At 73.1% G+C, this 56,814-nt stretch carries 52 protein-coding genes (1 of these 52 only partly in view); 32 read left to right on the forward strand and 20 right to left on the reverse strand.

Going from position 1 to position 56,814, the window contains the following annotated elements; all coding sequences use genetic code 11:
* Nucleotides 1–589 (forward strand): alpha/beta fold hydrolase (locus FB388_RS17850; protein WP_142103313.1); only part of this gene is annotated, 589 nt, incomplete at its 5' end.
* Between the two features lie 71 nt (nt 590–660).
* A complete protein-coding gene (locus FB388_RS17855) occupies nt 661–1,491 on the forward strand; it encodes a CBS domain-containing protein (protein WP_142103316.1) in 831 nt (276 codons plus the stop codon).
* Here FB388_RS17855 and FB388_RS17860 read toward each other — a convergent pair.
* From FB388_RS17860 to FB388_RS17870, 3 genes are read right to left on the reverse strand one after another with little or no spacing between them, the layout of a single operon-like run.
* Nucleotides 1,488–2,519: an exo-alpha-sialidase gene (locus FB388_RS17860; protein ID WP_142103318.1), complete on the reverse strand. Its 1,032-nt coding sequence runs from the start codon at nt 2,517–2,519 to the stop codon at nt 1,488–1,490. The genes FB388_RS17855 and FB388_RS17860 overlap by 4 nt on opposite strands.
* Complete coding sequence (locus tag FB388_RS17865) at nt 2,516–3,391, reverse strand: dihydrodipicolinate synthase family protein (protein WP_142103320.1); 876 nt, start codon at nt 3,389–3,391, stop codon at nt 2,516–2,518. Before FB388_RS17865 ends, FB388_RS17860 begins: the two co-directional genes overlap by 4 nt.
* A gap of 30 nt (nt 3,392–3,421) precedes the next feature.
* A complete protein-coding gene (locus FB388_RS17870) occupies nt 3,422–4,093 on the reverse strand; it encodes a GntR family transcriptional regulator (RefSeq protein ID WP_142103322.1) in 672 nt (223 codons plus the stop codon).
* A gap of 126 nt (nt 4,094–4,219) precedes the next feature.
* Here FB388_RS17870 and FB388_RS17875 point away from each other — a divergent pair, with 126 nt between their 5' ends.
* Nucleotides 4,220–5,569: an MFS transporter gene (locus FB388_RS17875; protein WP_142103324.1), complete on the forward strand. Its 1,350-nt coding sequence runs from the start codon at nt 4,220–4,222 to the stop codon at nt 5,567–5,569.
* A 64-nt stretch (nt 5,570–5,633) separates the two neighbouring features.
* Here FB388_RS17875 and FB388_RS39460 read toward each other — a convergent pair whose 3' ends face one another.
* The 4 genes from FB388_RS39460 to FB388_RS17895 are packed head-to-tail and all read right to left on the reverse strand — an operon-like array spanning nt 5,634 to nt 13,059.
* A complete protein-coding gene (locus tag FB388_RS39460) occupies nt 5,634–10,067 on the reverse strand; it encodes a hypothetical protein (RefSeq protein ID WP_170225714.1) in 4,434 nt (1,477 codons plus the stop codon).
* Nucleotides 10,060–10,863 (reverse strand): hypothetical protein, encoded by an 804-nt coding sequence (locus FB388_RS17885; protein WP_142103326.1) that lies wholly within the window; start codon nt 10,861–10,863, stop codon nt 10,060–10,062. The genes FB388_RS39460 and FB388_RS17885 overlap by 8 nt, the downstream gene beginning before the upstream one ends.
* The gene (locus FB388_RS17890; protein WP_425468564.1) at nt 10,860–12,332 is read right to left on the reverse strand and encodes a hypothetical protein; all 1,473 of its coding nucleotides are present in this window, start codon (nt 12,330–12,332) and stop codon (nt 10,860–10,862) included. The genes FB388_RS17885 and FB388_RS17890 overlap by 4 nt, the downstream gene beginning before the upstream one ends.
* A 28-nt stretch (nt 12,333–12,360) precedes the next feature.
* Nucleotides 12,361–13,059, reverse strand: coding sequence for a hemerythrin domain-containing protein (locus FB388_RS17895; protein WP_246122149.1), 699 nt, complete (start codon nt 13,057–13,059; stop codon nt 12,361–12,363).
* Nucleotides 13,060–13,127: 68 nt separating this feature from the next.
* Between FB388_RS17895 and FB388_RS39970 the strand changes: the two genes are divergently transcribed.
* The 6 genes from FB388_RS39970 to FB388_RS17920 all read left to right on the forward strand — a co-directional run bounded on the left by FB388_RS39970 (nt 13,128) and on the right by FB388_RS17920 (nt 17,272).
* Complete coding sequence (locus FB388_RS39970; protein ID WP_211362089.1) at nt 13,128–13,304, forward strand: hypothetical protein; 177 nt, start codon at nt 13,128–13,130, stop codon at nt 13,302–13,304.
* 157 nt (nt 13,305–13,461) lie between these two features.
* Entirely contained in the window at nt 13,462–14,004 is a 543-nt protein-coding gene (locus FB388_RS17900) for a DUF1360 domain-containing protein (RefSeq protein WP_142103328.1), read from the forward strand.
* 28 nt (nt 14,005–14,032) lie between these two features.
* Nucleotides 14,033–14,662 (forward strand): protein-L-isoaspartate(D-aspartate) O-methyltransferase, encoded by a 630-nt coding sequence (locus FB388_RS17905; protein WP_211362090.1) that lies wholly within the window; start codon nt 14,033–14,035, stop codon nt 14,660–14,662.
* Nucleotides 14,659–15,246: a hypothetical protein gene (locus tag FB388_RS17910; protein WP_246122152.1), complete on the forward strand. Its 588-nt coding sequence runs from the start codon at nt 14,659–14,661 to the stop codon at nt 15,244–15,246. The genes FB388_RS17905 and FB388_RS17910 overlap by 4 nt, the downstream gene beginning before the upstream one ends.
* Before the next feature lie 2 nt (nt 15,247–15,248).
* Nucleotides 15,249–15,965 (forward strand): metallophosphoesterase family protein, encoded by a 717-nt coding sequence (locus tag FB388_RS17915; protein ID WP_281290502.1) that lies wholly within the window; start codon nt 15,249–15,251, stop codon nt 15,963–15,965.
* An 8-nt stretch (nt 15,966–15,973) separates the two neighbouring features.
* Nucleotides 15,974–17,272, forward strand: coding sequence for an erythromycin esterase family protein (locus tag FB388_RS17920; RefSeq protein WP_142103332.1), 1,299 nt, complete (start codon nt 15,974–15,976; stop codon nt 17,270–17,272).
* A gap of 9 nt (nt 17,273–17,281) precedes the next feature.
* On the opposite strand, the gene FB388_RS17925 is transcribed toward FB388_RS17920, so the two are convergent.
* A complete protein-coding gene (locus tag FB388_RS17925; protein ID WP_142103334.1) occupies nt 17,282–18,883 on the reverse strand; it encodes a phytoene desaturase family protein in 1,602 nt (533 codons plus the stop codon).
* Between the two features lie 64 nt (nt 18,884–18,947).
* Here FB388_RS17925 and FB388_RS17930 point away from each other — a divergent pair, with 64 nt between their 5' ends.
* From FB388_RS17930 to FB388_RS17945, 4 genes are read left to right on the forward strand one after another with little or no spacing between them, the layout of a single operon-like run.
* On the forward strand, nt 18,948–20,321 hold the full coding sequence (locus tag FB388_RS17930; protein ID WP_142103336.1) for a pyridoxal phosphate-dependent decarboxylase family protein: 1,374 nt from the start codon (nt 18,948–18,950) through the stop codon (nt 20,319–20,321).
* A gap of 58 nt (nt 20,322–20,379) precedes the next feature.
* Nucleotides 20,380–21,357 carry an ABC transporter substrate-binding protein gene (locus tag FB388_RS17935; protein WP_142103338.1) on the forward strand — a complete coding sequence of 326 codons (978 nt, stop codon included), beginning with the start codon at nt 20,380–20,382 and terminating at the stop codon, nt 21,355–21,357.
* A gap of 8 nt (nt 21,358–21,365) precedes the next feature.
* The gene (locus tag FB388_RS17940) at nt 21,366–22,895 is read left to right on the forward strand and encodes a sugar ABC transporter ATP-binding protein (protein WP_142103340.1); all 1,530 of its coding nucleotides are present in this window, start codon (nt 21,366–21,368) and stop codon (nt 22,893–22,895) included.
* A complete protein-coding gene (locus FB388_RS17945; RefSeq protein WP_142103342.1) occupies nt 22,892–23,887 on the forward strand; it encodes an ABC transporter permease subunit in 996 nt (331 codons plus the stop codon). The genes FB388_RS17940 and FB388_RS17945 overlap by 4 nt, the downstream gene beginning before the upstream one ends.
* Here the strand turns inward: FB388_RS17945 and FB388_RS17950 are convergent, their stop codons facing one another.
* Together FB388_RS17950 and FB388_RS17955 are read right to left on the reverse strand one after the other, a co-directional pair.
* The gene (locus FB388_RS17950) at nt 23,888–28,738 is read right to left on the reverse strand and encodes a HEAT repeat domain-containing protein (protein WP_142103344.1); all 4,851 of its coding nucleotides are present in this window, start codon (nt 28,736–28,738) and stop codon (nt 23,888–23,890) included.
* A gap of 251 nt (nt 28,739–28,989) precedes the next feature.
* A complete protein-coding gene (locus FB388_RS17955; protein ID WP_142103346.1) occupies nt 28,990–29,439 on the reverse strand; it encodes a hypothetical protein in 450 nt (149 codons plus the stop codon).
* A gap of 176 nt (nt 29,440–29,615) precedes the next feature.
* Here FB388_RS17955 and FB388_RS17960 point away from each other — a divergent pair, with 176 nt between their 5' ends.
* Both FB388_RS17960 and FB388_RS17965 read left to right on the forward strand, forming a co-directional pair.
* Entirely contained in the window at nt 29,616–31,016 is a 1,401-nt protein-coding gene (locus FB388_RS17960; protein ID WP_142103348.1) for a DHA2 family efflux MFS transporter permease subunit, read from the forward strand.
* Between the two features lie 9 nt (nt 31,017–31,025).
* On the forward strand, nt 31,026–31,970 hold the full coding sequence (locus tag FB388_RS17965) for a helix-turn-helix transcriptional regulator (RefSeq protein ID WP_246122154.1): 945 nt from the start codon (nt 31,026–31,028) through the stop codon (nt 31,968–31,970).
* Here FB388_RS17965 and FB388_RS17970 read toward each other — a convergent pair.
* Nucleotides 31,967–32,689: an SDR family NAD(P)-dependent oxidoreductase gene (locus FB388_RS17970; protein ID WP_342787919.1), complete on the reverse strand. Its 723-nt coding sequence runs from the start codon at nt 32,687–32,689 to the stop codon at nt 31,967–31,969. The genes FB388_RS17965 and FB388_RS17970 overlap by 4 nt on opposite strands.
* A gap of 179 nt (nt 32,690–32,868) precedes the next feature.
* Between FB388_RS17970 and FB388_RS17975 the strand changes: the two genes are divergently transcribed.
* Nucleotides 32,869–33,444, forward strand: a complete 576-nt coding sequence (locus FB388_RS17975; RefSeq protein ID WP_281290429.1) for a TetR/AcrR family transcriptional regulator — start codon at nt 32,869–32,871, stop codon at nt 33,442–33,444.
* A 15-nt stretch (nt 33,445–33,459) separates the two neighbouring features.
* Nucleotides 33,460–34,272 (forward strand): SDR family NAD(P)-dependent oxidoreductase, encoded by an 813-nt coding sequence (locus FB388_RS17980; protein ID WP_142106097.1) that lies wholly within the window; start codon nt 33,460–33,462, stop codon nt 34,270–34,272.
* Here FB388_RS17980 and FB388_RS17985 read toward each other — a convergent pair.
* A complete protein-coding gene (locus FB388_RS17985) occupies nt 34,253–35,044 on the reverse strand; it encodes a class I SAM-dependent methyltransferase (protein WP_142103350.1) in 792 nt (263 codons plus the stop codon). The two genes, FB388_RS17980 and FB388_RS17985, sit on opposite strands and share 20 nt — an antisense overlap.
* A gap of 48 nt (nt 35,045–35,092) precedes the next feature.
* Here FB388_RS17985 and FB388_RS17990 point away from each other — a divergent pair, with 48 nt between their 5' ends.
* The 7 genes from FB388_RS17990 (at nt 35,093) to FB388_RS18020 (ending at nt 40,939) form a co-directional block, all read left to right on the forward strand.
* On the forward strand, nt 35,093–35,668 hold the full coding sequence (locus FB388_RS17990; RefSeq protein WP_142103352.1) for a TetR/AcrR family transcriptional regulator: 576 nt from the start codon (nt 35,093–35,095) through the stop codon (nt 35,666–35,668).
* 15 nt (nt 35,669–35,683) lie between these two features.
* A complete protein-coding gene (locus FB388_RS17995; RefSeq protein ID WP_142103354.1) occupies nt 35,684–36,724 on the forward strand; it encodes an FAD-dependent oxidoreductase in 1,041 nt (346 codons plus the stop codon).
* A 113-nt stretch (nt 36,725–36,837) separates the two neighbouring features.
* Nucleotides 36,838–37,020, forward strand: coding sequence for a YegP family protein (locus FB388_RS18000; RefSeq protein ID WP_142103356.1), 183 nt, complete (start codon nt 36,838–36,840; stop codon nt 37,018–37,020).
* 222 nt (nt 37,021–37,242) lie between these two features.
* Entirely contained in the window at nt 37,243–37,929 is a 687-nt protein-coding gene (locus tag FB388_RS18005) for a hypothetical protein (RefSeq protein ID WP_142103357.1), read from the forward strand.
* 110 nt (nt 37,930–38,039) lie between these two features.
* Nucleotides 38,040–39,158 (forward strand): NDMA-dependent alcohol dehydrogenase, encoded by a 1,119-nt coding sequence (locus FB388_RS18010; RefSeq protein ID WP_142103358.1) that lies wholly within the window; start codon nt 38,040–38,042, stop codon nt 39,156–39,158.
* A gap of 3 nt (nt 39,159–39,161) precedes the next feature.
* Nucleotides 39,162–40,478 (forward strand): MFS transporter, encoded by a 1,317-nt coding sequence (locus FB388_RS18015; RefSeq protein WP_142103359.1) that lies wholly within the window; start codon nt 39,162–39,164, stop codon nt 40,476–40,478.
* 26 nt (nt 40,479–40,504) lie between these two features.
* Nucleotides 40,505–40,939 (forward strand): nuclear transport factor 2 family protein, encoded by a 435-nt coding sequence (locus FB388_RS18020; RefSeq protein ID WP_170225715.1) that lies wholly within the window; start codon nt 40,505–40,507, stop codon nt 40,937–40,939.
* On the opposite strand, the gene FB388_RS18025 is transcribed toward FB388_RS18020, so the two are convergent.
* Nucleotides 40,902–41,963 carry an LLM class flavin-dependent oxidoreductase gene (locus FB388_RS18025; RefSeq protein WP_170225716.1) on the reverse strand — a complete coding sequence of 354 codons (1,062 nt, stop codon included), beginning with the start codon at nt 41,961–41,963 and terminating at the stop codon, nt 40,902–40,904. The two genes, FB388_RS18020 and FB388_RS18025, sit on opposite strands and share 38 nt — an antisense overlap.
* A 51-nt stretch (nt 41,964–42,014) precedes the next feature.
* Between FB388_RS18025 and FB388_RS18030 the strand changes: the two genes are divergently transcribed.
* From FB388_RS18030 to FB388_RS18050, 5 genes are all read left to right on the forward strand, one after another.
* Complete coding sequence (locus FB388_RS18030; RefSeq protein WP_142103362.1) at nt 42,015–42,794, forward strand: SGNH/GDSL hydrolase family protein; 780 nt, start codon at nt 42,015–42,017, stop codon at nt 42,792–42,794.
* 123 nt (nt 42,795–42,917) lie between these two features.
* The gene (locus tag FB388_RS18035; RefSeq protein WP_142103363.1) at nt 42,918–43,292 is read left to right on the forward strand and encodes a cupin domain-containing protein; all 375 of its coding nucleotides are present in this window, start codon (nt 42,918–42,920) and stop codon (nt 43,290–43,292) included.
* A 4-nt stretch (nt 43,293–43,296) separates the two neighbouring features.
* Nucleotides 43,297–43,611 carry a hypothetical protein gene (locus tag FB388_RS18040; RefSeq protein ID WP_142103364.1) on the forward strand — a complete coding sequence of 105 codons (315 nt, stop codon included), beginning with the start codon at nt 43,297–43,299 and terminating at the stop codon, nt 43,609–43,611.
* Between the two features lie 58 nt (nt 43,612–43,669).
* Nucleotides 43,670–44,398 carry an SDR family NAD(P)-dependent oxidoreductase gene (locus FB388_RS18045; RefSeq protein WP_142103365.1) on the forward strand — a complete coding sequence of 243 codons (729 nt, stop codon included), beginning with the start codon at nt 43,670–43,672 and terminating at the stop codon, nt 44,396–44,398.
* A gap of 64 nt (nt 44,399–44,462) precedes the next feature.
* Nucleotides 44,463–44,966 (forward strand): MarR family winged helix-turn-helix transcriptional regulator, encoded by a 504-nt coding sequence (locus FB388_RS18050; RefSeq protein ID WP_142103366.1) that lies wholly within the window; start codon nt 44,463–44,465, stop codon nt 44,964–44,966.
* A gap of 6 nt (nt 44,967–44,972) precedes the next feature.
* Here the strand turns inward: FB388_RS18050 and FB388_RS18055 are convergent, their stop codons facing one another.
* The 6 genes from FB388_RS18055 to FB388_RS40885 form a co-directional block, all read right to left on the reverse strand.
* Complete coding sequence (locus FB388_RS18055; RefSeq protein ID WP_142103367.1) at nt 44,973–47,225, reverse strand: glycoside hydrolase family 3 C-terminal domain-containing protein; 2,253 nt, start codon at nt 47,223–47,225, stop codon at nt 44,973–44,975.
* Between the two features lie 12 nt (nt 47,226–47,237).
* Nucleotides 47,238–48,545 (reverse strand): glycosyltransferase, encoded by a 1,308-nt coding sequence (locus FB388_RS18060; RefSeq protein WP_142103368.1) that lies wholly within the window; start codon nt 48,543–48,545, stop codon nt 47,238–47,240.
* On the reverse strand, nt 48,542–50,791 hold the full coding sequence (locus FB388_RS18065) for a glycoside hydrolase domain-containing protein (RefSeq protein ID WP_342787945.1): 2,250 nt from the start codon (nt 50,789–50,791) through the stop codon (nt 48,542–48,544). Before FB388_RS18065 ends, FB388_RS18060 begins: the two co-directional genes overlap by 4 nt.
* A 399-nt stretch (nt 50,792–51,190) precedes the next feature.
* Complete coding sequence (locus FB388_RS18070) at nt 51,191–51,778, reverse strand: nitrile hydratase subunit alpha (RefSeq protein WP_142103370.1); 588 nt, start codon at nt 51,776–51,778, stop codon at nt 51,191–51,193.
* The gene (locus FB388_RS40880) at nt 51,775–52,056 is read right to left on the reverse strand and encodes an SH3-like domain-containing protein (RefSeq protein ID WP_142103371.1); all 282 of its coding nucleotides are present in this window, start codon (nt 52,054–52,056) and stop codon (nt 51,775–51,777) included. Before FB388_RS40880 ends, FB388_RS18070 begins: the two co-directional genes overlap by 4 nt.
* Nucleotides 52,049–52,303 (reverse strand): SH3-like domain-containing protein, encoded by a 255-nt coding sequence (locus FB388_RS40885; RefSeq protein ID WP_142103372.1) that lies wholly within the window; start codon nt 52,301–52,303, stop codon nt 52,049–52,051. Before FB388_RS40885 ends, FB388_RS40880 begins: the two co-directional genes overlap by 8 nt.
* Before the next feature lie 27 nt (nt 52,304–52,330).
* Between FB388_RS40885 and FB388_RS18085 the strand changes: the two genes are divergently transcribed.
* The 3 genes from FB388_RS18085 (at nt 52,331) to FB388_RS18095 (ending at nt 55,616) form a co-directional block, all read left to right on the forward strand.
* Nucleotides 52,331–53,494 (forward strand): glycosyltransferase family 4 protein, encoded by a 1,164-nt coding sequence (locus FB388_RS18085; RefSeq protein ID WP_142103373.1) that lies wholly within the window; start codon nt 52,331–52,333, stop codon nt 53,492–53,494.
* 151 nt (nt 53,495–53,645) lie between these two features.
* Entirely contained in the window at nt 53,646–54,818 is a 1,173-nt protein-coding gene (locus tag FB388_RS18090) for a carboxylate--amine ligase (protein ID WP_142103374.1), read from the forward strand.
* Nucleotides 54,819–54,821: 3 nt separating this feature from the next.
* On the forward strand, nt 54,822–55,616 hold the full coding sequence (locus tag FB388_RS18095) for a metallophosphoesterase family protein (RefSeq protein ID WP_142103375.1): 795 nt from the start codon (nt 54,822–54,824) through the stop codon (nt 55,614–55,616).
* Nucleotides 55,617–56,641: 1,025 nt separating this feature from the next.
* Here FB388_RS18095 and FB388_RS18100 read toward each other — a convergent pair.
* Nucleotides 56,642–56,814 carry the 3' end of an acyl-CoA dehydrogenase family protein gene (locus FB388_RS18100; RefSeq protein WP_142103376.1) on the reverse strand. It continues 979 nt past the right edge of the window, so the window shows 173 of its 1,152 coding nt (coding positions 980–1,152); its start codon lies off the right edge, out of view — the gene reads right to left on this strand; it ends in the stop codon at nt 56,642–56,644.

Genomic DNA, 56,814 nt, shown 5'->3' on the forward strand with positions numbered 1-56,814 from the left:
TAAGGTCCTCACCACGCTGGACCTGCAGGATGCCGTGCTCGTCGGCTTCTCGATGGGCACCGGCGAGGTGGCCCGCTACCTCGCGCGCCACGGCTCCGGCCGGGTGGCGAAGGCCGTCTTCCTGGCCTCGCTCGAGCCGTACCTGATCAAGACCTCGGACAACCCCACCGGCGTCGACCAGTCCGTCTTCGACGGGATCCTCGCCACCGCCCGCAGTGATCGCTACGCCTGGTTCACCCAGTTCTACCAGGACTTCTACAACCTCGACGAGACGCTCGGGTCGCGGATCAGCGAGGAGGCCCTGCGCAACAGCTGGAACGTCGCCGCGGGCGCGGGCGCACTGGCGTCGTGGGCCGTGGTGCCGACCTGGGGCACCGACTTCCGGGCCGACATCGACAAGATCGACGTGCCTGCGCTCATCGTGCACGGCACCCACGACCGGATCCTGCCGATCGACGCCACCGGCCGGGAGTTCACCAAGCGCCTCCCGAACGCCCGCTACGTCGAGATCGAGGGCGCGCCGCACGGCATGCTGTGGACGCACGGCGACGAGGTCAGCGACCTGCTCGTGGAGTTCCTCGCGAGCTGACACGGGCCGCGGGTGATCGTCGGCCCGCTCATCGGGCTGACGATCACCGCCGGCGCCGCTACGGTCACCGCATGGCTCTGCGCGCACGGGACATCATGACGACCCGCGTGGTCACCGTCGGCCCCGACGACACCCTCGACGTGGCCGTGCACAAGATGACCGAGCTCAGGTTCAGCGCCCTGCCGGTGATCGACCGGAGGTTCCGGCTCGTCGGGATGGTCAGCCTGCTCGACGTGCTGCGCCACCGGGAGGAGGGCGGCACCGACTCGACACGGGTCGGCGCCGTGATGAACCCCGACGTGCTGTCCGTCCCACCGCGGGCGAGCGTCAGCCTGCTGGCCCACCGCCTCCGCTCCTACGGGGAGCTGCGGGTGATGCCCGTGGTGGACGGCACCGTGCTCGTCGGGATCGTCACGCGCAGCGACCTGCTGCGCGCCCGGTCCCGGCCCGGCCCGCTCACGCGCCTGACCCAGCGATTCCGCGGCGACGACGACCTCGTCGGCGCGCTGCCCATCCGCCGGAAGGCGCCCGCCCACCCCGGCACCGGCCGCGTGCGCGACGCGATGACCACCGACGTCGTCACCGCCCGCGTCACCGACCAGGTCGAAGCGATCGCCGCCCGGCTGGTCGAGCTGCGGCACCGATCGCTTCCGGTCGTCGACGAGCGACAGCAGCTGGTCGGGCTCGTCAGCGAGGCCGACCTCCTCGGCAAGGAGCCGCTGTCGGGGCGCGCGAGCGGCCGCACCGTCGGGTCGGTCATGACGAAGGACGTCGTCACGCTCTCACCGGAGGACTCCATCTCCAGCGCCCGGCTCCTCATCGCCGAGCACGGGCTGCGCATGGTGCCCGTGGTGGAGGGCGGCCGGGTGGTGGGTGTGCTGAGTCGGAGCGATCTCGTCTAGAGGGAGCCGACCGGCACCTCGGCCAGCACGATCCCGCGCCGCTGCCAGGTGTAGCTGACCAGGAGCCGATCGCCGTCGAGCACCGCCGTCGGGTAGGAGTACTCCCCCGCACCGCTGGTCACCACGCCGCCGTCGCCCGGGGCGAAGCCTCCTGCCGGACCGGCGCCGTCGTCGAGGACCAGCGCCCGCCGCCAGCTCCACCCGTCGTCGTCGGACACGGAGACCACGAGCGGGCAGCGCGGCCCCCAGTCGGTCGTCGACGGGTTGTGCACGCAGGCCACCCGGCCCGACGGCAGCGCGACGGCGGAGAGCCCGGAGTTGCCGTTCGGCAGTCCGGTGGGCTCGGCGGCCGTCCAGGTGCGCCCGCCGTCGGGCGAGCCGGACCGGTGCGCGCGGCCCTCGGTGCTGCGCATCAGCGCCACCGGACCGGAGCGGCCCCACCAGAGCGCGGGCTGGATGTGGCCCGCGCCCCGCAGGCCCGAGCGGTCCACGGGGATCGGCGCCCGCTCCCAGGTGCGCCCGCCGTCGGCCGAGACGTCGACGAACGGGCTGAAGCGTGGCCGCTCCCCCCACTCCTCGACCGAGGCCGGTGCGAGCCAGAGCCCGTCCGGCGTGACGAGTGGCGGGTTCTTCACCGGGCCGCGGCCGCCGGAGCGGTCGCCGGGCACCAGCTCCCGCACCGGTTCCCAGGTTCCGCCGCCGTCGTGCGAGCGGCTGACGAGCGTGACCCACTCCGAGATCCGGGCGCCCACCTTGCAGAAGAGCCAGAGCGCTCTGCTGTCTGCTCGCTCCGCGGAGCTCCGCTCGGTGTCGGGGCCGGGCGCGAGCACCGGGTTCCAGTGGGCCACGTTCCGCCCGGTGTCGAGCACGCGGGTGCCGCCCGGCCCGGCGACGTGGATCCGGTTGTCGGGCGTGCCCTCGCGGGTGCCGGCGAACCAGGCGACGACCGGGCGCCCGCCGGCAACCGCGACCGTCGAGGCGTGGCACTGCCTCCCCTCGTCGAGGGTCGGGAAGGAACGCGTGATCACGCGACCGGCACGGGCCCCGCGAGCCGGGCGATGCGCTCCAGGGCAGCGGGCGGGACGTCCGGGGACGGCATGCGCAGCGTGCCGGTGCCGTGGCCGAGGTGGCGCAGCGCCGCCTTGATGCCCTCGACCGTGCCCCCGAGGGCGTCGAGCACGGCGTCCGCGCGGACCTGGGCGGCCCGCTCGGCCTCGGCGTCCCCCGCGGCCACGGCGTCGGCCAGCGCCGTGAACGGCTCCGGGAACGCCGCCGACAGCCCTGACACGATCCCCGCCCCGCCTGCGCGCACGACCGCGGGCAGGGTGGTGTCGGCGCCGGACCACAGCCGGGCACCGGCCGGCAGCGCGGCGACGAACTCCGCGAGCCGCTCGTTCGCCGCCCCCGACAGCTTCACGCCGGCCAGCCCGACCTCCGCGGCCAGCTCGCCGAACCGCGCCGGGTCGAGGACCACGCCGGTGCGTTCGGTGAACAGGTACCCGTACACCAGCGCCTCGCCGGCCGCGTCGACCACGGCGGCCATGTGCCGGGCCACCGCAGCGGGGTCCACCGGGAGGTAGTACGGCGTCAGCGCCGCGATGCGGCGGGCACCGAGCCCGACCGCGTCGCGGGTGAGCGCCACCGACTCGCGGGTGCTCGCCGCACCCACGTGGACCACCACCCGGTCCGGGCCGTGGGCGTCGAGGGCCAGCTCGGTGAGCGTTCGCCGCTCGGCGCGGTCGAGCGCGGGGAACTCGCCGGTGGTGCCGGCCACGAACACGCCGTCGACGCGTCCCGCGAGCGCGGCGTGGTGCGCGACCGTGGTCTCCCGGTCGAGCTCACCGTCCTCGTCGAAGAAGGTCGGGACGGCGGCCAGCACCTCGGCCCTCGACTGCGGCATGGGTCTCCCTCGGTTCGTACGTTCTCGTGCTCAGGAGGCTCGGCGGGTGCGCTCGGCGAGCACCGTGCGCATGCGGCCGCACGAGCCGGCGAGGTGCTCGTCCAGCGCGGCCAGCGCGGGCTGGAGCTCGCCCCTGCGGACGATCTCGGCGAGGTCGGCGTGGTCCTGCGCGATCGGGTCGAGGTCGCGGTCGGTGGTGTTGGTGACGGCGAGCATCGCGGCGAAGAGCGGCCGGTGCAGCGCCCAGGTGGCGGCCAGCCTGCGGTTGCCGCCCAGGTCGTAGAAGCCGCTGTGGAAGTCGAGGTCGGCGGCGGCGAACGCGGGCGGGTCGGCATCGGCGGCCGCTGCGCGCATCCGGGCCACCGCGCCGTCGAGGGGCGTCCAGTCGACGTCCGCCCGCCGCGCGATCACGTCCTGCACCGCCCGCGACTCCAGTGCGCCGCGCACGGCGTACAGCTCGACGATGTCGTCCTCGGACAGCCCGCGGACGTAGACGCCGCGCCTGCGGGTCTCCACGAGACCCTCCAGCTCCAGCTGGCGCAGCGCGTCGCGGACCGGGCCGCGGCTCACCCCGAAGCGCTCGGCCATCCACCCCTCGACCAGGTGGGTGCCCGGCTCCAGCTCGCCGCGCACGATCAGCGCGCGCACCTGGGCGAGCAGCTGCTCGCCCAACGGCGGCCGGTGGACGGGGCTGACGATCATCGACGCTCCTCGTTCGGGTGGGGCCACCCTAGGCGCTCGCGCGGTCGACGGTCAACGTCAACCGTTGACGGTTAACCGTAGACGAGTCATAGTTCCCGCACCCACCCTCTCGAGAAGGGCTGTCGCATGGCCGCGACCGTCGCGCAACCAGATCGCCGCTACGCCTGGAAGGTCACGGCGTCGAGCTTCCTGGGCAACACGCTGGAGTACTACGACTTCCTGGTCTACGGCACCGCAGCAGCCGTCGTGTTCCCCCAGGTCTTCTTCCCCGACAGCAGCGGGTTCGTCGCGACCCTCGCCGCGTTCGGGACGTTCGCCGTCGGGTTCCTGGCCCGGCCCCTCGGCGGCCTGTTCTTCGGCCGCCGCGGCGACATGCACGGCCGCAAGAGCACGCTCCTCGTCACGCTCACCGTGATGGGCATCTCCACGATCCTGATCGGCCTGCTCCCCGGGTACGACACGATCGGCATCTGGGCGCCCGTGCTGCTGGTCGTGCTGCGCCTGGCACAGGGCTTCGCCGTCGGCGGCGAGTGGGGCGGGTCGATGATCATCGTGCTGGAGTCGTCGCCGCCGAACCGGCGCGGGTTCTTCACGGCGTGGCCGAACACCGGCGGGTTCTCCGCGCAGATCCTCATCACGCTGTCGTTCGCCTGGGTCTACACGCTGCCCGAGGCCGACCTGCTGTCCTGGGGCTGGCGGGTGCCGTTCCTGCTCTCGGCCGTGATCCTGGTCGTGACGTTCTGGATGCGACGCAGCCTCTCCGAGACCCCGGTCTTCCAGGAGTCGGTCGCCCCCACCACCGAGGAGCCGGGCGCACCGGCCGCCGCAGGCACGATCGTCGCGACGTTCCGCGACGACTGGCGCAACCTGCTGCTGATCCTCGGCCTGCGGTTCGCCGAGGCGCTCCCCTACTTCCTGCTCACCGTGTTCGCGCTGTCCTACGGCAACAAGGCGCTCGGGATCGACCGCGGCACCCTCAACAACGCCATCCTCGTGGTCTCCGTGCTGGCGTTCGTCTCACACGGCGTGTTCGCCGCGGTGTCGGACCGCATCGGCCGCCGCCCGGTCTACTTCTTCGGCTCCGTGGTCGTGTTCGTCATGGCCTTCCCGTTCTTCGGGCTGCTGCACACCGGGTCGTTCCTGCTGATCACGCTGGGCTACGTCCTGGTGCTCAACCTCGGGCACAACGCGATCAACGCGGTGCAGCCCGCGTTCTTCGCCGAGCTGTTCCCGGCCGACCGGCGCTACACCGGCGCCGCGGCGGGCCGGGAGATCGCCTCGATCCTCGCGGGCGGACTCACCCCGTTCGTCGCCACCGCCCTCGCCGGACCCGACGGCACCCGCTGGCCGCTCGTGGCCGGCTACGTGATGCTCGGCGCCGTGCTCTCCATGATCGCGGTGTGGAAGGCGCCGGAGACGTTCCGCCGCGACCTGCGCAAGACGAGCACCGAACCGAAGAGCGCTGCGGTCGGTTGACCGTTCCGACGAACGGCGCGTTGGTCGGAACCTATCCGACGAAGGCGCCGTTCGTCGGAAATGATCAGCCTGGAACGGGCTCCGGGCGGCGGTACACGCGAGCCGCAGCGACCTGGCCGCTGCCGTCCGGGGGGTCCAGTCCGGCCAGCTGCCTCGCCACGCGGTCGTCGACCGACAGGTACTTGCGGCCCGCCCGCAGGTCGGCGTCGTTGCGCAACCGGATGATCAGCGGGAACGCGCTCAGCGCGCCCGCGTCGAACAGGCCCGTCGTGTAGATCAGCTGCACGCCGAGCGCGCGGGCCACGCCGAACTGCAGCTCCAGCAGGTAGCCCGCCGACGCACGGCCGATCGGGTTGTCGAGGAAGAGCACGCCCGCGTGCGCGCGCCTGCCCTGCCCGCGCTGGTGGGCGCGCAGCGCGGCCATCGTGCAGTAGAGGACGATCGCGGCCGTCAGCTGCTGCCCGCCGGAGAACACGTCGCGGATCTCCGAGACCCGCAGCCGCTCGGTGCGCAGCACCGCGTCCGGCTTGAGCATCTCGACGCGCACGCCCTTCGGCATCGCCGCGCGCACGCCCCGCAGCAGGAGCGACATCCCGTCCCGGCGGTCGCGGGCGTTCCCGGCGCGCTCCCCGGCGGTGCGGTCCACGACCTCGCCGAGCTCCTGCAGCAGGGCAGCGTCGTCGATCTCGTCGAAGCGGATGCGCAGGAACTGCTGGCCCGACCAGTCCGACAGACCCTCGGGGAGCTCGGAGAGCCGTTGCGCGAGCCGCAGCGTGCGCAGGGCCTCCCCCACCATCCCCTGCAGCCGCGTGACGATCCCCGAGCGGTGCCGGCCGATCGTGGCGAGGTCGTCGTCGAGCGAGCGCAGGCGAGGTCGCAGGGCCTGCTCCCACTCGGCCGCGAGCCCCGGCATGTCCGCGCGGGCCACGCCGAGCAGGTGGCTGCGCACCGGGCTCGCCACCGAGGAGAAGCGGGTCTCCTGCGCGAACTGCGCCACCGCATCGACGGCCGTCCGCACCGCGCGCTCGGCGGCGGCCCGGTCCCGGGCCGCGTCCCGCACCGCGGCCCGCAGCTCCTTCCAGCGCGCCAGCGCGGCGTCGACGTCGCCGGCGAACGGCGCGGCGCCCGGCTCGGCGGCGCTCACCGCGGTGTCGTCCAGGCCGGCCACGACGTGCCGGAACCCCTCGGCCGACGCCTCGGCCGCCCGCCGCGCGGACTCGGCGGCGGTGGCCCCGTCCCGGGCGGCGCTCGCCTCGGTGGCGGCCGCCCGCCGGTCGCGCTCGGCCCGCTCGACCAGCTCGCGCCCGTGCTCGACGCCGGTGGGCTCGCCGTAGGGCTCGACCGACTGGGGACCGGCCGGGTAGCGAACGGCCTCGCGCTTCGCCACCGCGAGCTCGGCGCCCGCCTCCCGCAGCGTCTCCGCGCAGTGGGCGAGCACCGACCGGGCCTGGGCGGTCGCGGCCCGGCGGGCGGCGGGATCGGCCGCGTCGGGAGAGCGCAGCAGCGCGTCCGCGGTCGCCCGCACCTCGGCGGGCAGCTCGGCGAAGGCGCCCTGCGCGGCCCTCGCCTCCCGCTCCGCGTCGCCCAGGCGGGCGCGCAGGTCGGCATCGACCTCGGCGGCCGAGTACGCCGCCTCGGCGTTGCGGTACTCCGCCCGCAGCACCTCCAGCGCCACGTCCGGGGTCTCGCCGTCCGGCTCGCTGCCGTCGAGCGGCAGCTCGGCGAGCTCCGTGCGGCTCGAGTCGGCGACGGCCCGCTGCCGGTCGCGGCTGCGGCGGGCCTCGTCGGCGTCGTGGCGGGCATCGGCCGCCTCGGCACGCGCGGCCGCAGCCGCCGCCTCCGCGCGTTCGACGGCCGCGGTCGCGGACCGCACCTGCTCGTCCAGCTCGGGCCTGCGCCGCACCTCCGCCAGCAGCGGGGTGAGCGCCGCGGCGCGGGCCCGGGCCGTCTCGGCGGCGGCGGCGAGCCGGGGTGCGTCCTGCTCCAGGTGGTCGGCCCGCTCGTCGAGCGCGCTGACCTCGGCATCGGCCAGCTCCGCCTCCCGGGCAGCGCCGGCGAGGGCCGAGCGCGCGGAGTCGACGGTCTCCTCGAGCGCGTCGCGCTCCCCCACCGGGTGCCGCTCCCGCCAAGCGCGCAGCCGGGCGAGCAGGGCGCGGTCCGCTTCCAGGCGGACGCCGAGCGACTCCAGCGCCGCCGCACGTTGCGCGGTCTCGCGTTCCAGCTCCTCGCGGACCTGGTCGGCCGCCGCCTCGTCGACCATCGCCGGGTTGGGCGGCACCACGAAGTCGACGCCCGGGGCGCTCCCGCCGGCCTCCACGGCCGACGTGGCGCCCACGACCACCGCCGCGCACGGCAGCAGCCGCGCCCGCTCCAGCTCCTCCCGCGCCCGCGGTGCGTCCTCGGGGTTGTTGAGCAGCACGCCCGCCACGAGGTGCGGCAGCCGCTCGACGGCGGCCGTGCGCTGTGCCTGCGGAAGCGTCGCGAGGTAGCGCCAGCCCGAGTACGCCGTGATCCCGGCACCCTCCAGCACCGCGAGCACCTGCTCGATCTCCGCCGGTTCGGGCAGCAGCCCGCCCGCGCCGAGTGCGCGCAGCGCCCGCGCGTCGCGGTCCTGCGCGGCGAGCAGCTCGGTGCGCCTGCGGTCCCCCGCCCCGATCGCCGCGAGGAGGCGCTCGTCGAGGGCGGACGCGTCGGTGTCCGGCCGGATCTCCTCGACGCCGAGCAGCTCGGCGAGGCGCGGCTCGCCGGCAAGTGCGTCGCGGGCGGCGATGGCATCGGCCAACGCCGACTCGGCACGTTCCGCGGTGGCCCGCGCGGCGTCCTCGGCGCGCCGGGCCGTGCCGCGGCTCTCGTCGGCCGCGCGGCGGGCGTGCCGCAGGCCGGTCAGCTCCGCGTGCAGGGCACCGACCTCCGCCTGGGCCGCTTCCGCCGCGCTCTCCGCGGCCGCGCCCGCCGCGGCCACGTCCGCCCCCTCCGCGAGGTGGCCCGCGGTCACGGTGACGGCGGTGCGCCGCTCGATCCGGGCCAGCTCGCGGCGGGCCTGGTCGGCTGCAGCCCGGTGGGTGGCGGCGGCGCCGACCTCGGCCAGCTCGGCCGCCCGCGCGGTCTCGGCCCGCTCGTCAGCGGCGGCCGCCGCCTCCTCCGCTGCGCCGGCCGCGTCCTCGGCCTCGCGGACCATCGCACGCAGCCCCGCGGCGAGCGCGCCGGCTGCCTCCTGGCGGGCCCGCAGCGCCGGCCGCGCCCGCTCCTGCTCGGCGTCCACCACACCGCGCAGCCGGCGCGCCTCGGCCTCCGCCACCCGGTGGCGGAGCACCGGCTCGACGGCCTGCCACGCCGTGACCTGCCGCTCGGCCTCGGCGTGGGCGCGCCGGGCGGCCGTCTCGGCCTCCTGCGCCGCCGCCAGCTCCAGGGCCGCGACCCGGCGGCGCAGCTCGGTGGCGACCTCCTGCAGGCGGCGCTCCCGCACCTCGGCGGCCCGCACCCGCTCCTGCGCGGCGGCGTGCGCCTGCGCAGCAACGGCCAGCCGCTCGTCCTCCACCCGGCGGCGGGCCACGATCGCCGCGGCGAGCGCGCGGGCACCGTCCTGCGCCGCCGCCTCGTCGTGACGGGCGGCCGTGGCGCTCCGCTCGGCCTCCGTCAGGGGGCCGAGACGCGTCAACGTGCCGTCGACGAAGTCGCGCTCCTGCTCCAGGTCGGCCCGCTGCGCGAGGCGCGTGGCGTAGCCGGAGACGAGGTCGGCGAGGTTCTGCGGCTCCTCCGGGTCGAGCACGGCGCGCAGCAGGAAGTCGACGAACGCCTCGTCGGTGGGGAACGCGAACGCCTCGGCGGCCTCGCCCTCGCCCGCGTTCATGGCGCGCTGGTAGCGGAAGAGCTCGGGATCGAGGCCGGTGTCGGCGAGGTGACGCGTCCAGTCACGGGGCCCGGTCTCCCAGACGAGCTCCAGCACCGGCAGCGCGCGGTGCTGGTCGGTGAGCCGGTCCTTGAACCCGGTGGTCGTGACGCGGCGGCCGTCGACGGTGAAGGGCAGGTCGTCCAGGCCGAACCCGGGGGCGGGCCGGAACGAGTACCAGGCGGCGCCGAGCTTCTCCGGGTCGAGCGACGTGACGTGCCCGCGCCACTCCGACACCTTCCCGGTGACGAGCAGCTGCCCGGTGCCGGTGTGCATCCACTCGAGCACGACGTGGGCGACGTCCTCGCCGAGCACGAACTTCTCCAGCACCGTGGTGCTCGTCGTGCCGACGACCTGCCGCCGCCCGGGCAGGAGCACCGAGAACACCAGCTTGAGCAGCACCGACTTGCCGCCGCCGTTCTCCAGGAACAGCACCGACGCCGGGGACGGTCGGCGCGGCACGCGCTCCAGGTCGTCGGGTGCGAACAGGTCGGCCTGCTGTGCGGCCTGCACTCCTGCGCCCACGCCGCGCAGGTCGAGCGTGACGTCCTGGTAGCGGGCCCCGGGCGGGCCCACGGAGAACAGCCGGACGCGGGAGAGCTCATACATCGGGCGCCTCGAGTCCCTGGGCGTTCGGGGCGCGCAGCGCGCCGCCCGCCGTGGCGACCGGGAGCACGCCGAGCTGCAGCAGCTCGTCGAACGCGCGCTGCGCGGCGAGCTCGCGCACCTGCACCTGGTAGCGCGGGGTGGTGCGGTAGACGCCGCCCTCGGTGCCGACGGCCACGAGGAAGCCCTGCTCCGCGAGGAACCGCAGGGCCTTGCCGACGATCCCGCGGGTGGTCGCCTCGCCGGCGCGCCCGTCCTTCGTGGCCGTCGCCTCCGGCCGGCGCAGCCACGCCCGCCACGCCGCCTCCAGCTGCGGGGCGTCCGAGAGCGGGTCGGCCTCGCCGCCCGCCGTCCGCTCCTCCAGCGCCCGGCACGCCTCGCGGACCGCGCCGTCCACCTGGTCGACCGACACCCGCCCGACGTAACTGTCGTCGCCGAGGTCGTCGGGCCGCGGGAACGCCAGCGCGGCGGCGGCGAGATGGGCGAGGCCGTGCAGCATCTTGTCGGTGTGGCGGTTCTGCAGCACGGTGCGCCGGGCGTACTCGTCCATGCGGATCTCGAACACCGACTCCTCGACCGCGGCCAGCACGATCCCGGACTGCGGGCCGACCGCGAGCACGACGAGGCCGAGCCCGGCGGCGACGCGCTGCACGGTGTCGGCGAACCCGTCGTCGTCGCGGTAGCGGCGCACCAGCTCGCCGTAGCCGGCGTCGCGCGACGGCAGCGCCTTCGGCCGCATCCCGTGCGCGACGAGCCGCGCCGCGGACTCGACGTCCTGCGGCTGGATCTCGCGGGTCATGCGACCTCTCCGACGTCCGGTTCGCCGCCGAGCACGCCCGCGGTGGCGACCAGCAGGTCGGCGCCGCCGAACTCCGGGTCGCGCAGCACGGTGCCGTCGTCGAAGGCGAGCAGGACGGCCGGGTCGCCCTGGTTGCGCGCGGTGCCGACGCTGGAGCCGACCGCGTGCACGACGCGCAGCGCCACGAGCGTTGGCAGGTCGGGGTCGATCTCCCGCGCCTCGGCGAGCAGCTCGGACAACCGCCGCGCGCCGTGGTCGGGTTCGAGCAGCCGGGTCGACTGCTTCCAGAGGTCCTCGCCGAACCGCTCCACCGTCGCCGGCGCCAGCTCGGGCTCCACCACCGGCTCCCCCAGCGGGTCGCGCTCGACCGGCGGGGTGAGCAGCGTCTCGACCAGCCCCGTCAGGCTGGGCACGCTCGGCACCCGCACGCCCGCCCCGGCCCCGAAGAACGCGGCGGCCGGGCCGGCGGCGGTGGCGGTGTCCAGGGCGAGGCACGGGCGCAGGAGCTGGCCGAACACGTCGATCGCCGCCCGCTTGGGCCGTCCGCTGAACTGCTGGCGGTCCTGCTCCGCGCGGAACGTCGCGCCCGCCTCCTGCAGCCGCGCCTGCAGCTGGGTGTGCCGCTGGATGCAGTCGGCCACGACGTCGACCAGCTCAGCGGCCTGCCTGCGCCGCCCCGGCTCGGTGGCCTCGTCGCGGGCGTCGGCGATGTTGGCGAGGATCGCCGTCTCGGCCCGGTAGCGCGACTCGATGTGGGCGAGCGCCTCGTCGAGCAGCGCGGGCACCGCGGAGAGCCAGTCGACCGACCGGACGTCGCGGCGGGTCGCGTCGAGCTTCTGGCGCAGCGCCTCCGCGTACTGCACGGTGCGGTAGCGGGCCTGCTCGGCGGCGAGGCGGGCGTCGCCCAGCCGGCCCCGGGCGATCAGGTTCTCCAGCTTCACCTCGGCCGCGACCTGCGCCGACTCGACGTCGGTGTCCAGGGCGCCGACGAGCACGTTGATCGCCTCGTCAGAGGCACGCAGGTACACCTCGCCGTCCGGGGCGGCCACCTCGACGAGAAGCTTGAAGTCGAACCGGCGGCGCACGTAGTGCCCGTCCTCGGTGAAGCTGCCGTAGTCGACCTGGAACCCGCGGTCCAGGCTGCCCACGTTGATCAGGTTCTCGATCACCCACTGCGCGACGCGCTCGTGCTCCCCGGCGGGCGCGGCGGGCGCCTGCGCCGCGACGAACGGCCGCAGCCGCTTCACGACCTGCGCCTGGTCGGCCCCGTGGTCGAAGTCCATGGCGAGGGTGACCTGGTCGATCGCCTGCAGCGCGATCTCCGCCATCTGGTAGCGGGTGGCGTCCACCCAGTCGAGCCGGGTCTTGCGGGCGTCCAGGTCGTGCAGCGGGGCGGTGCAGGCCAGCGCCTTGAGCCGGCGGGTGACCCCTTCGTCCACCGCCCGCAGAGCGCCCCCGTCCGAAACCACGGAGGGGCACTCTACGGGCGGCCGGACCTCAGTTGCTGCGGTGGGTGAGCCGGTCGCGCAGCCGGTCGACCAGCCCCACACCCGGACCGACGAGCTTGTGGAACAGCTCGCTGTTGGGCGCGTTCGGGTGCGGGCGGGTCGGCGCGACCTTCTTCGCCGTGTTCACCTTCTCCCGCAGCCGCACCAGCTCCTCGTGGGACACGTGCTCACGCAGCTTCGGGAACTGGTCGGACTCCTCGTCGTGGGCGTGGTGGCGCAGCTGTTCGGTCATCTTCCGCACGAGGTCGTCGAAGCGGGCCTCGGAGGCGTCGACGGCCTCCAGCTGCTTCATGGTCTCCTCGAGCTCCTTGTGCTCCTCGATGTCGTGCTCGACCTCCTTCTCCCCGTCCGGAACGTGCTCGCGCATCGCCGGGTAGACGTACATCTCCTCGGCGATCGCGTGCCGCACGACCTCCGCGATGACGGTGTCGGCGAGATCGCGTTTCTCGGCCGGGTTGCTGCTCCTGGCGATGCGGTCGAGCAGGTCGAGCGCCTCCCGGTGGTCCGTGGTCAGTTCGCTGATGACATCCGTGGTGGTCTGCTGCGCCACGACGGGCTCCTTCCTGCCGGTTCGGGAACCCGGGTGGTACCCCGCCTGCCGGGACCCAACCTGGCGGGACCGGGTGACGGCGACGCCTGCCCGCAGCCAGGTCCGCAGCAACCGGCGCTGCGTCAGCTGTCGATCCACCGACCGGTGGGTACCCCTGACCCGAGTGCACAACCAGCCGCTCGACGTCCGGATCGGAGGATCGAGGGATGACAACCGCACACCCGCATCGGTGCCACCCGCCACGGCGGGCGCTGCGCGGCACCGTCTACACGTGCTGGTGCCGGCGCCGCTGGGTGGCGTTCGACAGCGTCACGATCCGAGACGGAACCGTCTCCGCCCTGAGACCCGACTGGAGAGCGGTCGCCGGAGTGGTGGGCTTCTGAGCGCAGCTGCGCCTGCGACGAGGGCGAGCACTCGCCAGCCCGCCTTCTCGGCATCGGCGACGGCCGCGTCGAGGCCGTCGGTCCCCACGCGAGCCGGTTCGCACTCCCACTCCCGGGTAGCCCCCGGGGCGGCGCCGACACGCGGAAGGACCGACACATGACCCAGACCCGCACCACCCGGCCCTGGACCGGCCTCGCAGAGGCGACGAGGGACGAGGCGGACGCGTACCGCAACGGTCAGGACCGCCCGCTCGGGGGCTACGTGCTCGTGATGGCGCTCTTCGCCGCGTTCGTCGCGGGCGCGGCGGGCCTGGCGGCGGCGTCGGGACGCCGGCTCCCGGACGGCATCGGCCCGTGGGACCTCCTGCTGATCACCGCCGGCACGCACAAGCTCTCCCGAACCCTCAGCAAGGAGGCGGTCACGAGCCCGCTCCGCGCGCCCTTCACGCGCTACGCGAGCACCGGCGGACCGGCCGAGGTGATGGAGGACGCCCGCACGGCGAGCGGGGTGCGCCACGCGGTCGGCGAGCTCGTCACCTGCCCGTTCTGCCTCGACGTGTGGATCGCGACCGGCTTCGCCTTCGGATACGTGTTCGCGCCGCGGGCGACTCGCCTCATCACCGCGACGTTCACCGCGCTCGCCGGGGCCGACTTCCTCCACCTGCTGTACGCGAAGGGCCAGCAGGCCGCCGAGGCATGACCTCCGCCGGGGTGGGAACTCGGTCAGCGTGTCCAGCCGCGCCGACCGGGAACGGGCCGCGATGGTGCAACGCCTGCACGCCCGCGGGATAGGTGACGCCCGCGTGCTGGACGCGATGCGGCAGGTGCCGCGGGAGCGGTTCGTCCCCCCGTACGTCGCGAGGGCGGCCTACCGGGACAGCCCACTCCCCATCGGCCTCGACCAGACGATCTCCGCGCCGCTGGTCGTCGCGTTGAGCGCGGCCGCGCTGCAGGCCGGGCCCGACGCGCACGTCCTCGAGATCGGCACCGGATCGGGGTACGGCGCCGCTGTTCTCTCCCGGTGCCACCGCTCGGTGGTGACGATCGAACGCCACCCCGAGCTCGCCGACCGGGCCGCCACCGTGCTCGCGGTGCTCGGCTACGACAACGTCGAGGTCCGCACCGGCGACGGCACGCTCGGAGCGCCCGACCGGGCGCCGTTCGACGGGATCGTCGTCACGGCCATGGCCGAGGACGAGCCGCCGCGAGCGCTCCTGGACCAGCTCGCCCCGGACGCCGCGCTGGTCTGCCCGGTCGGCCACCTGGGGCACGGCACGCTCGTGCGGTACCGGGCAGGACGCAGCGAGGAGCTGGGCGCCGTGGCGTTCGTACCGCTGGTGACGGGAGGTGCGATGTGACGGTCTCCACCCCGGGACCGGGCGAGAGAGCGGACCAGGAGCTGCGGGCCGCCCTGAAGCGGGTCGCCACAACGCTCAAGGCCGCAGGCGTCTCGTTCGCCCTCGCAGGCGGCTACGCGTCCTGGGCCCGTGGCGGCCCCGAGCCGGTCCACGACGCCGACTTCGTACTCGTGGAGGAGGACGTGCCGCGCGCCCTGCAGGCGCTCGCCCACGCCGGCCTGCGCGTCGAACACCCGCCGGAGGACTGGCTGGAGAAGGTCTACGACGGCGACGCGCTCGTGGACCTGATCTTCCGGCCGGCCGACCGGCCCGTCACGCGGGAGCAGCTGGCCGACGCGGACGAGCTGCGCGTGGACTCCGTGCTCATGCCGGTGCAACCGGCCACCGAGATCCTCGCCTCGAAGATGCTCGCGCTCAGCGAGCACTCGTGCGACCTCGCCCGGCTCTTCCCGCACGCTCGCGCACTGCGCGAGCAGGTCGACTGGCCCGCGCTGCGGCGGGAGGTGAAGCAATGGCCGTTCGCCCGGGCGTTCCTCGAGCTGTGCGACGACCTGGACATCCCACCCAAGGAGGAGACGTCGTGAGCATCCGGGTGGCCGCCGTCGGCGACATCCACCTCGGCGAGGGCATGCACGGCTGCTACACCGACGACGTCGCCGCGCTGGAGGGCACGGCGGACGTGCTGCTACTGGCAGGCGACCTCACCCGCCACGGCACGGTGGCCGAGGCGAAGGTCGTCGCGGGTGAGTTCGCCGGCTCGCCGGTGCCGGTCGTCGCCGTGCTCGGCAACCACGACCTGCACTCCGACGAAGGCGACGGTGTCACGGCAGCACTCGCGGATGCCGGCATCGTCGTGCTGGAGTGCAGCTCGACGGTGCTCCACCTGGACGGCGTCCGGCTGGGCGTCGCGGGCACCGTCGGGTTCGGCGGCGGGTTCCCCAACGGGATGGTGGCCGACTTCGGGGAGCCGGAGATGAAGGCCTTCGCCGCCCGCGGCCGTGCCCTCGCCGCAGGTCTCGGCGAGGCGCTGCGCACGCTCGACTGCGACGTCACCGTCGCCCTCATGCACTACGCGCCGGTACCCGAGACGCTCCACGGCGAGCCGCGGGAGATCTACCCGTTCCTCGGCAGCCACCTCCTCGCCGACGTCATCGACAGCTGCGGGGCGGCGCTCGCGCTGCACGGCCACGCCCACGCCGGCTCACCCGACGGCCGGACCCCTGGCGGGGTGCCGGTGCACAACGTCGCCCGCCCCGTGCTGCACCGCCCGTACCGCGTGTTCACAGTCGAGCCGCAGGAGTAGGAGGACCGATGGACGACCCGGCCGACGTCCGTGCCCTCGCCCGGCCGCTGCAGAGCGACTCGCACCTCGATCCCCTGGTCGAACGGGCGGGCGACGCCCGGCTCGTGCTGATCGGCGAGGCGTCGCACGGCACCCACGAGTACTACGCGTGGCGCGACCGGCTCACCCGCAGGCTCGTCACGGAGAAGGGCTTCGGCTTCGTCGCCGTCGAAGGGGACTGGCCGGACTGCCGCCGCCTGCACCGGGCCGTGACCGGAGGACCGGAGGACGTCGACGAGGCCCTCGGCGGGTACGACCGGTGGCCGACGTGGATGTGGGCGAACAGCGCCGTGCGCGCCGCGATGAACTGGCTGCGGGAGCACAACGCCGAGCTGCCGCCGCAGCGGCGGGTCGGCTTCCACGGGCTCGACGTCTACAGCCTGCAACGGTCGATGCGCGAGGTCGTGCGGTGGCTGCGCGAGCACGATCCGGACCACGCGTCGGCGGCGCTCGACGCCTACGCCTGCTTCGAGCCCTACGGGCCGGACCCGTTGGCGTACGCCCGCGCGACCCGCTGGGTGCCGGAGAACTGCGAGGACGCGGTGATCGAGGTGCTGCGGGACATGTGCGAGCGCCACGGCTCCGATGGCTCCTCCCCCGGTGAGGCGGACCAGCGGTTCGTGGCCGAGCAGAACGCCGCGGTCGTCGCGGGCGCGGAGCGGTACTACCGGGCCGCGGTGCGGGGCGGGCCGGACTCCTGGAACGTCCGCGACGTGCACATGGCCGACACCCTCGACCGGCTCCTCGATCATCACGGACCCGGTTCGAAGGGAGTCGTCTGGGCGCACAACACCCACATCGGCGACGCAAGGGCCACCGACATGGCAGCCGCCGGGATGACCAGCCTCGGACAGCTCGCCCACGAGCGCCACGCCGACGACGGGGTGGTGCTGGTCGGTTTCGCCGGCCACCGCGGCGACGTCGTGGCGGCATCGTCGTGGGGCGCGCCAGCCGAGCGCCTCCCGGTGCCGCCCGCACGCGACGGCAGCGCCGAGGACCTCCTGCACCGGGCGCTCGGGGACGAGCCGTCCCTGCTGGTCTTCCCGGAGACCTACGACCAGCCACGATGGCTGCGCACCTCGTTCGACCACCGGGCGATCGGCGTCGTCTACCACCCCGACCAGGAGCGCTGGGGCAACTACGTGCCGTCCACGCTCGGCGACCGGTACGACGCGCTGCTGTGGTTCGGCGAGACAACGGCGCTCGAACCGCTGCGCGCCGAACCGGCGGACGACCCCGAGCCGCAGACCGCGCCCACCGGGCAGTGATCACGGCTGTCACCCCGGCCGCACGGAGATCATCCGGCGCAGGCGTTCCCGGGGCGTCGGGGTGAGCAGCCTGCCTGCGACGAGGTGGCCGGAGGCTCCGCCGAGACCCGGCCCCGGATGCGTCGACGCGCCGATGTGCCACAGCCGCGGCACCGGCGTCGCGTGGCCGGCGCGCCAGATGAAGTTCTGGTCCAGCTCGGCCGAGCCGCCGTACGGGTCGCCCGCGACCGCGTTCGGGTTGTACGCGGCGAGATCGGCCGGGGTGATCACGTCGGTGCCCACCACGAGGTCACGCAGCCCCGGCGCGTGTGCCGCGACCCGGTCGAGGACGCGGTCGGCGTAGCCGCGGGCGAGGGTGGCGTCCCACCCCGCCGAGACGTCCAGCTCCCCCGCCGCGTCGCCGACCGGCGCGAACGGCACCTCCTGCAGCTGCAGCCAGAGCGCCGCGGCCCCCGCAGGCACCCGGGACGGGTCCAGGACGTGCTGCTGGCCGACCACCACCGTCGGGCGCCGGGGCAGCAGCCCCGCCTCCGCCTCGGCACATGCGATCGCCGTGGAGGCCGACCCGTCCGACACGTGCACGAGCGGCACGGCGGCAAGTGCCGGGTCCCGCCACGGCACCGGTGCGGACAGCGCGACGTGCACCTGCATCGCCGCCCGACCCGGGCGGAAGCGCGCCGCATCGCCCGCCACGGCGGCCGGCACGGCACCGGGCGGCAGCAGCGACCCGTACAGCGCGGGCGGGGTCACCGACGCGAGCACCGCCCGTTCGGCGGTGATGCTCCAGCCGTCGCCCGCGACCCCGGCGGCCGCCCCGTCCTGCAGCACCACCCGCTCGACCCGGCGCCCGGTGTGCACGGTGACGCCCCGCTCGGCCAGCAGCCGCTCCCACGCGCTCACGAAGTTCCCCGCGCCCCCGACCACGACCGGGAGGCCGGCGGCGTGCATGGTCGCGGCGAAGACCGGCACCATCAGCCCGCCGGACGCGCTGTCGGGCGCGAGGCCGGCGTGCAGCAGCCACGGCGCCCAGAGCCGGTCGGCCTCCGGGCCCCGGAAGTGGGTGCGCAGCCACGCCCGCCCGCTGGTCGCCACCTCCCGCGCGTAGGCGGTGAGCTCGTGGCGGCCGCCGGCGCGCGCGAGGCCCCACAGCGGACCGAGCACACCGGGCGAACGCAGCTCGCTGCCCAGCAGGCCACCGATGTGGGCGGCGTGCGCACCGAAGCGCTGGATCGCCGCCCGGTAGGCGTCGCGGTCGGCGGGCTCGGCGAAGCCCGCCACGGTCTGCTCGACGTCGCGGTGGCCGATCGTCACGTCCCCCGCGTCGGACACCGACGCGGTGACCGGACCGTCGGAGTTCGCGTACTCCAGGCCGTGCCGGTGCAGGTCGGCGCCCAGCTCGGCGTACACCGGCCCGGTGACGAAGAGCGGGTGCCACGAGGAGTAGGTGTCGTGCCGGTAGCCCGGCACCGTGCGCTCCTCCCCCGCCACGAACCCGCCGACCCGCGGGTGCTGGTCGACCAGCGCCACCGACCACCCGGCACCCGCCAGGCGGGCGGCAGCGGCCATCCCGTTGATCCCGGCCCCGACGACGACGGCGTCGACCCGCTTCATGCTGCCCCCTGCGATATCCTCATCGGACGCGTCCGGGGGCCCAATCTATTCGTACGATCCGGCGATGGATCTCGGATCGCTCCTGCAGCGCGCCGCGGAGGTGGCCGCGGACTACCGGGCCTCCCTGCCCGACCGGCCCGTGCAGGCGCCATGTGACCCGGACACGCTGCTGGAGCGGTTCGGCGGCCCGCTGCCCCGCACCGGCACGCCACCGGCGCAGGTCGTGGAGGAGCTCGTCGCGGCTGCCGACGGCGGGCTGATGAGCAGCGCCGGTCCGCGCTACTTCGGGTTCGTCGTCGGGGGCGCGCTACCCGCCGCGACCGCCGCGGACGTGCTCGCCGTCGGATGGGACCAGGCCGCCTTCAACAACGCGCTCTCCCCCGCGGCCGTGGCGGCCGAACGCGCCGCGAGCCGGTGGCTGCTCGAGCTGCTGGGCCTGCCGCCGACCGCGACGGTCGGGTTCGTGACCGGCGCGCAGGCCGGCAACACCGTGGGCCTGGCGGCCGGGCGCCACCACGTGCTGCGCGAAGCGGGGTGGGACGTCGAGCGCGACGGCCTGCAGGGCGCGCCCCGGGTGCGGATCGTCGCGGGCGAGGAGCGCCACGCGACGATCGACCGGTCCGCGCGGCTGCTCGGCCTCGGCTCAGCCGCGATCGCGCTGGTGGCCGCGGGCCCGCAGGGCGCGATCGACCTCGACGACCTGCGCCGCGTGCTCGCCGCAGGCCCGGCCGGGCCGACGATCCTGTGCCTGCAGGCCGGCAACGTCAACACCGGCGCCTGCGACGAGCTGCGCGCGGCGATCGCACTCGGCCGCGAGCACAGCGCGTGGGTGCACGTCGACGGCGCGTTCGGGCTGTGGGCGGCCGCCGCGCCCGGCCGCGCCCACCTCGTCGACGGCGCCGAGCTGGCCGACTCGTGGTCCTGCGACGGGCACAAGTGGCTCAACGTGCCCTACGACTGCGGCTTCGCGATCTGCGCCCACCCGGAGGTGCACGTCGCCGCGATGAACTACACGGCGAGCTACCTCACCGGATCGGGCGGCCCGGTGCCGATGCCGGGGGACCTCGTCCTCGAGTCGTCGCGGCGCGCCCGCGGGTTCGCGGTGTGGGCCGCGTTGCGCGAGCTCGGCGCCGACGGGATGGCGGAGCTGGTGGAACGGTGCTGCCGGCTGGCCGCCCGCTTCGCCGCCGGTCTCGCGGCGGGCGGGCTGGAGATCGCGAACGACGTCGTGCTCAACCAGGTCCTCGTCTGCTTCGGCGACGACGCCCGCACCGACGCCGTGATCGCCGCCGTGCAGCGCGACGGCACGTGCTGGATGGGCGGCACCACCTGGCGCGGGCGCCGCCTCATGCGCATCGCGGTGTCCAATGCCGCGACCACCGAGGAGGACGTCGACCGTTCGGTGGCCGCAGTGCTCCGAGCGGTCGAACCTGTCTGATGTGTGCGTTAACATCTGCGCGCCGCGATGGCGCGAGCAGGAACGAGGGTGACGAGCGATGGCGCGTGTGGGTATCGGCCGGCTCCGGGCACGGCTGGTGGCGACCGGGATGGTGCTGGCGTGCGCGCTGGCCGCCGGATGTAGCGAGGGCGACCCGGTCAACACCGAACGCGGCGGCGCCGGTGCCCAGGTCAAGACCATCGGCCTGATGGTGCAGGACCTGTCCAACCCGTTCTTCCAGTCGATGGCCAACGGCGTGAAGTCGGGAGCCGAGAAGATCGGCGCCACCGTCAACGTCCAGGACGGGCGGCAGGACCTCGGCGCCCAGAACGAGCAGATCGACGCGTTCATCCAGCAGCAGATCGACGTGCTCCTGATCAACGCCGTCGACTCCGACGGCATCGGCCCCGCGGTCGAGCGGGCCAAGGCGGCCGGCATCAAGGTGGTGGCGATCGACGTCGCCGCCCGCGGTGCCGAGGCGCAGGTCACGCTGGACAACACCGCGGCCGGCAACCTGGCCTGCACCTACCTGGCCGACCAGATCGGCGGCGCAGGCGACATCCTGCTGATCAACGGCACGCCGATCTCGTCCGTCCAGGACCGCGTCACCGGCTGCAAGCAGGCGCTGCAGAACTACCCGCAGATCAAGATCGTGTCCGAGCAGAACGGCGACAACGGGCGCGCGAAGGCGCTCACCATCGCCACCGACATGCTCACCGCGAACCCCACCGTGAAGGGCGTCTTCGGGATCAACGACCCCACGGCGCTCGGTGCCACGCTCGCCGCCCAGCAGGCCGGTATCAACGGCCTCGTGATCGTCGGCGTCGACGCGTCCCCGGAGGCGGTCGCGGAGCTGCAGAAGCCCGAGTCGATGTTCAAGGCCACGGCCGCCCAGGACCCCAACACCCAGGGCGGCATCGCGCTGGAGATGGCGCAGAAGCTGTTCGCGGGCGAGGCTCTCGAGCAGCAGTCCGTGCTCGTGCCCACGGAGATGATCACGCGCGAGAACCTGGCGCAGTACAAGGGCTGGCAGTAGAGATCCCCATGAGGTCCCCGGGGCCCGCCCTCGTCGCCATGGAGGGCATCACCAAGTCGTTCGGTGGTGCCCCCGCCCTGCGGGGCGTCGACTTCGACCTGCGCCCCGGCGAGGTCCACGCCCTCATGGGCGAGAACGGCGCGGGCAAGTCGACGCTCATGAAGGTGCTCGCCGGCGTCCACGCCCCGGACGCCGGCACGATCCGGATCGACGGGGAGCCGGTCACGATCTCGTCCCCGATCGAGGCCACCGCACTCGGGATCGCGATCATCCACCAGGAGCTCAACACCGTTCCCGACATGACGGTCGCGGAGAACCTGGCTCTCGGCGCCGAGCCACGCACCCGCTGGGGCGGGCTGGACCGCAGGCGCGTGCTGCGCGACGCCGAGGAGAAGCTGGCCCGGGTGCGGGCCGACGTCGATCCCCGGCTGCCGATGCGGCGGCTGTCCGTCGGCCGCCAGCAGATGGTCGAGATCGCCCGCGCGCTCGCCGAGGACGCCCGGATCCTCGTGCTCGACGAGCCGACCGCCGCGCTGTCCGACCGGGAGGCCCGCCAGCTCTTCGAGCTCATCGACGAGATGCGGGCAGCCGGGATGGGGCTGGTCTACATCAGCCACCGCATGGAGGAGGTCTGGCAGCTCGCCGACCGGGTCACCGTGTTCCGCGACGGCCGCTCGGTCGGCACCAGCGAGAAGGCCGAGATCACCCCGGAGCGGGTGGTCACGCAGATGATCGGGCGCAACGTCGAGGAGCTCTACGTCCACGACGACCGCACTTCCGGCGAGGTCGTGCTCCGGGTCGAAGGCCTCACCGACGGCGCCGGCATCGGCCCCGTGGACCTCGAGCTGCGGGCGGGCGAGGTGGTCGGGATGGTCGGCCTGATCGGCGCAGGCCGCACCGAGATCGCGCGGATGATCTACGGCGCCGACCGCGCCCGCGGCGGCACCGTCGAGCTCGACGGAAGGCCGCTGGACAACCGCTCCCCCGCCGCCAGCATCCGCGACGGCATCGGCCTGCTGCCCGAGAGCCGCAAGGAGCAGGCGCTCTTCCCGCTGATGTCGATCCGCGACAACCTCGTGGCCGCAGCACTCGGCAGCCTCTCCCGGCTGGGCGTGCTGCGCCGGGGCGCCATCGGCGACGCGGCCCGCCGGCAGATGGACGCACTCCGCATCCGGACGGCACCGACCCAGGACGTGGCGCACCTGTCCGGCGGCAACCAGCAGAAGGTGGTGCTCGGCCGCTGGCTCACCGTCGGCCCCCGGGTGCTGATCCTCGACGAGCCCACCCGCGGTGTCGACATTGGCGCGAAGCACGAGATCTACCGGATCATCAACGAGCAGGTCCGCCGCGGCGTCGCCGTGCTCGTGGTCTCCTCCGACCTGCCCGAGGCACTCGGCATCAGCGATCGCGTGCTGGTCGTGCGCGGCGGGCGGATCGTGGCCGAGCTCGACCGCTCGGAGGCCACGGAGGAGGCCGTCATGCTGCACGCCACCGGGGTGGCGGCGGGCAGCAACCAGAACGGAGGCACCCCCGCATGACCCGCACCGCACCGACGGGCACGCCGGCCCTCGAGCCCGCCGAGCGCCCCAGGCGCAGCTTCGGTCAAGTGTGGGACCGCTACGGCATCCTCGTCGTGCTGCTCGCGATGGTCGCCCTCATGGCGGTGATCGCGCCCAACTTCCTCAGCCTCAGCAACGGCTTCAACGTCGCCCGTGCCGTGTCGATCAACGCCGTCCTCGCGGCCGGCATGACGCTCGTGATCCTCACCGGGGGCATCGACCTGTCGGTCGGGTCGGTCATCGGCGTCGCAGGCGTCACGTCGGTGCTGCTGTGGAACGGCGGCGTGCCCGCACTCCTCGCAGTCCTCGGCGGCATCCTGGTCGGCGCCGCCGCCGGGCTGCTCAACGGCCTGCTCGTGGCCTACCTCGCGCTGCCCGCGTTCATCGTGACGCTCGGGGCGCTCACCTACCTGCGCGGCACCGCGTACGCGCTCACCGACGGGCAACCGTTGATCGCCAAGGGCGAACTGGGCTTCCGCCTCCTCGGCAACGGCAACATCGCCGCGATCCCCTCCCCGGTGGTGGTCATGGTGATCACCTACGTCGCCGTGTGGTTCGTCCTCGAACGCACGACGTTCGGCCGGCACATCTACGCCGTCGGCGGCAACGTCGAGGCCGCCCGCCTCGCCGGCATCAAGGTCAAGCGGGTGCTGCTCAAGGTGTACCTGCTCGCCGGGCTCACGGCAGGCCTCGCGGGCGTCATGTTCGCCGCCCGCGTCGAGTCCGGCCAACCCCGCGCGGGCGAGGGCTACGAGCTCGACGCGATCGCCGCGGTCGTCCTCGGCGGCACCTCGCTCTTCGGCGGCCGCGGCCGCATCCACGGCACGTTCGTGGGCGCGCTCATCATCGGCGTCCTCAGCAACGGCCTGGTGCTGATGAACGTGCCGTTCTTCACCCAGCTGATCATCAAGGGCGCGGTCATCATCGTCGCCGTCGGGCTGGACAGCCTGAAGAACTGGCGGTCCGGCTAGTCACCCGCGTCCGGTGACGTCGTCGCCTTCGGTCTCGGCAGCCCCGGCCAGCACCGCGGCGGTGCCGTCGCCGGGCCACAGGAGCGACAAGGCTTTGGTACCGGCCGTTCGCACATCCGGACTGGGGTCGGCGAGACTGTCCTCGAGCAGTGCGCGCGTGCGAGCATCTGGCCAGTGTCGGGCCATCGCCTGCACTCCACCGACCCGTGCACGCTCGTCGGGATCGGCGGTGGCAAGAGACGTGATGATGTCGCGGCTCGCGGTGTCGGGCCACCGCCACGCCATTGCTCGTGCCGCCGCTGCGCGGAGAGTTGCGCTCGCATCGGAGCTGGTCGCGAGATCGGTCAGTAAGGCCCGGGTCTCGTGATCAGGCCAGATCTGTGCGACCGCGTCCGCGATGTCGCGCTCGTACTGCTCGTCGGTACAGCCCACGGCGAGTGAGTCCACGAGGGCGCGCCGCGTCTCGGGGTGGTTCGGCCATCCCCTGACCAGGGCGCGGACGGCGACCCCGCGCACATCTGCATCATCGTCGAACACGACCTGCGCCGCCAAGATCTCTCGCGTCGCATCGTCGGGCCAGTAGCGGAGGAGACTCTGCAGTGCCTCTTCACGCAGGTCCTCATCGGCGTCGAAGACGGCGCGGTCGACGACGACGGCCCGGGTCACGCGGTCGGACCGCAGCCGGACGAGTGCGCTCAGCGCCGCTCGCCGGACATCGGCGTCGATATCGGAGACGGCGCGCTCGGCCAGCAGCTCAGTGGTTGTCGCATCCGGCCAGTTCCCGGCCAGCACCTCGACCGCTTCCTTCCGAGAACGCTGGTTGCGGCTCCCGACGATGATCTCGATGAGCTCGCGGCATTCGTCGTCGTGCCACATCGCGGCGAGGTGGTCGAGCAGGCCGGACCGGATGTCCTCGTCCGGCCGGTCCCGCAGGCGGTCGCTGATGAGTTCTCGGGTGTCCGTTCCCGGCCACGCCCACGCGAGTATCGCCATGGCGAGGTTGCGGACCTTGGCGTCGAGATCGACTTCGGCGAGCTCGAGCATGAGCCGGCGTCCGTCGTCTCCGAGACCGGACAGCAGGAACACCGCTTCGACGGCCCGTTCGCGGACGTCCGCGTCGGGGTCGTTCCGGGCGACCTCGCGGGCGAGGCGACAGCTGTCGGCATCCGGCCAGCACCGGATCACGGCCTCCAAAGCCGCCCGGCGAACGTCGGCGGCCGCGTCCCGGGCGAGCATGCCGGTCAGTACGGTCCGCGTCTCGGCGTCGGGCCACCGGCGCACCAACACCTTTGCAGCCGCTTCGCGGACGTTCCCTGTGTCGTCCTCACTGGTCCGGCGAACGAGCAGACGCCGTGTGTCCCCGTCGGGCCATCCGGCGGCCAATGCGTGGATGCAGAGCTCACGCACGTCCGCGTCGGGGTCGCTCACGGCGGCTCGGCCGATCAGCTCACAGCTCGTGGGGTCCGGCCAGGCAGAGGAGAGGTCTGCACAGGCCTCGAAACGGACATCCTCATGCGGATCGCTCGCGGCCAGTTCGAGAACGAGCGCCCGGACCTCGTCGTCAGGCCACCGCTCGGCCAGGGCACACAGGGCGTAGGCACGGACGTCCTCGTTGTCGTCGCGCGCTGACCGCAGGAGCAGCGCTCTGGTCGCGGCGTCCGGCCATCCGAACAGCAGTGTGGTCAGCGCACCGATGCGGTTGTCCTCGTTCTCGTCGGCGTGGGCGTGGTCGGTGAGCAGGGACCGGGCCCGCTCGTCGGGCCAGCCCTTGACGGCGGCATGGAGGGCTGAGTGGCGGACCCGGTTGTCGGGATCAGTGAGTGCCCGCTCGATCAGGGCAGCACGCACGCGGTCATCTCGCCACCGTTCGCCCAGCGCGTCGACAACAGATTGACGCACGGTCCACTCGGCGTCGACCGCCCCCCGGTCGAGCAGCAGCGTCAGGGTGTCCTCGTCGGGCCACACCCGCGCGAGAGTGCCCACAGCTGCCGTGCGAACCGCGTTGTCCGGGTCGCTGCGCACTGCGGAGATCAGGAGGCGTCGCGTGCCCTCGTCGGACCACGACGCGGCGAGCGCGTCGAGCGCGATGCGCCGGATGTCCTCGTTCGGGTCGGTGGTGGCGGCGACCGCAAGAACGCGGCTGGCTTCGTCGGGCCACAGGCGGAGGGCGTGTTCGAGCGCGGTTTCCCGCACGTCCTCGGAGAGGTCGGTCGTGGCCCGGTCGTTCAGGACCGCTCTGGCTTGTTCGTCCGGCCATCCCTCGGCGAGTGATTCGAGGGCGGCGGTGCGAACGTCCGAGCTCAGGTCGGCAGACGCGCCGCTCTCGACGAGCATTCGGGTCCGGTCGTCCGGCCAGGTCTGCGCGAGCGACTTCAGCGCCGCTACTCGGACCGCATCGTCGGTGTCGGCTGTCGATCTCTCGATGATCATTCGTCGCGCGGTGTCGCCCGGCCACTTCTGCGCGAGGAGTTCGACCGCGTGACTGCGGACGTCCGCGCTCGGATCGTTCCCGGCTCGAACCAGTGTGAGGGACCGCGAGACGTCGTCGGGCCAGGTGCCGGCCAACGCGGTCAACGCAGCTTGGCGAACCTCGGACTGGCGGTCGCTCGCGGCGCTGGCCTCGACGATGCCCCGCGTCACGTCAGCGGGCCATTGGGCGGCCAGCGCCATCAGGGCAGCAGCTCGGACCTCGGACGCAGGGTCGAGAGCCAGCCGATCGGTGAGTAGCGTCCGCGTGCCGTCATCCGGCCATCCCGCAGCGCATTCGACTGCAGTCAGGCGGACGGAGTCGTCGCGATCGACGGTGGCTCGCTCGGTGATGAGGTGACGGATGCCGACCCCTTCCGGATCCCGGGCGAGCGCGGTGATCGCGGCATTCCGGATCTCATCGCGTTCCGCAGCGACGACCAATCGTCGCAAGGACTCGTGCCCGGCGCCTCCCGTCCAGGAGCGGTAGAGACTGTCGAAGGCTGCGACGTCCGCCGGCCAGTACTCCAGGACGATGCGCCGCTCGAGGATCGAACGGAGTGCGGCATCGCCGGGAAACTGGATCGCCGCGATCTCCGTGGAGAGGTTCGCGAAGGCGCGGATCGTTCCCCCACGTACGAACGCGCCCTTGTAGAGGACGCCCGGCAAGTATGCGCGGGGTGAGCGCCCGAACCAGTCGAGGTAGGCGCGAGTGGCAAGCTGCGCACCCACCTCGCGGAGCGCCGGCATCGCCTGTTCGACAACGGTCGGGTCGCCGTCGATGCTCTCGACTGTGGATCCGTCGAGGCGGATCGCACTCACCAGTTCGATGAGACGAGCGACGATGCGCTGCCCTTGTTCCGGGAGCCGTGCAGGGTTGCGTGCCTCGGCCAGGCAGCGGAGTGCGAGCAACCAGTGGCGGCCCCCGCCGTCGTCGGCGAACCTGGCCTGCGGCGTCTCGTCGAGGGCGAGCAGGCGGTCGATGATCATGGCGAGGAAGCGGTCGTGGATCATGCCAGCGACGAGCAGGAGGACTTCCTGCCACGCCGGATCGGTGGCGTTCTGCGCGAAAACGTCGGTGACGAGCTCGGCGGCGGTGAGTTCACGCGTCTCCTTGAAGCGGTACACGATCTCGTCCGCGCAGCAGTACTCCAGGAAGGCGCGGTGCACGAACCCGTACAGCCCCGGGCCGAACCGCGAGAGGATGAAGTTCCGGTCGCGGAACTGTTCGAGCATCGCCTTGGCCACGACTTTCGCCTGCGCGGGCGGCTGCGGGTAGCGCTCCTGCAGGTAGTCCTGGAATTCCGTGAGCAGCTCGTCGCGGTGGATGTGGTTGCCGGCCACCCCGTCCCGACCACCCTGCATTCGGCGCGCGATCCGGCGCAACAGCTCCCGCTTGTCTTCCTCGTCGATGTAGTCCATGTCGAGCCGGGTGTCGCGCACCGCGCGGTTGAGGTCCCAGTGCTGGGTCAGCACCTCCACGGCGTGCTGGTAGACGCGGTGCCGTTCCTTGGGGAGCTCCCGACGGCGACCGATCACGGCGAGGATCGTCAACAGCATCGGGTTCCCGGCGAGATCGCGGGCCGACGGCGAGCGTTCCAGCGCTGCGAGCAGCCGGGACGTCCGGTCACGGGCGCCATCGGCGTCGCCACGCGCCGCGATCGCGTACCAGCGCTCGACGAACGCGGCGATCTCACCGTCGTCGAGGTCCTGCAGCGTGTGGAGGCTGAACCCGGCGCTGTCGAGCAGCTGCCTCCGGTACCCGATCACGCGGGACGTCACGACGATCCGGGCCAGCGGAAACTGCCGGGCGAAGGCAACGATCCGCTGCGTCGTGTCCTCCCGCTGGGCGGGGTCGAACATCTCGTCGAGCCCGTCGAACATCACGACCGCCCGGCCGTCGCCCGTCAGGTACGCCTGCAGAGCATCGCGCGGCAACCCCAGGCCCTGCTGGGTGTACAGGTAGTCGAGGAAGTCCAGCAGCGTGCCGTCGGACCATCGCCCGGTGCGCCAGCCCAGGCTCGCGTAGGAGCGCAGTTCCACGACGACGGGCAGGTGCCCGGCGAGCGCGACCAGCTCCCCCGGAACTGCCTCCCCGGCGAGCGATAGTGCGACGTACCGCAGCAGCGACGACTTGCCCGCGCCTGGATCACCGAGGAGCACCACGTGGCGGTGGCGCGGATCGCCCAGCAGCTCCGCGACGGGCCGAGGCGTCTCCGCGGTGTGGGCCTCCCGGGCTTTCGCGAGCAAATCGCGATCGTGCTGGTCGAACTCGGCGGGCAGCTCGTCACCGGTCAGCTCCCCGGCCTCCACGAGGCGGCGCCGCAGGTCACGCGGGAGCTCGACCGGCGGTGGGTCGGCGCGAACCCGCTGCGGTACGAACACCTGGCGCAGCAGGATCGGAACGTGATCCTCGTCGGTGTCCGGGGTGAGCGCGGTCAGGTCCAGGACGCGGTAGCGGGCGACGAGGGCGTCGAGATAACTCTTCCGAGTTGCGAGGTCGAGGACGCGGCTGGGAGCGCGGCCGTCGTTGACGACGACGCTGATGTCCCGGCCGGCATAGACGCCGCGGAGGGCGACGCCTCCGATGGTCGCCGCCGGATCGCCCTTGCCGGACGCGGTGGGAGCGGGCTGTCCTACCGCGGTGAGGGGTCCTGGCTACCGCCTGCGCGGACGTCGTCCACGGAGATCCCGCCCGAGACGTGCGCTCCCCGGATGCGGACCCCATCGCCGGTCGAAGTGACGGTGCCGATCTTGATGAATGCGGCCCGCACGTCGTTGAGGTCCACACCGATGGCCGCTGCGGCTGCGGTGTCGTGTTCGGCGACCGCATCGGTGACCGCACGTGCCGCCGCGAGCAGCTCGTCGTCGACGGGCTCGTCCGCATCAGCGAGGTCTTCGCGTAGCGCGGTCTGCTGTGCTGTGGACGCTGGACGTCGCTCGACTCCCGACACGTCGACCGACCGGCGCGCGAGCAGGCGCTTCAACGCCGTGTAGGCATCCTTCACGGCCGTTGTCGCCGTGTCGGTCAACCCGGCGGATGCTCCGAGCGCCACCGCCGTCACGATCAAGGTCACCGGATCCACGGGCAGGATCCTGGCCGTCCCCCCGCGGCAGGTCAACGGGACCGGCAGAGGGAGCAGACAAGAAGCAGACAGGAACGCCCACGCTGACTCTCATTGGATCGTGCAGATGCCGATGTCGATCCGCTGCCCTCCCGATTGTCGTCATGACGTCACCGTCCACAACGGGAGGAACGATCATGGCGCACCGCAGGACGTGGGTGCTGGCGCTGGCCGCCGTCGCATCCTTGATGACCGCCCTGGACGCGCTCGTCGTGTCCGCCTCGCTCACCACAATCCAGGCCGATCTCGGCGCCACTGCCGAGCAGCTGGAGTGGACCGTCAACGGCTACAACCTCGTGATGGCCGTGCTGCTGATGCCTGCGGCCGCCTTGGGCGACCGGTACGGGCGGCGCCGCATGTTCGCGGCCGGGATCGCCCTGTTCACCGTTGCGTCGGCCGCGTGCGCTGCGGCGCCGGACGTCGTCGTCCTCGTCCTCGCCAGGGCCCTGCAGGGCGCGGGCGCCGCGTTCGTCAGCGCCCTCGCAATGACGCTGGTGAGCGCCGCCTACCCGCCGGAGCGGCGGGGCAGCGCGATCGGGTTGCTGCAGGGCGGCTCCGGCATCGCCGTGCTGGCCGGGCCCGGCCTCGGTGGCGCGATCACCCACGCCATCGGCTGGGAGTTCGTCTTCTGGCTCAACGTCCCGATCGGCCTCGCCGTGCTGCCCCTGATCCTCCTGAAGTGCAACGAGAGCCGCGGCGCCGACACCGCGCTGGACGTGCGCGGGCTGGTCCTCGTCGTCGCTGCCGTGCTCGGCCTCGTCTGGGCGCTCGCCCGCGGCAACGCGGTCGGCTGGACGAGCGCGGAAGTGCTCTGCGCGTTCGCGGTGGGCGGTGCAGCGCTGGTGGCGTTCGTCGCGTGGGAGCGGCGGGCGGCCGAGCCGATGTTCCCGATGCGGCTGCTGCGCTGCCCCGGGTTCGTCGCGGGCAACGTCGCCACGATCGGGCTCTTCGCGTCGATCTTCGGCGGGCTCTTCTTCTACGCGCAGCTGCTGCAGACCGGCCTCGGTCTCACCCCGCTGCAGGCCGGGCTCGGCCTCGTGCCGTGGACGTCGACGCTGATCGTGCTGGGTCCGCTCGCCGGACGGCTCGCCGACCGCATCGGGAACCGGCCCTTGATCGTCGCCGGGCTGCTGACCATCGCGGCGGGGATCGCCTGGACGGTGCTGGTGGCGCGCCCGGGGATGCCCTACGCCGAGCTCGTCGTCCCGTTCCTGGTGACGAGCATCGGTGGGTCGATGTCGCTGGCCCCCACCGCCAACGCCGTGCTCGGCGCCGTCGCGGCCGGCGACATCGGCAAGGCGTCGGGCGTCAACGCGATGCTGCGCGAGCTGGGCGGCGTGCTCGGGCTGGCGGTGTTCGTGGCCGTCTTCACCGGCACCGGCAGCTACGCCTCCCCCGCGGCGTTCGTCGACGGCTTCGGCCCGGCCATGGGCACCTGCGCGGCCTTCGTCGCCCTGAGCGCGGCGGCCGTGGCGCTGCGGCGGCGGCGACCGAACACGAGCGTGACCACGGTTGCCGCCGAACCCGCCGTGCCGTAGAGATCCGACGTGACCCTCTCGACCCCGGCGCGGCTGCTCCGCCTGCTCAGCCTCCTGCAGGGCAGGCGCGAGTGGGCCGGCACCGAGCTCGCCGAGCGCCTCGGGGTCACCGACCGGACGGTGCGCCGCGACGTCGGCAGGCTGCGCGAGCTCGGCTACCCGGTCGAGGGCACCACCGGCACCGCAGGCGGCTACCGCCTCGCCTCCGGCGAGGACCTGCCACCCCTCCTGCTCGACGACGACGAGGCGGTCGCGATCGCCACGAGCCTGCTCGGCACGCTCGGCGACGGGGAGACCGCGGGCCGGGCGCTCGCCAAGCTCACGCAGGTGATGCCGGGCCGGCTGCGGCGACGGGTGAGCGCCGTCGGCGAGTCCGTCGTGTCGGTGCCCGACCACCGCGGCGCGCGGATCGACCCCGGGGTGCTCGCGGTGCTCGCGGCGGCGGTGCGCGACCGTGAGATCGTCCGGTTCGCCTACCGCCGCCGCGACGACACCATGACCGAGCGGCGGGTGGAACCGCACCACGTGGTGGCGTCCCACGGCCTCTGGTACCTGATCGCGTTCGACACCCGGGCGGACGACTGGCGGACGTTCCGGGTGGACCGCATCGACCGTCCCGAGTCGGTGCGGCTGCGGTTCACGCCACGCGACCTGCCCGCGGGCGACCCGGCCGAGCACGTCCGACGGACGATCGCCTCGACGCCCTACCGGTACGCCGTGCGCGCCACCGTGCCGGAGCCGGCCGAGGCCGTGCGTTCCCGGCTGCCGATGGCGATCCCCGGCAGGATCCAGCCGATCGACGAGGCGTCGTGCACGGTGGCGCTGGGTGCCGAGTCGTTCGAGCTCCTCGTGCGCGACGTGGTCGCGCTGGGGCCCGGGGCGCGGCTGGAGGGCTCGCCCGAGGTGCTGGCGCGCCTGCGGGACGTGGGCCGCTGGCTCGCCGAGCAGGGTTAGGCGGGGGCGCCGACGGCCGGGAAGTCGGCGGCACGGCTCAGGTCGGCCCACCGGCGGGCCTCCGCGGTCCGCTCCTCCGCAGAGCGCACGGCCAGGTCGACGGCGGTGGCACCCAGCAGCAGGCGCAGCGGCGGGTCGTCCATCGCCACCACGTCGAGGATGATCTTCGCGGCGCGCGCCGGGTCGCCCGGCCAGCCGGCCGCGGTGGCCTCCCGCATGCGGTTCACCTCGCCGACCGTCGCCTCGTAGTCCGGCCCGACCTCGGCACGGACCATCGAGGTGGTGCTCCACTCGGTGCGGAACGGCCCCGGCTCCACGATGACCACCCGGATACCGAGCGGCCGCACCTCGGCGTCGAGCACCTCGGAGAAGCCCTCCACCCCGAACTTGGCGGTCTGGTAGGCGCCCATGCCGGGCGTGCCGCCGACTCGCCCGCCGATCGAGGAGAACTGCACGATGTGCCCGGAGCGCTGCGCGCGCAGCACGGGCAGTGCGGCCCGGGTGACGTTGACGACGCCGAACAGGTTGGCCTCGATCTGCGCCCGGAAGTCGTCGTCGGCCATCTCCTCGATCGGTGCGCTGTTGGCGTACCCGGCGTTGTTGACCACCACGTCCAGGCGGCCGAACTCGCGCACGGCCGTGTCGACGGCCTGCCGAGCCGCCGCCGCGTCGGTGACGTCGAGCGCCACCGTGCGCACCCGTTCGCCGTAGGTCGCCACCAGCTCGCCAGGTCGGCGGGTCGCCGCGCCGTGGCCACCAGGTTCTCCCCGGCGTCGAGCACCGCATCGGCCAACTCCCGGCCGAACCCCCGGGAACTGCCGGTGATGAGCCAGGTCCTCGGCATCGCCGTCATCGCTCCACTCCTCTGCTCCACGAAGCTAAGTCTACACTCGTATACATGATGGGGTCCCACGAACGGCCGGCCCGCCGGCGCGACGCCGCCGCCACGCGGGAGGCGATCCTGCGCGCGGCGCTGGTCGCCTTCACGCGTCACGGCTACGACGGGGTGGGCGTGCGGGAGATCGCCAACGCGGCCGGGGTGACCGCGATGCTGGTGAACCGCTACTTCGGCTCGAAGGAGCGGCTGTTCGCCGAGGTCGTCGAGGTGGCCTTCGCGCAGCGCACGCTGATCGCCGACGACGTGGCGTCATTGAGCCGGTTCGCCGCTGGCGCACTGGTGGCCGCCGAACCGCGATCGGTGGACGGCTTCCTGTTGATGCTGCGCTCGGTGGCCAACCCCCGCGCCGCCGAGATACTCCGAGCCGCCATCGACGCCCACTTCCAGCGCCCGCTGCAGGCGCTGCTGCCCGGTGCACAGGCACCCGAGCGCGCCGCGCTGTTCCTGTCCGTGCTGGCAGGCGTTCGGCTCATGCAGCAGGTGCTGGACAACCCGGCACTCGCCACGACGGATGCGAGCGCACTGGAAGGGCGCCTGGAGTCGCTGTTCCGGCAGCTGGTCGACCCGCCCGGGTAGCCTCGGGCCGTGCTCATGATCCTCGTGACCGGCGCAACCGACGGGCTCGGCCGGTACATCACAACGGAGCTCACGAAGGCCGGTCACCGGGTGCTGGCACACGGCCGGAACCCGGAGCGGCTACGCGCGCTGCACGACGAGCTGGGCGTGGACACGGTGCAGGCCGACCTCGGCGAGCTGCGGCAGGTGGACCGGCTCGCGGACGAGGTGCTGCAGCGGCTCGACCACCTCGACGTCCTCGTCAACAACGCAGGCGTGGGCGCAGGCGCCGACCAGACCCGGCGGGAGGAGAGCGCCGACGGGATCGAGCTGCGCTTCGCCGTGAACTACCTGGCCGGCTACCACCTGGCGCGCCGGCTCGTGCCCCTGCTGGTCGCCTCGGCCCCGGCGCGGATCGTCAACGTCGCCTCCATCGGGCAGGAGGCGATCGACTTCGCCGATCCGCTCCTCGAACGCACCTACAACGGCATGCGGGCCTACCGGCAGAGCAAGCTCGCCCAGATCATGGCGACCATCGACCTGGCCACCGAGCTGAAGGACACCGGCGTCACCGCCAACGCCCTCCACCCGGCCACGCTCATGCCCACCACCATGGTCAACGAGGGATGGCCCGGCGTGTCGATGAGCACGCTGGAGGAGGGCGGCACCGCGACGCTGCGCCTCATCCTCGACGAGGCGCTGGCCACCACCACGGGCCGCTACTTCGACAGCAACACCCCCGACCCCGTCGACCCGAACCCCCAAGCGAGCGACGCCGAAGCGCGCCGGCAGCTGCGGGAGCTCTCCGACCGGCTGGTGGAGACCGCGCTCATCGACGCACGGCGGTGACCACGACAGCGGTGTAGTGCATCGTGAAGCCACCGCCCACCGCGTCCACCGCGGCACCGACGCCGGCCAGCAGCTCGTCCCGTACCGCCGCGGGGAACAGGTGGTGCCCGCCCGAGGTGGGCACCACCTCCAGCCACTCGTCACGGGTGTAGGTCCGGTCCCAGTCGAACCGCCACTGCTCGGGCTCGCCGAACCCGCCCGCCTGCCGCATCCCGTCGGTCGCCTTCGTGAAGAACGCCGAGTAGGCGTCCAGTCCGGGCATCGCCCCCTCGGCGAACGGCGAGTCGGGCAGCACCCGCCGGTAGACGGCGGAGAAGGCATCCCGCAGGTCGGGCGGTGGCTGGAACACGTACCAGAACGGGGCGAGCCGCCCGCCCGGCCGCAGCGCCTGCGCCGCCTTCGCCGCACCCGCGACCGGGTCCACCCAGTGCCAGGCCATCCCCGCGACCACCGCGTCGAAGGACCGGCCTACCGGGTCCCAGTCCTCGAACGTCGACACCTCGACCTCGGTGCCGTGCCGGCGGGCCCACTCGGCCATCCGCGCGTCCGGCTCGACGCCCAGCACCGCGCATCCCGCCGCCTGGAACTGCCGGGCGGCGATGCCGGTGCCGCAGCCGACGTCGAGGACCTCCCGCCCGAGGCAGGCGGCGACGATCCGCTCGACCAGTGCGTCGGGGTAACGGGGTCGCGCGCGGTCGTAGCGGCCGGGGTCCGCTCCGAACGACTCGGCGACGCGGCGGGCCTCGTGCGGCTCCGAAGGTAGAGTGGGCATGCGCCCATTCTAGTGGGCACGTGCCCACTCGCCATGAGGAGAGCCGGTATGCCGACCGGAGTGGCCCTGCGCGACGCGCGCGAGCAGCTCTTCGCCGCCGCCGAGCGCGTCCTGCTGCGCGATGGACCGAACGGGCTGACCAGCCGGTCGGTCACCGCCGAGGCGGGCGTCGCCAAGGGCGTGCTGCACCGGCACTTCCCCGACTTCGACGCGTTCCTCGCCGAACTGGTCCTCGATCGCATCGGCCGCCTCGACGAGCTCGCGCTCCGCGAGGCCGCCGGCACGGGCAGCGTCACCGACAACCTCACGGCCGCGTTGACCGACGTGTTCGGACCGGTCGCCGTGGCGATCGTCGGCCTCGTCACCTTCCGCGACGGCCTGCGCGCGCGGCTGCGCCAGGCCGGGCTACCAGGCATCCCCCTGCTCGCACAGGCCGCGGCCCTGATCGCCGCCTACCTCGCCGCGGAGCGCGACCTCGGCCGCATCGCGGCCGACGCCGACCCCGACACCATCGCGCTCACCCTGATCGGCAGCGCGCACCTGCTGTTCGCCGGCCGCGACGATCCGCCGCCGGCCGACGAGATCCGGAGGATCGTCGCCGCGGTCGTCACACCGGCCGGATGACGACATGATGGCCGGGTGATCCACGTCGTGGGAGCCGGCATCGCGGGGTCGGCGGCTGCGCTCGCGCTGCACGCGGTGGGCGCGGACGTCGCGGTCCACGAGGCGCATCCCGACGCGTCGACCGATGCGGGCGCCTTCCTCACGCTCGCGGAGAACGGGATGCGCGCGCTCCAGGCGATCGGAGTGGACGAGGCGGTCCGGCGGGCCAGTGCGCCGCTGCGCTCCATGCGCGTCACCGACGGATCAGGCACCGAGCTCGCGAGCCGCCCGCTCGGCGAGCCCGGCGGTCCCGGCTACCGCTACCTCACCCGCGCCCGCCTGTGCGCGGTGCTGCAGGACGAGGTCCGTCGTCGCGGGATCCCGCTGCACCACGGCGAGCGGCTCGTCGCGACCGCAGGCGAGGACGGCCGGGCCGTCGCCGTCCTCGCCGACGGCACCCGCCTCAGCGGCGACCTCCTGATCGGCGCCGACGGGCTCCGGTCGGTCGTGCGCACGCAACTGGACCCCGATGCCGCCCCGCCCCGCTACGTCGGATCCCAGATCTTCTACGGCACCGCGCCCGGCACTCCCCCCGGCACGTCCACCGACCGCATGCAGTTCGTCCGCAGCACCGCGACCGGCTCCGTCGCCTTCGGGTTCATCGCCACCGAACACGCGGAGACCTGGTGGTTCGCCCGGGTGAAGGGCCCCGAACTGACCCCGGACCAGCTGGCCGCCGGCACGACCGAGCGCTGGGTCGCTCTCCTCTCGGACGCGCTGAGCGCGGAACCCGGCCCGCGGGCGATCGTCCGCGCCGCCGATCGCGTGCTGGTCACGAACGCCTACGACCTCGCCGACGTGCGCATGTGGCACCGGGACCACACGATGATCATCGGCGACGCCGCCCACGCGGCGTCGCCCGCCACCGGCCAGGGCGCGTCCATGGCCCTCGAGGACGCGGTCGCGTTGGCCGAGGCGATCCGCGACGAGGACCGGATCGACGCCGCTCTCGCCGCATACGAGGAACGACGCCGCGGACCGGTGGAGGCCAACACCGCGGCGAGCGCCCGGATGTGAGGAGCGCGATCCCCCGTCCGGGTCCGGCGCGTCGCCGAGCTCCTCCGGCCCGGGCCACTACCTTCCGCGTCGCTGGAGTCACGCAACGTGACGCCGCGACGAAGGGGACGACGATGGCGGGCAAGTTCGAGGTGTACAAGGACCGCGGCGGCAAGTACCGGTTCCGGCTGAAGGCCTCCAACGGCCAGGTCGTCGCCACCGGCGAGGCCTACGAGACGAGGGCGGCCGCGCTGAAGGGGTGTGAGTCGGTGCAGCGGGCCGCCGAGGGCGCCCCGATCGTCGAAACGGAGTCCTGACCGCTACTCCGCAGCGACGGCGCCCACCTCGAGCGGGCCACGGCGATGTCCACGCTGCGGCTACGCCACACGCGCTCGACGTACGGCGAGGCCGACGGGCGGGTGCTCGGTCTCCAGCGGCACGGCCGCGATCCTGCCGGATGCCACGAAGGCTCGTCGGCCGAACGTATCAACGCGCTCCCCACCGGCCTCTCGACAACCAGACCGGGGTGGAGGTGGCTCGTGATCGACGGAGGAGTGATCGCCGCGTACCTCGCGGCTGCGGCGGCTCGGGGAGGTCGGCGGCTGGTGGACCGGGCCATCGACGGGGCGCTCGACCGGCTGACCGACAGCGTGGCGCGCAGGCTCGGCCCGCGCCCCGGGGCGGACCTGGCACGGGACCCGTACGACAGCGCCACGCTCGCCGAGGTGTCGCGGGCGATCGACGGGGTGGCCCGTCGCGACGTGGGGTTCGCGCGCGAGCTGACCGCGCTGCGCCACCAGCTCGACAGCCTCGGGGGTGTTCACCTGGTCAACCAGGTGCAGGCCCGTAGCAACGTCCAGGCGTTCGGCGGCAACGCAGCAGGCCGGGACTACTACGAGGGCGACCGCTACGAGAGCACCAACGACTACGACCCCGGCGACGAGCTGGTGTCCGGCCAGGGGCCTGGCCGGGCGCTGGCCTGGGTCGGTCTGCTGGTCGCGCTCGGCGGCTTCGCCGGCTGGATGTACGTGATCTTCAGCGGGTTCGGTGGGGACCTGAGCAGCCCGCTCGACCTGGAGCTCGTCGACGGCGTACCGCTCGCCCCCGCGGCGTTCGGCGCGTTCCTGGTGGGCGGGCTGCTGTACGGCCTCGGTGCCACGATGTCCAAGGCGGCCCGCAAGCGCGAGCAGGAGCGGCTCCGGCGCGCCGAGAGGCGTCGCCGCTGACCCGTACGACGCATGTCGTAACCGCGCGCCGCCATGCGTCGATCGCTCCGGTCGCCCGATCTCTCTAGCGTCGCTGACGAGATCACCCGGTCAGCGACGACGGGAGCCCCATGCGCACCAAGGCAGCGATCATCCGCGAGACCGGCAAACCGTGGGAGCTGGTGGAGCTCGAGCTCGACGAGCCGCGCGCGGGTGAGGTGCGCATCAAGTTCGCGGTGTCCGGGATGTGCCACTCCGACGAGCACCTGCGCACCGGGGACGCGCGGTGCCGGTTGCCGATCGTGGGCGGGCACGAGGGCGCGGGCGTCGTCGAGGCGGTCGGCCCGGACGTGACGCGGGTGCAGCCCGGCGACCACGTCGTGTGCTCCTTCATCCCGGCCTGCGGCACGTGCCGCTACTGCTCATCGGGCCGGCAGAACCTGTGCGACCAGGGCGCGCAGATGGTCACCGGGATGCTCGGGGACGGCACGTTCCGGTTCCACGACGACCGCGGCGAGGACCTCGGCGGGTTCTGCATGCTCGGCACGTTCTCGCAGCGCGCGGTGGTGTCCCAGGCGTCCTGCGTGAAGATCGACGACGACATCCCGTTCGAGGTCGCGGCGCTCACCGGTTGCGGGGTGCCGACCGGTTGGGGCTCGTCGGTCTACGCGGCCGGGGTGCGGCCCGGCGACACGGTCGTGATCTTCGGCATCGGCGGGGTCGGGTCCAACGCCGTGCAGGGCGCGTGCCACGCGGGCGCGAAGCACGTCGTTGCGGTGGATCCGGTCCCGTTCAAGCGGGAGAAGGCGCTGGAGTTCGGTGCCACCCACGCGTTCGCCGACGCCGAGGAGGCGCACGAGGCCGTCGTCGACCTCACTCGTGGACAGCTGGCCGACCACGCCATCTGCACCGTCGGCGTGCTCACGTCGGAGGTGGTGTCGCAGGCGGCCGCGATCGTCGGGAAGGGCGGGCAGGTCACGGTCACCTCGGTCGGCCGCAGCACCGACACGCAGGTGCAGCTCGCCGCCAACGGAACTGTGGTGGGCTACCAGCGGCGGATCCAGGGCCACGTCTTCGGCATGTGCAACCCGCTGCTCGACATCCCGCGGCTGCTCGACCTCTACCGGGCGGGCCGGCTGAAACTCGACGAGCTGATCACCCGCAGGTACGGCCTCGACGAGATCAACCAGGGGTACCAGGACCTGGATGACGGCAAGCTCATCCGCGGCATCCTCGTGCACGAGGACTGACCCGTGGCCATCGACAGCGCGGCCGGGTCGCCGCTCCAGGACGACGCGCGGATCGCGACGCAGCGGCGCCGCGTCCTGGTCTCGGGCACCATCGGCACCACGATCGAGTACTTCGACTTCCTGCTGTTCGGCCTGGTCGCCCCGGTTGTGTTCAACCAGCTGTTCTTCCCGCAGGCCGCGCCGCTGGTGGGCACGATCGCGGTGCTCGCGACGTTCGCGGTCGGCTACGTCGCGCGGCCGCTCGGCGGCCTCGTCTTCGGCCACTTCGGCGACCGGATCGGGCGCAAGCCGATCATGTTCGTCACGCTGGTCCTGATGGGCGGCGCCACCACCGGGATCGGCCTCCTGCCCACGTTCGCGGCCATCGGTGTGGCGGCACCGATCCTGCTCACGCTCCTGCGGTGCGTGCAGGGATTCGCGCTCGGCGGCGAGACGGTCGGCGCCACGATCATGGCGACCGAGAGCGCGCCGCAGGGCAAGCGCGGCGGTTACGCGGGCACGATCCAGATCGGCGGTGCGCTCGGCTCGGTGCTGGCGTCGCTGGCGGCCGCCCTCGTGGCGAGCATGCCGACGGAGGACGCGCTGGCGTGGGGCTGGCGGGTGCCGTTCCTGCTGAGCGCCGTGCTCGTGGTGGTGGGCGTGTACGTCCGGACGCGCATCGACGAGTCGCCGGTGTTCCGGAACGCGGTCCGGGAGGCACCGCCGAAGGCGCCGCTGCTGGTGGCGCTGCGCGAGGAGCCGAAGGCCTGCCTCACCGTCTTCCTCTGCGTGATCACCGAGACCAGCATGCTGCAGCTCTTCACCGTCTACGCGCTGGTGTACGGCGGCACGGAGCTCGGGATCCCGACCTCGGTGATGCTGAACGGCGTGCTGATCGGCAACGTCGTCGGCATCGCGATGAACCCGCTCTTCGGGCGCCTGTCCGACTTCGTCGGCCGCCGCATCCTGATCGCGAGCTCCCTGGTCATCGGCGCGCTCTACACCGCGTTCGCGTTCTTCCCGCTGCTCGCCACCGGCAACAGCGCCCTCATCGTGCTGGCGCTGGCGATCCCGCCCGCCCTCATCCAGACGATGATCTTCGCGACGGAGGCCAGCTTCTTCGCGGAGCTCTTCCGCGGGGCCGCGCGCCGGTTCTCCGGACTGGCCGTCAGCCGCCAGGTGGGCGGGGTGATCGGCGGCCTCTTCCCGCTGATCGCGGCTGCCCTGTACGCGGCCGCCGGTTCCGTGTGGGCGGTGGTCGGCTACTACGCGGCGATCTCCTTGGTCTCGCTCGGCGCGGTGCTCGCGGCCCGCGAGACACACCGGGAAGTGCTCGGCTGACGAGGGCACAGGGCACGCTGTCCGGTGTGGATACGACGAACGAGCACACGGAGTCGAACCGCGAGACCATCCGCCGCGCCTTCGAGGCCTGGCAGGAGGGCTCCAGCCCGATCACCGACGTCTTCGCTCCCGAGATGGTCTGGCGGATCGAGGGCCACTCGGTCGCCTCGAAGGAGTACGGCTCCAGGCAAGAGTTCGTCGACGAGGTGCTGACACCGTTCGGCGCCCGATTCAGCGCAGGCGAGCGGTTCCGCCCGATCACGATCAGGTCGATCCACGCCGACGGCGACACCGTCGTGGTGCTCTGGGACGGCCACGGCATCGCCAACGACGGCAGGCCGTACGACAACAGCTACGCCTGGGTCATGAAGCTGCGCGACGGGAAGGTGGTCGACGGCACCGCCTTCTACGACAGCATCTCGTTCAACGACCTCTGGTCCCGGGTCGCGCCGGCGTCGTAGCGGCGCCGCGAACGTCCGGCACGACCTCGTCCCGGAACAGCCCCAGCGATCGCAGCACCGCGTCGATGTCGAGTGATCCCCAGGCGAAGGCGCCTGCGAAGTAGTTCAGCTCGCCGACGCCCACCGCCTCGGCGACCTGCGCGGCGACGCTCTTCGGCGACCCGATGAACACCTTGCCGTCCTCGACCAGCTCGTCGAGGGCCGGCGGCGTGGTGAAGCGGTCGCTGCCGTGCTCGCGCCACAGGTGGGCGAAGCTCGCGAAGTGGTCGGCGAACGCCGGGCGTGCCAGTTCGAGCGCTTCGCGGTCGGTGGGCGCCACGAACACGTGCCGCATCACCCCGAAGCGGGGCGGCCGGCCGGGCAGGCTGCAGCGGGCCTCGCCGCGCGCCTCGGACGCCTCGAACCGCGCGAAGAACGTCCGACTCTGCTCGCGTACGACGTCGAGCGGCGGGGACGTGAAGCCGAACCCGAACAGCACGTTGTAGCCCTCGTCACCCAGCCGCGGGATCGAGGCCGGGTTCGACGTCGGGTACCAGAGCGGCGGGTGCGGCCGCTGACGCACCGGGACGGACAGCTCCACCTGGCCGAACCGACCCGTCTCGAGGGCCTCGAGGACGGCGGGGAAGGACTCCTGGAACCGGCCGGCCGCGTCGGCGGGATCCAGCCCGTACATCGCGATCTCGTGGGGCGACGAGCCCCTCCCCACCCCGACATCGAGCCGGCCGTGGCTGAGCTGGTCGAGCATCGCGATCTCCTCGGCCAGCCGAAGCGGCTCGTACAGCGGCACGACGAACGTGGTCGGCGCCAGCCGGATGTGCTGGGTGACCCGAGCGGCCGCCGCGATGAACACCGCGGGCGAGGGCGCCAGTCCCAACGGGGTGCCGTGGTGTTCGGCCAGGTGATACGTGGCGAAGCCACCCTGGTCCGCCTCGGCGAGCACGCGCAGCCGGGCGTCGTACACGTCGGCCACCGAAACGCCCGGCGCCGCGTCCACCCAGTCGAAGAGCCCGAACTCGAGGTCCATCCGTGCATCGTGGTCAACTGGTGGGAGCGTTGTCATCCGAGGAGAGGTGCAGTGCGGTACGCGGCGATCGGCGACAGTTTCACGGAGGGCGTCGGTGACGAGCTCCCGGACGGGGCGGTCCGGGGGTGGGCCGACCGCGTGGCGGCGGGTCTCGCGGCCACCCGCGACGGCGACGTGCAGTACGCCAACCTCGCCGTTCGCGGGCGCCTGCTGGCCCCTATCGTGACCGACCAGCTCGAGGCGGCGCTGTCCCTCGACCCGGCCCCCACGCTGATCACGCTCAACGGCGGCGGCAACGACATGCTGCGCCCGGGCGTCGACCTGTCCAAACTGGTCGCGCTGACCGAACGGGCGGTCCGGCGCTGCGCCGACGCAGGCGTGCGGCTCGTGCTGATCAGCGGCGCCGACCCGTCGGACCGGCTCCCCTTCGGGCGCACCGTCCACCGCCGGGCTGCCCAGCTGACCGCGGGGGTGGCGGCGCTGGCCGCCAGGCACGGGCTGGAGTTCGTCGACGTCTTCCACGACACCGAGATCCGCCGCCCCGAGTACTGGTCGGCGGACCGGCTGCACCTGAACGGCACGGGCCACCAGCGGGTGGCCGAGCTCGTGCTCGCGACCTTGGGCGAGGGCCCGGTGGCCCAGGCGGCGGGCGCCGGTTCACCCGCTGCGCGCCACCTGCTCGCAGAAGCACGGATCCTCGCAGAAGCGCGGTACTACCGGGAGCACGTGCTGCCGTGGATGACCCGTCGGCTGCGTCGCCGCTCGTCGGGCGACGACCGGACGGCGAAGCACCCGGCATGGATCCCGGTCCCGGCCGCCACCTCCAGATGAATCGCCGCCGGTGACCGACGCTTGACCTGCGGTAATCCACTCGTTCGGTTGCTGGCCCCCGCTTTCGCCCGAGCGTAGGTTCGCACGCCCTCCGACGACCACCGCAGATCCGGGAGGCCCGCCATGACGGGTACGCAACCTTTGGAGCACGTGTCGTTCGAGAAGCCGGACGAGGTCCGCGAGGGCACGAACTGGCGGATGGAACTGGTGAACCTCGCCGGTGGCGCGCAGGTCGGCCGGATCGCCCTCCAGCCCGGCTGGAAGTGGTCGAACGACGTGAAACCGGTGGCCGGCACCGACCTGTGCATGGCCCCGCACCAGCAGTACATGGTGAGCGGGCACATCCACGTCGAGATGTCGGACGGCACCGAGCTGGATGCCGGGCCGGGCGAGGTCACCTCGCTGCCCCCTGGGCACGACGCCTGGGTCGTGGGTGACGAAGCGGTCGTCGCGATCGACTGGCAGGGCGCTTCGGTCTGGGCCGCGGAGAAGGGGTGACGTCATGGCCGGCTTCATCCAGATCATCGAGTTCCAGACGTCCCGGTTCGACGAGATGCAACAGCTGTTCGAGGAGATGCGCGGCCGGCTCGGCGACAGCGGTTCCGCCCCGATGAGGGGCACCACCACCGCCGACCGGGACCGGCCCGGCCACTACCTGAACATCGTCGAGTTCGACTCGTACGACGTCGCGATGGAGAACTCGAACCGGCCGGAGGTCGGTGAGTACTCGGCACGTCTCGCGAAGCTCTGCGACGCGCCGCCGAAGTTCTACAACCTCGACGTGCGCGATGAGTGGCAGCCGACACCCGGCGGCTGAGCGACGGCGGTGAGCGCACGCGGGTAACGCCCGACCGGGGTTCGCTGAGTGCGCTCACATGGCACGAGACCTGTCCGGCGCGGCCGTGCTCGTCACCGGGGCCGCGTCCGGCATCGGGCGGGCCGGCGCGCTCGCGTTCGCCCGGGCCGGCGCGCGGGTGGCGGCGGTCGACGTCGACGCCCGCGGCCTCGCGACCCTCGCGGAGGAGTCGGACGGGCGGATCCGGCCCATGGTCGGCGACGTCCGGGACGCGGACCAGGTGGAGAACGCGGTCGCGAACACCGTGGCCGCGTTCGGACGGCTCGACATCGCGCACAACAACGCCGGCGTGCCCGGCCCCTTCGTGCCGCTGTGGGAGTACTCGGAGGAGGACTTCGCCGCGGTCCTGTCCGTCGACCTGCTCGGCGTCTGGCGATGCCTCAAGTTCGAGGCCCGCCAGATGATCGGCCAGGGCGGTGGCGGCCACATCGTCAACACGTCGTCGATGCTCGTGACGGCCGGGGTGGCCGGCACCGCGGCCGAGGCCGCGGCGAGGCAGGGCGTCCACGGGCTCACCCGGGCGGCAGCGCTGGAGCTGGCCCCCTACGGCGTGCGCGTGAACGCCGTGGCGCCGGGCGTCACCCGCACCGGCCTGATCACCGACGAACGCGGGCTCGAGGCGCCCGACGTCCCGCTGGGCCGGATCGCCGAGCCGGAGGAGATCGCCGACGCCGTGCTGTGGCTCGCCTGCGCCGCCTACGCCACGGGTGCCGTGCTGAACGTCGACGGTGGTTGCACGGCTCGGTGACCGCGTCCGCGCTCTCGTCACAGGGAGGCGCCCTCGCGGGCCGACCGTGGGGAATGATGTAGGGATGACCGGCCCCGAGGGTCTCGATCCCCAGCAGCTGGGGGCCTACTTCGCGTTCACGGAGGCCGCCAGCCTGCTGCAACACCAGGTCGAGCAGCACCTGCGCGCCGACGGCGGCCTCAGCTACGTGCAGTTCCAGCTACTGGCCCGGCTGGCCGACGCGGGCGGCCCGCTGACGATGACGCAGCTGGCGGATGGGGTCGTCTACAGCCGCAGCGGCCTGACCTACCAGGCAGGCCTCCTGGAGAAGGCCGGCCTCGTCACCCGCGCCCCGAGCCCTGACGACGAGCGCGCCACCCTGGTCGCCATCACCGAGGACGGCCTGGCCCTGTTCGGCCGGGTGCTGTCCGGCCACGTCGAGGTCGTGCGCAGCATGCTGCTCGACCCCCTGTCGGAGGAGGACCTGCAGCACCTCGGCGGCATCATGACCAGGGTCCGCGACCACATGCGGGCCCTGCCGCCCCGCTCCGCGGCCCCCCGCAAGCGACGCGCCGCCCGCTCGCTGTGACCCGGCTCAGCGCGTGGCGATGCGCAGGTCTTCCACCTCGGCCGGAGTCATCGGAGCGCCGGGGAACGTCGCCAGCCGGGCGAGGGGGAAGTTGCCGACCACCTGGCGCATCTCCGGGTCGGTGAGCAGGTTCGGAACGGCATCGGCGAGGCGCTCCGCCAGCAGGCGCGACCCCACGGGGTGGGCCAGCCACTCCTCCAGGCTGGCGTCCTCGGCGAGCGGCGCCACGGGCTCCGGCGAGGTGACGGTGACGGTCGTGGTCAGGCGCAGATCCCGGGAGGAGGCGCCCACCGCGACGGCGTACTCCCCTGCCTCGACCACCCACCGCCGCTGCCGGGGGTCGAAGTAGGACAGGTCGCGGCGCGTCAGCGTCAGGGCCACCCGCCGGGACTCCCCCGGCTCCAGCGCGACCTTCGCGAACGCCCTCAGCTCGCGGACCGGGCGGGCGACGGCCGAGGCGGGCGGGGCGACGTAGACCTGCACGACCTCCTTGCCCGCGCGCGACCCGGTGTTGGCGACGGTCACCGAGACGGTGCCGCCCTCCTCGTCGAGGGTGACGTCGAGGTCGCTGTATCCGAACGTCGTGTAGGACAGCCCGTGGCCGAAGGGGTAGGACACGTCCTGCTCGCGCGCGTCGAAGCCCCGGTAGCCGACGAAGACGCCCTCGCCGTAGCGCACCACCCCGAGCTCGCCGGGGAAGTTGAGGTACGACGGGTTGTCCTGCAGGCGCAGCGGGACGGTCTCGGCCAGCCGGCCCGACGGGTTCGTGCGCCCGGCGAGCAAGTCGGCGATCGCCCCACCGCCCGCCTGCCCGAGGAGCCACCCCTCCAGGATCGCGGCGGCGTGGTGCGCCCAGTCCGACACCTGCACCGTCGAGCCGTTGGCGAGCACCACGACCACCCGGGGGTTGACCTCCGCCACCGCGGCCAGCAGCGCGGTCTGGGCCGCCGGCAGCAGGATGTGCCGCCGGTCGAAGCCCTCCGACTCGTGGCTCGCGGGCAGGCCGAGGAAGAGCACGGCGACGTCGGCGCCGCGGGCGGCCTCGACGGCTTCGGCGCGCAACGCCTCGTCGTTCGCGGAGTCCTCCAGACCGAAGCCCGGCGCGAAGACCGCCCGGTCCCCCGCGAGCTCCCGGATCGCGGTCCACGCGTCGTCGAGGCGGGTCGGGTTGACCTGGGAGCTGCCCGCTCCCTGGTAGCGGGGTGTGCGGGCGAACTCGCCGATCACAGCGACCGTGGCGGCGGGGTCGAGCGGCAGCAGCGGGACGCCGTCCACGGGGTCGTTCTTCAGCAGCACCGCGCAGTCCGCCGCCGCCTCGCGGGCCAGCGCGTGGTGGGCGGCGACGTCGAAGGCGCCGCCCTCGCGGACCGCGGGGAGTGAGCGCGCGAGCAGGGTGAGGATGCGTTCGACGGCGCGGTCGAGCACCGCCTCGTCCAGGTCCCCGGCACGCACCGCGGCGACGATCTCCGCGTCGGTGACGTGGCCGCCGGTCGCCGGCATCTGCAGGTCCAACCCGGCGCGGAGGGCGGCGACGCGGTCGTTCACAGCGCCCCAGTCGGAGACGACGACGCCGTCGAAGCCCCACTCGGTGCGCAGGACGTCGGTGAGCAGCCACGGGTGTTGCGAGGCGTACGTGCCGTTGACCTTGTTGTAGGAGCACATCACCATCCACGGCATCGCCTCGGTGACCACCCGCTCGAAGCCGGCGAGGTAGATCTCGCGCAGGGTGCGCTCGTCGACCTCGGCGCTCACCCGCGCCCGGTCGGTCTCCTGGTTGTTGGCGGCGAAGTGCTTCACGCAGGCACCGACGCCTGCGCTCTGGATCCCCCGCACCAGCGCGGCCCCCAACAGGCCGCTGAGCAGGGGGTCCTCCGAGAGGTACTCGAAGTTGCGCCCGCACAGCGGGGAGCGCTTGATGTTGATGCCGGGACCCAGCAGCACCGCGACGTGCTCGGTGCGCGACTCCGCGCCCAGCGCCCGGCCGATCCGCTCCACGAGGTCGGCGTCGAACGAGGAGCCCAGCGCGACGGCCGGTGGGAAGCAGGTGGCCGGCACCGAGTCGGTGAGGCCGACGTGATCGGCCGACGTGGCCTGCTTGCGCAGCCCGTGCGGCCCGTCGGTCAGCATGACGGCGGGCACGCCCGCGCGCTCGACGGCCTTCGTGTTCCAGAAGTCCGCGCCCGAGCACAGCGACGCCTTCTCCTCGAGCGAGAGCGCGGCCAGCACAGCCGGTACGTCCAGGGGCACGAGGGTCGTCATCCGACCACCCTCTCACCCGGCGTGCGCGGCGGTCCCGTCGACGAGGGTGACGTGCCGCGGGGCCCGAAAGAGGTCGTCGAAGACGCGGAAGCGGTCGAAGGCCATGGCGTGGTCGCGGCCGCGCAGCTCCATGCCGCGCCGCTCGTGCTCCGACATCTCCAGCACGACGCGGTCCAGCGCCCCCCGCAGGGCCTCGACGTCGCCCGCCTCCACGATCACGGCCGTGTCGCCGACGGCCTCGCCGGTGCCGCCGGTCAGGGTGGTGATCACCGGCCCCCCGCCCGCTAGCAGCTTCTCGGTGAGGGCGATGCCGAACGTCTCGACGAAGTCGGGCTCGGGCTTGGTGGGCAGGGCGTAGGTCGCGCAGCCGCGCATGAGCAGCGGCTTCTCGTCATCGTCGACGTCGGTGAGGAAGACGATCCGCTCGTCGTCGCCTGCCAGCGCGCGGACCTCGGGCAGCGCGGGCCCGGTGCCCGCGATGACCAGCTTCACCCGGTCCCGCGCGCGGGACGCCGCAAATGCGGCGATGAGGTCGTGGACGCCCTTCGCCCGGGTCACCCGCGACAGGAACAGCACGTAGCCGTCGCGTTCCAGCCCCCGCCGGGCGAGGGCGGCGTCGACGGCGGCGGGGTCGAGTTCGAGGTAGGCGGAGGTGTCGATCGGCGGATAGCTGATCGTGACGCGGTCCCGGCAGGCCCAGGCGAAGCGGGTGCCACTGCCGTATCGATCAGCACAGTGGGCGTCGACCGCCTCCGCGGCGAGGATGATCTGGTCGCGCGTGTACTCGGACACGGCGAGCACCTCGTCGTGGGCGAGGTAGGTGGTCAGCACGACGGCCGCGGCGCCGAACCGCCCCTCCCGCAGGCAGGACTTGATCACGTTGGTGACGTCGGAGCCCACGGCCTTCGCCATCGTGTGCACGTCGGCGGGGAAACCGGCCGCGCGGGCGGCGGCCACCGCGTCGACCACGACGTTCGCGTGCGGCGACAGGTACATCGACAGGCACGTGGTCGGGATCGGCTCGGCCAGCAGCTCGACCAGCCGCCCGGTGAGCCCGGCGATGTGCCGCCCGTCCGGCACCCGGTAGTCGCCGACCGGCTCGGGGCGTTCCACGGTGATGCCGTCCGAGTAGGGCTGCAGGCGCTCGAGCGGCTTCAGCGGCAGCCCTGCCGCCTGCAGGGTGGCGATCGGCCACGTGAGCAGCCGGACGTCGGTGAAGCCGCGGTGCAGCGCCACCTCCGCCAGGTTGCGGGCCTCCCCGGAGTGACCGCAGATCACCGGATCGGCCCGTACGACGATCACGAGTCGGCGTTGGTTCATGGTCGGCCACCTCTCGCGCGTTCGGTCAGGGACGGTGGGCGGGCCGCGCTCCCCCACGAGCTCGGCTCCGGCCCCAGCTCGAGCTGCAACACCCCTCCGGCGTGCACCTCCGTCGCGGAGAGATGGGTGGCCGGCAGCGGCCGCCCGTTCAACCGCGCCGACTGGACGTACTGCACGGGCGGCGTCTCCTCGACACCGTCCGCGCCGACCGGCACCTCGCGATGCCCGCTGGTCTCGATCACGAACTCACCGCCCGACACCTTCAGGGCGGCCCGGGCGAACGCGGGCGCGTTCACCAGGAACAGGCTCTGCCCGGCGAGCGGGAAGAGCCCGAGCGAGGCCCAGACGTACCAGGAGCTGAGGCCCCCGGAGTCGTCGTTGCCCGGCAGGCCTCCCGCCCCGGTGCCGAACTGCCAGGTCAACGCCGCGTGCACGATCTCGGCGGTGCGGTCGGGGCGCCCGGCGTAGTGGTAGGCCCACGGCGCTTCCATGTCCGGCTCGTTGTTGAGCCCCTCGAACCGGTTGAGCGCGTAGCCCGCGGCCATCTCCTCGGGATCGGGTCGCTGCCCCGGCTGCATCACCGGCGCGGCGCCGAACCCGAAGAAGGCGTCGAGCATCCCGACGAACGCCTCGTCGCCACCGGCCAGCGCGATCCGGGCGTGCATGTCGTGGACCAGCCGGAACGAGTAGTTCCACTTGCCGCCCTCGTAGAACTCCGAGTCCCGCAGCAGGCCCGTCGACGGGTCGAAGGCGTTGACCCACCAGCGGCTGCGCGCCTCCAGGTCGTCGGCGAGGCGCTTGTCGCCGAGCGCCCTGGCCACCGTGGCCGTGCAGTGGTGGCCGTAGGCGAGGTCGAGCGTGTGCGTGATCGGGTGCACGATGCGGTGCTCGAAGAAGTCCTCCCCGTAGAGGCGCCGCAGGTCGTCGGCCATGTGCACGAGCGCCCAGCTCCAGTCGATCCCGGGGAGCCCGAGCGCGTGCGCATCGGCCAGCGCCGTGTGGGCGAGCGCGCTGGCCTGCCGGAAGAACCGGTCCGCGCCCCGGGCCATCCGGTAGCCGATCGGGAAGTTGCCCTCCTCCTCGCAGACCCGGATCAGCGACTCGAGCAGGTCCGTGGCGCGGGTCGGGGCGATGGTCATCAGGAGCGGGATCTGGGTCTTGTAGAGGTCCCACATCGTGCAGATGTCGAACGCGAACGGCCCCGACGCCGGCCAGAACGGGCTCTCGTCGTCGCCGAAGCACGGCTTGATCAGCGAGTGGTAGAGCGCGGTCGCCATCACCTGCCGCCGGGCGGGCGTGCCGCCGTCGACCTCGACGCGGCCGATGTGCTCCGCCCAGCGGGCGGCGGTGCGGGCCCGGACCGCGTCGAAGACCGGCTCCGGGCCGTTGCACTCGCGTTCCAGGTTCTCGCGCGCCTGCTCACAACCGCGCAGCGAGAAGCCCAGGCGCACCTCGACGACGTCGCCCGCGCGCACGGGACCCATGAACAGCAGCCCGAACGGGCGCAGGGTGGTCTGGCGGATGCTGTCGAAGTCGAGCCGGGTGCCGCCCTCGATCAGCCTGCGGTCGTGCCAGAGCATCTGACGCAGGCCGGGCCCCTGGACCTCCAGGTGCACCGACAGCGGCACCCCCTCCAGCACCACGGTGCCCTGCGCGCGGCCGTGCCCCGTGCTCTCCACGTGGGCCCGCAGCGGGACCGTGCGGCCGAGGTCGATGGCGAGCCCGCCGCAGGACAGGTCCACCACGACGCGGGCGCTGCGGCTCTCCGGGAACGTGTAGCGGTGGACGGCGACCTTCTCGCCCACCGTGATCTCGCAGTGGATGCCGGTGTCCAAGGTGGTGGCGTAGTACCCGGGCGCCGCGATCTCGTCGTGCAGCGCCCACGCCTCGCCCAGGTCGTCCAGGGGCTGCACCATCGGCGTGACCCGTATGTAGTTGTAGTACTTGCGGATCGCGCCGGTGCCGGACTGCTGGAAATGCGTGAAACCGGACGCCTGCAGCGTCTCGAACATCTCCTCGGGCACGCCCTCCGTGTTCTTGCTGTAGCGCCCGTATCCCGTGGGATAGGCCCCGGAGTAGGCACAGGCCGACACCATGCCGAGAGGCGAGGTGGCACCCGGATGGGTGTTTCCCACCTGCGGTTTCGGCCACCACCACGTGGCGGCGAGACCGCTCGCGGGCGGAAGGCTGGTCGCGGCGGTCCCGATGAAGGGATCAACGTTGTCGAGAATGGCCAGACTGTAGATCGGCGACCGCTACCGCTCGGTTACGCGTGCGTTACGCGTGGTGATCTTCGGCGCAAGGTGTGGGGGATACCGGTACGCGACTGGCGCTCCGCGTTCCGCTGAACGCGTCCCGGCGCTCGTTGAGCAGGCCTTCGGTCCCACCACCATGATCACGGCTTCGGCGCGAAAACCGACCAAAAACAGCCGGAAACGCGCCGAACTGGCGATCATGGAGCGGGACCGAGGTCGCGTCCAAGCCGATCGGCGCGAGGAGTACAGCAGGGTCACCGGCGAGGCCGTCGCGTACTGCTCGCGGCTGATCCGCAAGGTTCACGCACTCGTTCTCGGGCGGCGCTGCCCGTCGACCGGTTGTGTGGACCGACAAACAGAAGGCCTTAACCCAGAGGGGAGCCGCACCGATCACACCACCGCGGTGCCGATCAGCCCTTCCCTCGTGACGAGCGCGGCGAGCTCCGCCTCGCCCAGCCCGTCGGTGCCGTCGGGGCGCATCGGGAGCACCATGTGCCGGCTCTCGGCGCTCGTGTCGTGCACGACGATCTCGGTGTGGGCGGGCAGCTCCAGCCCGAACTCCGCCAGCACGGCCCGTGGCTCTCGGACGACGCGCGCCCGGTACGCCTCGCTCTTGTACCAGGACGGCGAGGGGCCCAGCAGCGCGATCGGGTAGCACGAGCACAGCGTGCAGACGAGCACGTTGTGCCTGGTGGGGGTGTTCTCCACGACGGTGAAGCGCTGCGGTTGCGGCCCGCTGCTCATCGAGAGGCCGATCTCCTCGAGCCCCCGGTTCCCGTCGGCCAGGAGCCGCTCCCGGAACGCCGGGTCGACCCACGCGCGGGCCACGGCCCGCGCGCCGTTGGCGGGGGAACCGGACGACACCCGCCCGATGATGGCGTCGAGCTGGTCGTCGCTGGTCAGCCCGGCGCCGATCAGCCGCTCCTCGAGCCGGCGGACCCGGACGGCGATCTCCGAGCTCGAGTGGTGCCCGCTCATGTCGCGACCTCCAGGTAGGACTCCCACAGCTCCACGTGCACCCAGTGCCCGCCGGGTGGCCCCCACAGATCCTCGGCCGGGAAGCGGACCGTGTACACCGGCTCCACCCGCGGCTCGGGGAGGCCCCGCGCCCGGTCGTCGGCGAGCGGCCACGTGCCCTGCACGTCCACCACCTCGCCGACGTGGCCACGCGCGTAGCGCGGCAGCCGGGTGTGGTGGGGCGGGTCCACGGTGCTCGTGCGCACGCGGTCGCCGACGGCGAACCGGGGTTCAGTCATGGTTCGCCGTCAGGGTCTCGACGGCGTGCAGCCAGCGCTCGTAGTAGGACGCCGCGAGGTACTCGGCGGGCGGCATCCGCTCGATCGCGTCCCGGAACTGGTCGAGGTTGTAGACCCCCTGCCGCAGCATCGCCACGTTCAGCGCGTAGACCCGCGCCTCCCAGTCGGCGTGGAACGGCGGTTCGTCCTCTTCGGCGGAGATCGGCCCGAAGCCGGACTGCCCGCCGACGTCGTTGACCCGCGACATGACGCGCACCCTACTGTGGCCCCCGTGATGGGGGACACGATTCCGAAGGCCGGCACGATCGACCGCTTGATCGTCCAGCAGTACGACCCGCGCCGCACCGTGACGATCGGCGGCATCGTCACCTGCCTGCGCGGGGTGCTCGACTACGCGCCGCCCGGCGTCACGCTGGCGGTGGTCGGCGTCGACGACTCGGGGTCGGGTGACCCACTGGGACGGTGGCAGACCGTGCGGCGCGGGGATCGCGACGTCTGGTTCCTCCCCGTCGCGCGGATCGACAGCACCCGCCCCAAGGGGTACGTCCCGCACTCGGCCCGGCTCGTCGCCGGGCTCCTGCGCTACCGGAAGCGCATCCCGCGGGCCGCTTCGGTGCAGGCACACCGCGTGGACGTCGGGCTCTTCACCCGCGTGCTCTTCCGCGGGCCGCTCGTGTACTGCATCCACACCCAGGAGCGCGGCCTGCTCGGGCCGACGTCCGACTCGTTCTGGCGGTTCACCGGGCGGCTGCACGAGTGGCTGGACCGGACGATCGCGCGGCGGGCGCGACGCGTGATCGTGTTCAACCCGTCCTACGCCGAGAAGGTGCGCCGCTGGAACCCGCGCACGGTCTCCGCGCCCACGTGGTTCGACCCCGCGATCACCACCCGCGCGGCGGAACCCGCCCCGCCCGCGGTGGTCTGGGTGGGCAGGTTGGAGGTGCCGAAGGACCCCGAGCTGGCCGTCCGCACCTTCGCCGCGCTGGCACAGGCCGAGCCGGACGTGCCGTGGACCCTCGAGCTGATCGGTTCGGGCACGCTGCGCCCCACCGTGGAGGCGCTGATCGCCGGGCAGCCGGCTGACGTCGCTGCGCGGATCACGATGCGCGGCCAGCTCGCCGCCGCCGACGTCGCAGAGGCGCGCAGCCGCTCCGGGGTCTTCCTGATGACCTCCCACGCGGGCTACGAGGGCTTCCCGCGCGTGCTGGTGGAGGCGTTGGCGGCCGGGCTGCCGGCGGTGGTCACCGAGGGCGCCGACACGGGCGGGCTGGTCCGCGATGGCGTGTCGGGTTTCGTCTGCGGACGCGATCCCGCCGGGCTCGCCGACGCGGTCCGCCGGGCCCGCGAGCTGGACCACGACCAGGTCGTCAACACCGTTGCGGCACTCAGTGCGCCGCGCGTGGTTCGGGAGCTCTTCTTCCCCGATCGGGCCGAGTAACGGATCCACCCCGTCGCCGGATAAACCCCACAGCGAATTCCGACAGCGCCGGATCTTGGTCCGGAATGTCCGGATAGGCCCTTTCCTGGGCTGCTGCGAGTTGTCCTTTTCGTGGTGAGTGCGGGGGGAGCGACGGGTGGAAGAAAAGCCCATGGCACTGGTTCTGGGCGCACGCGTCATCGAGGTCGTCCGGTCACTCGCAATGGAGCGCATACCGGTCGGGGTCGTCACCCCGACCGGCGACCCGGCCCGCTGGTCCCGATACGCGCGCAATGTGCTGACGTGGGACTGGATGCTGCCCGCCGAGCGGCACGACGAGGCGCTGGCCGACCGCCTCGTGCGGTTCGCCCGGCAGCAGGCCAGTCCGCCCGTGCTCATGTACTGCTCGGACCAGTCCATGGTGTTCGTCTCCCAGCACCGCGAGCGGCTCGCCGAGGGGTTCCGCTTCGTCGTACCGGACGCCGCACTGGTCGAGGCGATGGAGGACAAGGCGAGGTTCGCCGCGCTGGCCGAGGCGCACGCGCTGCCGGTGCCGCCGACCGTCGTACTGGACCACTGCCAGGAGAATCCCCCGGACGAGCTGCTCGACCTCGGGCTGCCGCTGATCGTGAAGCCGACGGCCCGCGACCGCACGTGGGTCACCGCGGCGGGCAGCTCGGCCAAGGCGGTCCGGATCGAGACCAAGGAAGAGCTGCTCGAGTTCTGGCCACGGGTCCGCTGCCTCAGCAAGCCGGCCATCGCCCAGGAGATCGTTCCGGGACCCGAGACCGCGGTCGTCAGCTACCACGTCTACGTCGACGACAAGGGTGAGATCGCGGGCGAGTTCACCGGATGCAAGATCAGGACCATTCCGGTCGAGTACGGCCACACCAGCTCTTTGACGATCACTGATGACCCGGAGGTCACGCGGCTCGGCCGGGAGGTCTGCCGGGCATTGGACCTACGTGGCGTCGCGAAGATCGATTTCAAGCTCGGCCCCGACGGCCGCCTGCACCTTTTCGAGATCAACGCGCGGCTGACGCTCTGGGCGCATCCCGGCGCGCAAGCGGGCGTCAACCTCCCCGCGATCATGTACGCGGACCTCACCGGCCGTCCCCGGCCGGACAGCACGAGGACCCGCACCCACATGGACTGGGTGCACCCCAAGGACGTCGTCGCCGCCCGCGCCCACGGGATCTCCATGACCCAGTGGCTCTCCTGGATGTGGCGCACGCGGCCGGTCACCGGCGTCTGGAAGTGGGACGACCCCGGGCCGCTGCTCGGCATGGCCGCTGTCCGGGTCAAGGGCAAGGCCTTCCGGTCGCCGACCCCAGCAGCAGACTGAGACATGCGGATCGGCCTTCTGAGCGACGTCCACGCGAACCTGTTCGCGCTGCAGGCGGCGATCGCCCGGCTCCGGGCGGAGGGGGTCGACGCCTGGATCTGCGCCGGTGACCTCGTCGGCTACGGCCCGCACCCCAACGAGTGCGTCGAGACGATCGCCGAGCTCGGGCCGACCTGCGTCGCGGGCAACCACGAGCTGATGCTCCTGGACGCCCTGCCGGTGACGCGGGCGGGTTGGCTCGCCCGCCGCACGATCGCGTGGACCCGCGACGTCGTGCGGCCAGACGTCCGCACCTACCTCGCCGATCTGCCGTACACGGCGACCGCCGCAGGCGTCGCCGTGGCCCACGGGTCGCCCGGCGACCCCGAGGAGTACGTCCGCACGGAGGAACGGGCCGCCGAGCTGCTGCGCCCGGTCCCCGCGGGGCAGCTGCTCGTACTCGGTCACACCCACCGCCCGTGGCTCACCGGCGCGGACACCGGCACCGCGTTCCCGGTCGACGCACCCCCGCGCTCGGCCACCGTGCCGCTGACCGCGGACGAGCCGTACCTGGTCAACCCGGGCTCGGTCGGCCAGTCCCGCGAGCGCGAGCCGGTCCCGCGGGCCCGGTTCGCCCTCCTCGACCTCGCGCGCGCAGAGGTGCGCTTCTTCGCCGAGCCGTACGACGCCGCGGCCACCCGGGCCGCCCTGCGCGCGCGACGCCTCCCCCCGGACACCGTCCACGTCCGGCCGGGGCGCGTGGCCGCCACGGCCCGCCGCGTCCGGCGCCTCGTCCACCAGGCGGCGCACAGGCCCTGAGCGCGGAGCGTCGGCGAACCACGCCGGACCGTCGTGCCCGCGGCCGCAGGCGGTGACACGCCGACGTGGCGCACGAGGGGCTCATGCACGGGTCCGAGACCCAACGTCACGACGATCTGAGTGGGGCGGCGTGGACCGCGAGCGACGGGGCGGCGCCACCGTCCAGGGCCACCCCTCACCAGGCCCTTCCATGGCGCCGCGCCCATCCGGACCGCCCCTCACCAGGCCTTCGGTTGCCCACGCTCGTCCAGGTCGACCTCCACCAGGCCTTCAGTGGCGCCGCGCATCCTGTGGGGCCGCCCCTCACGCCTCAAGGGCGCTCCGCGTCGCTTCGCGAGCGCTTCGCGCCCCTTGACCCGCGAGCCTCTACGACCCCTGAAGGGCCCGCTTCGCGGGCAGGCCCACGGCCAGCCCCTTCGGCGCGCGGCGCCACCGAAGGCCGGTCTCACGTATCGGTCTGCCTCGGCGGCCGGTGATCGCCGCAAGCGGTGGGAGAGCGACGGATCTGACGTCCTCCAACCACTCCAGGCGATCATGCCCACCGTGATCACCGCAAGTGGTGCGGAAGCGACAGATCTGTCGCCCTCGCACCACTCCCAGCGATCAGCGTCACCCGAGGCGCCGGCAACCCGCCCGGATGGCGCTGACCAAGGGCTGATGGTCGCCGACGAAGATCAACCAGCGACCTTCTCCCCTTGATCAGCGGCCGGGGGCGGGAGAGCCAAGGGATATCAGTGACACCGGCCTCCTGGCGGCGCCGCGCACCAAGGAGGGCAGGCCCTCGGGCCGGCCCGCGAAGCTTGCCCTCAGGGGTCGCAGAGGCTCGCAGGTCAAGGGTCGCGAAGCGATCGCGAAGCGACGCGCAGCGCCCTTGAGCTGTGAGGGGCGGCCCCGCACAATGCGCGGCGCCGCCAGGAGGCCCCGGGAAAGGCACGCCTTGAGCCAGGAGACCTGACCCCATGACCCGGCGTGTCAGGCCACACAGTCGTCCTCCACCGCGGAACGCAGGGCACCTTCGGCACGCGCTACGCCCTCCCCAACCCACCCCGCTTCACCAGCTGGGCAGCGATGACGTTGCGCTGGATCTCGTTCGTGCCCTCGCCCACGATCATCAGCGGGGCGTCGCGGAAGTAGCGCTCGACGTCGTACTCGGTGGAGTAGCCGTAGCCGCCGTGGATGCGCACCGCGTTCAGCGCCA

Source organism: Pseudonocardia cypriaca (genome assembly GCF_006717045.1).
Lineage (GTDB): Bacteria > Actinomycetota > Actinomycetes > Mycobacteriales > Pseudonocardiaceae > Pseudonocardia > Pseudonocardia cypriaca.

Excerpts from the sequence above, each read along its gene's own strand:
- FB388_RS17855 (WP_142103316.1), top strand. The coding sequence starts at position 661 with ATGGCTCTGCGCGCACGGGACATCATGACGACCCGCGTGGTCACCGTC.
- FB388_RS17865 (WP_142103320.1), bottom strand. The coding sequence starts at position 3,391 with ATGCCGCAGTCGAGGGCCGAGGTGCTGGCCGCCGTCCCGACCTTCTTC.
- FB388_RS17870 (WP_142103322.1), bottom strand. The coding sequence starts at position 4,093 with ATGATCGTCAGCCCCGTCCACCGGCCGCCGTTGGGCGAGCAGCTGCTC.
- FB388_RS17875 (WP_142103324.1), top strand. The coding sequence starts at position 4,220 with ATGGCCGCGACCGTCGCGCAACCAGATCGCCGCTACGCCTGGAAGGTC.
- FB388_RS39460 (WP_170225714.1), bottom strand. The coding sequence starts at position 10,067 with ATGTATGAGCTCTCCCGCGTCCGGCTGTTCTCCGTGGGCCCGCCCGGG.
- FB388_RS17885 (WP_142103326.1), bottom strand. The coding sequence starts at position 10,863 with ATGACCCGCGAGATCCAGCCGCAGGACGTCGAGTCCGCGGCGCGGCTC.
- FB388_RS39970 (WP_211362089.1), top strand. The coding sequence starts at position 13,128 with ATGACAACCGCACACCCGCATCGGTGCCACCCGCCACGGCGGGCGCTG.
- FB388_RS17900 (WP_142103328.1), top strand. The coding sequence starts at position 13,462 with ATGACCCAGACCCGCACCACCCGGCCCTGGACCGGCCTCGCAGAGGCG.
- FB388_RS17920 (WP_142103332.1), top strand. The coding sequence starts at position 15,974 with ATGGACGACCCGGCCGACGTCCGTGCCCTCGCCCGGCCGCTGCAGAGC.
- FB388_RS17925 (WP_142103334.1), bottom strand. The coding sequence starts at position 18,883 with ATGAAGCGGGTCGACGCCGTCGTCGTCGGGGCCGGGATCAACGGGATG.
- FB388_RS17930 (WP_142103336.1), top strand. The coding sequence starts at position 18,948 with ATGGATCTCGGATCGCTCCTGCAGCGCGCCGCGGAGGTGGCCGCGGAC.
- FB388_RS17935 (WP_142103338.1), top strand. The coding sequence starts at position 20,380 with ATGGCGCGTGTGGGTATCGGCCGGCTCCGGGCACGGCTGGTGGCGACC.
- FB388_RS17940 (WP_142103340.1), top strand. The coding sequence starts at position 21,366 with ATGAGGTCCCCGGGGCCCGCCCTCGTCGCCATGGAGGGCATCACCAAG.
- FB388_RS17945 (WP_142103342.1), top strand. The coding sequence starts at position 22,892 with ATGACCCGCACCGCACCGACGGGCACGCCGGCCCTCGAGCCCGCCGAG.
- FB388_RS17960 (WP_142103348.1), top strand. The coding sequence starts at position 29,616 with ATGGCGCACCGCAGGACGTGGGTGCTGGCGCTGGCCGCCGTCGCATCC.
- FB388_RS17975 (WP_281290429.1), top strand. The coding sequence starts at position 32,869 with ATGATGGGGTCCCACGAACGGCCGGCCCGCCGGCGCGACGCCGCCGCC.
- FB388_RS17980 (WP_142106097.1), top strand. The coding sequence starts at position 33,460 with ATGATCCTCGTGACCGGCGCAACCGACGGGCTCGGCCGGTACATCACA.
- FB388_RS17985 (WP_142103350.1), bottom strand. The coding sequence starts at position 35,044 with ATGCCCACTCTACCTTCGGAGCCGCACGAGGCCCGCCGCGTCGCCGAG.
- FB388_RS17990 (WP_142103352.1), top strand. The coding sequence starts at position 35,093 with ATGCCGACCGGAGTGGCCCTGCGCGACGCGCGCGAGCAGCTCTTCGCC.
- FB388_RS18000 (WP_142103356.1), top strand. The coding sequence starts at position 36,838 with ATGGCGGGCAAGTTCGAGGTGTACAAGGACCGCGGCGGCAAGTACCGG.
- FB388_RS18010 (WP_142103358.1), top strand. The coding sequence starts at position 38,040 with ATGCGCACCAAGGCAGCGATCATCCGCGAGACCGGCAAACCGTGGGAG.
- FB388_RS18025 (WP_170225716.1), bottom strand. The coding sequence starts at position 41,963 with ATGGACCTCGAGTTCGGGCTCTTCGACTGGGTGGACGCGGCGCCGGGC.
- FB388_RS18035 (WP_142103363.1), top strand. The coding sequence starts at position 42,918 with ATGACGGGTACGCAACCTTTGGAGCACGTGTCGTTCGAGAAGCCGGAC.
- FB388_RS18040 (WP_142103364.1), top strand. The coding sequence starts at position 43,297 with ATGGCCGGCTTCATCCAGATCATCGAGTTCCAGACGTCCCGGTTCGAC.
- FB388_RS18045 (WP_142103365.1), top strand. The coding sequence starts at position 43,670 with ATGGCACGAGACCTGTCCGGCGCGGCCGTGCTCGTCACCGGGGCCGCG.
- FB388_RS18050 (WP_142103366.1), top strand. The coding sequence starts at position 44,463 with ATGACCGGCCCCGAGGGTCTCGATCCCCAGCAGCTGGGGGCCTACTTC.
- FB388_RS18055 (WP_142103367.1), bottom strand. The coding sequence starts at position 47,225 with ATGACGACCCTCGTGCCCCTGGACGTACCGGCTGTGCTGGCCGCGCTC.
- FB388_RS18060 (WP_142103368.1), bottom strand. The coding sequence starts at position 48,545 with ATGAACCAACGCCGACTCGTGATCGTCGTACGGGCCGATCCGGTGATC.
- FB388_RS18070 (WP_142103370.1), bottom strand. The coding sequence starts at position 51,778 with ATGAGCGGGCACCACTCGAGCTCGGAGATCGCCGTCCGGGTCCGCCGG.
- FB388_RS40880 (WP_142103371.1), bottom strand. The coding sequence starts at position 52,056 with ATGACTGAACCCCGGTTCGCCGTCGGCGACCGCGTGCGCACGAGCACC.
- FB388_RS40885 (WP_142103372.1), bottom strand. The coding sequence starts at position 52,303 with ATGTCGCGGGTCAACGACGTCGGCGGGCAGTCCGGCTTCGGGCCGATC.
- FB388_RS18085 (WP_142103373.1), top strand. The coding sequence starts at position 52,331 with ATGGGGGACACGATTCCGAAGGCCGGCACGATCGACCGCTTGATCGTC.
- FB388_RS18090 (WP_142103374.1), top strand. The coding sequence starts at position 53,646 with ATGGCACTGGTTCTGGGCGCACGCGTCATCGAGGTCGTCCGGTCACTC.
- FB388_RS18095 (WP_142103375.1), top strand. The coding sequence starts at position 54,822 with ATGCGGATCGGCCTTCTGAGCGACGTCCACGCGAACCTGTTCGCGCTG.